The sequence below is a fragment of the Aliarcobacter skirrowii CCUG 10374 genome (genome assembly GCF_003544835.1).
Classification (GTDB): domain Bacteria; phylum Campylobacterota; class Campylobacteria; order Campylobacterales; family Arcobacteraceae; genus Aliarcobacter; species Aliarcobacter skirrowii.
In genome coordinates this window covers 921,609-979,279 of the sequence record NZ_CP032099.1, presented here as the reverse complement: position 1 = coordinate 979,279, position 57,671 = coordinate 921,609, and the positions used below count along the sequence as shown (strand labels likewise).

The following is a 57,671-nucleotide window of genomic DNA, read 5'->3' as shown; positions in this document are numbered from 1 at the left end:
ATCTTCAGTGATATTTACAGTTGGAATTGGAAAAGTAAATGGCTGACCTGTTTTATCCCCTTGTGTCATAATCTCATAGTAAGCTCTGTTTATAATATTCATCTCTTTTTGAAAATGTTTATATGTAAGCTCTTCAAAAGTTGAAACTCCCCTATTTTTTGCCTCTTTTAAAAGCTCATCATCTTTTAAATCTTTAAATAGATGCTCTTGATTTCGTGTTGGTATTTGATCTTTTAAATCACTTGGAACCGTCCAATCAATAGTTATATTTGTAAAAGGACTTTGCCCCCATCGTGCTGGAACATTTAAGTTATAAATAAAGCTTCTTATTGCTTTTTTTATCTCTTTAAATTCAAGTTTATCTTTAAAAACATAAGGTGCTAAATATGTATCAAAAGAGCTAAAAGCTTGAGCTCCTGCCCACTCACTTTGAAGAATTCCTAAGAAATTTGCCATCTGCCCTAAAGCTTCTCTAAAATGATTTGGAGCCTTACTTTCAACTCTTCCTCGAACTTCATTAAATCCCTCATCAAGTAAAACTCTCAAACTCCATCCAGCACAATAAGCACTTAGACAATCTAAATCATGAATATGAATATCTGCATTTCTATGAGCATATCCTTGCTCTTTTGTATATATTTTATCAAGCCAATAGTTTGCTATTAATTTTCCAGCACTATTGTTTATAAGTCCAGCATGAGAATATCCTGTATTTGAATTTGCTTTTATTCTCCAATCTTCACCATTTATATACTCTTGTATTGTTTGAGTCGAGTTTACATAAGTTGTATCATCACTAAGTCCCAAAATCTGTTCTCTTTGGATTTTGTGAAGGTGTCTATAGAGCATAAAAGATTTCATAACATCAAAATAGTTTGATTTATAAAGCTCTTTTTCTATTAAATCTTGAATATCTTCAACAACTTTTATATTTTTTGATTCTATTTCAAATAAAACTGATAAAAATATTGATTTATCATAAGATATATTTACACTTTTAAAAGCTTTTTTAATAGCATCTTCAATTTTAAATGCTTCAAAATTAACTTTTTTACCATCCCTTTTTATAATATATTCTATCATTCAAACTCCTTTTAACCTTGAGAGTTTAGGGGAGTTTATCTTAAGTAGTAGTGAGATAAAAAGTCACAAAAGTGTCATTTTTTAAGTAGAGATAAAAAAAGCCCCTAGATAAAATCTAGAGGCTTTAAACTTTTATTTTAAGATAATATTATCTTGAAGTTAAAAGTGTAGTTAAGTGTTCAGATGTCACTTGGTGGAAGTTTAAGTATTTGTAAACTCCATCTTTGTTGCTTTCATTGATTTTTTTAGCAACGATATCTAAATACTCTTGAACAGATGGTAATCTTCCTAAAAGTGCAGCAACAGCAGCAACTTCAGCAGAACCTAAATAAACTTTAGAGTTTTTACCAAGTCTGTTATCAAAGTTTCTTGTAGATGTAGAGAATACTGTTGAACCTTCACTAACTTGTGCTTGGTTACCCATACATAGTGAACATCCAGGAATTTCTATTCTAGCACCTGCTGCTGCAAATGCTGCGTAGTATCCCTCTTCTGTTAATTGAGCTTCATCCATTTTTGTAGGAGGTGCAACCCATAGTTTTGCTTTAGCAACACCTTCACCTTTTAATACTTCTCCTAAAGCTCTAAATAATCCGATATTTGTCATACAAGAACCAACAAATACTTCATCAATATTTTTTGGTCTAGAGTCATCAGCTAAGATTTCTGATAATGTTGCAACATCATCTGGATCGTTTGGACAAGCTAAAATTGGCTCTTTAATATCATTTAAGTTAATATCAATTACAGCTGCATATTCAGCATCTGAATCTGGCTCTAATAGTTCTGGTTTTTTAATCCACTCTTTCATCTTATCAGCTCTTCTTTGAAGAGTTTTTGCATCTTCATAACCCTCTTCAATCATTTTTTCAATTAAAGCGATATTTGAAGATAGGTATTCAATAATTGGCTCTTTGTTTAATTGAACAGAACAAGCAGCAGCACTTCTTTCAGCTGATGCATCTGATAATTCAAACGCTTGTTCAACTTTTAACTCTGGTAAACCTTGAATTTCAATAATTTTTCCAGCAAAGATATTCTTTTTGTTTTTCTTAGGAACAGTTAACAATCCTTGTTTAATTGCATAGTATGGAATAGCATTTACTAAATCTCTTAGAGTAATTCCTGGTTGCATTTTTCCACTAAATTTAACTAAAACAGATTCTGGCATAGTTAAAGGCATCATACCTGTAACTGCTGCGAATGCAATAAGTCCTGAACCAGCTGGAAATGAGATACCAATTGGGAATCTTGTATGAGAATCTCCACCAGTACCTACAGTATCTGGTAAACATAATCTATTTAACCATGAGTGAATAACACCATCACCTGGCTTAAGTGTAACTCCACCTCTTGAGTTGATGAAATCTGGTAAAGTGTGTCTTAATTTAATATCAGCTGGTTTTGGATAAGCAGCTGTGTGACAGAATGATTGCATAACCATATCAGCACCAAAACTTAATGCTGCAAGTTCTTTAATCTCATCTCTTGTCATTGGTCCTGTTGTATCTTGGCTTCCTACAGTTGTAGCGATTGGCTCAACATACATACCTGGTTTAATACCTTCAACACCACAAGCTCTTCCAACCATTTTTTGTGCTTGAGTATAACCTTTTCCGTTGTTTGCAGGTTGCTCAGGAGCAATAAATGCAGTTGAAGCACCTAATTTTAAAGCTTCTCTAGCTTTTGCAGTTAATCCTTTTCCAATAATTAAAGGAATTCTTCCACCAGCTCTCATCTCATCTGTTAAAGTATTTGGGCTTAATTTAAATGTAGAAACAACTTTTCCATCTTTTAAAATTTCACCAGCGTATGGTTTTAATGTAATAACATCTCCAGTTTCAATACTATCAACATTTGCTTCAATTGGTAAACATCCTGAATCTTCTGCTGTGTTGAAGAAAATTGGAGCAATGATAGAACCAATTACAACTCCACCTGTTCTTTTATTTGGAACACCTGGAATATCTCTTCCCATATGCCATTGAACTGAGTTGATTCCTGATTTTCTTGAACTTCCTGTTCCAACAACATCTCCAACATAAGCTAATGGGTGACCTTTTGCTTTTAATTCAGCCATTTTTTCTAAAGGTTTTTCCATTCTTGATTGTAACATTGCAGTTGCGTGTAATGGAATATCTGCTCTTGTAAATGCAACAGTTGCAGGAGATAAATCATCTGTATTTGTTTCCCCTGGAATTTTATAAACTGTTAATGTAATCTCTTCTTCAAGTGCTGGTTTATTTGTAAACCACTCAGCATTTGCCCATGATTCAATAACTTCTTTAGCTTTTGCATTTCCAGCATCCATTAAAGATTTTACATCATTAAATGAGTTGTAAACAAGAATTGTATTTTTTAACTCTTTAGCAGCTGCATCTGCAACTTCTGCAACTTTTAGTGCTTCAACTAGAGGTGGTACATTGTATCCTCCCATCATTGTTCCTAAAATTTCAACAGCTTCAACTTTTGAAATTACAGAACATGCAACTTTACCTTGAACAACATCATTTAAAAAAGCAGCTTTAACATAAGCAGCATCATCAACACCTGGGTTGATTTTGTTTTTAAATAGATTTAATGCATATTCTGCATCTTCAACTTTATTTGCTTTTAAAAGCTCTACTAATTCAGCAGTTTGAGCAGCTGTAAGTGCAAGACCTGGTAATCCACCCTCTTTTGCTCTTTGTGCTTCGTGTGCTTTATACTCTTGTAATAAACTCATTTTTTCTCCTATTAGATTTTAGAATTTGTGGAAATTATATCACAAAGAGCTAAATAAGCTTGTACAATTTTTGTTTATAGTTGTACAAATTTTAATTTTGTAAATAAAAGTTACACTACAAAGCTATATCTAAGTTTAAAGGAGTTTTTAATTTAAATAATGTACAACTTTTGTACAATTTAGAAAAATATAGTTTTGTTTAAATCAACTTAAACAAAACTAAACTAATAGCCATAACAAACATTCCCAAAGAGATACCAACTATTGTAGTATGAGCGTTTCCATAAACTCTTGAAGCTGGTAAAAGCTCATCAAAAGAGATATAAACCATAATTCCAGCAACAATTCCAAAAACAATTGCCAAAGTAGCATCTCCCATAAAAGGAAGAATCAAGAAAAACCCAACAACAGCACCAAGAGGTTCAGCTAGTCCTGAAAGTGTTGCATACCAAAATGCTTTTTTCTTCTCTCCTGTTGCGTGATAGATTGGTAAAGATACTGCCATTCCTTCTGGAATATTGTGAATTGCTATTGCAAATGCGATTGTAATACCAACTGTTGGGTTTTCCAAAGCTGAAACAAATGTAGCAAAACCTTCTGGGAAGTTGTGAATTGCTATTGCAATTGCTGTGAAAATTCCTGTTCTTCTTAGTTTTGAATTTCTTATTAGTGAAGATTTTGTATCTGGTTTTAACTCTTGAAGCTGATTATCGCTTTTTGGTTCGTGTGGATTTAAATCCTCTGGAATTACTTTATCTATAAAGGCTGTTAAAATTATTCCTATAAAAAAGCAAATAATTGTTAAAAATTCTCCTGTAATAGGATTTTCATAAAGATTGGTAAAAGATTCTCTTGATTTAACTAAAATCTCCATAAAAGATACATAAATCATAACTCCAGCTGAAAATCCCATACCAATTGATAAAATAAAGTAGTTATCTTTTTTTGAGAAAAATGCCAAAATAGCACCAATAGATGTAGCAAATCCTGCTAGAAAAGTTAGCATTGCAGCAAAAAGAAAGGTTTCAAGTGAGATGTCTTGCATAAATTACCTATGATTTATTTTTTAAAATTTGGATTATATCATATTTGATTTTCACACTTCTAGCTTATGTAAAATATCATCTAAATTTAAAAAGTCTAAACTCATCTTTGAAAAGGCAAACCATTTTTTACCCAAATCTTTCAAACTTGCTCCCAAATGATAAATCTCTTTTTTATCAATAATCAAAAATCTATCGTGAGAGTTTTTAAAAGTTTTTAACGAGATATTTTCTTTTATTTTAGAATTAATTTTATTCATTTGAGATTTTAAAATATTTACATCATTTTCTAAAGATACAAATCTATCATTTGTAATTTTTTCACCATTTATAACATATCCATTTTGAATATAGTTTTTTAGTACCGATGTTGCCCATTGTCTGAATTTTGTAGCTTTTATTGAATTTATTCTATAACCTAAAGATAAAATCATATCAAGATTATAGTGTTCAATATTTCTAGTAACTTCTCTATTTCCTTCTTTTTGAACTGTCAAGTAATACTTGACAGTTGAAATTTTATCTAGCTCTTTTTCTTTATATATATTATTAATATGTAAACTAATATTTTGTTTTGTTCCACCAAAAACTTCAGCTATTTGCTTTTGTGTTAGCCAAATTGTTTCACTATCAACCGAAACTTTGAGTTCTAGTTCTCCATCATTGCAAACCACTAAATTTGATAAATCTTGCATTTTATTTCCCCTTGCTTGAAAGATTTTTTAAATCTTAGCAAAAGAGAGTAAAAAGAGAAAGAAATATTACAATTTGTAATTAAATATGTTTTGTACTTTATTTATTATCAATAATTTTAAAATTTACATCTTTTTCATAATATTTTGCATCTAAAAGATTTATTTTATAAATATCTTGATATCTATTTAATCTTTGTTTAATTGAATTTTTACTCTCATTTGGAAAAGAACCATTTTTAAACATTTTTATTAAATTATTCTTTGTTGGAATTTTGTAGCCATTTTTTAAGCAATGATTATTTAACCATTCTTCTTGAAATCCTACAAAACTTTCAAGTTTTTCATTTTTATAAAAATCATCTATTTCATTCCACCATAAAATTATTAATGCTGATACTCTTCTTCTAATATCATCTAAATATTCTTGAGAAGTTTCTATAATGCTATTTGTTAAATATTCTACAATTATCCAAGTATAAAATAATAAATAAGGTAATCTACTATATAAATATGCCCATTGGGTTTCAAATTCAGAATAACCTGAAAATATCATATTTATATTTAATGGCTCAGTAAAAATCTTTTCATGAGTTGTGAATAGATGCATTGCTTTATTACAAATTATATCAAAACTATCTTCACTTGATTTGTCGTATCTTAATTGTGCTATATATTCTGGACTTAATCCAAAATTAGAACCCATAATTTCAAATATTTTTTCTATTCTTTTTGCATGCCCCTCTTTTCCACCAGCTGAACTAAATTCAAGATGTTTTAAGTTTTTTTTATATTCTAACGATTCTAATTCAGAACTTTCTGCATTTTTCTTAAATTTATCTGAAAAATTTAACTCACTTAAAACAATATCTTCTAATAAATATAAACTTTCTTGCAAAGGTTTTCTAATAAGCATATATGAAATTGTTAATTTTCCTTTTCTTGATGTTTCAAGAGCTTCATAAAAACAATGTAACATATCAGATAATAAAGCTGGAAATACTATTGTTTTTAATACTTTTGCACTTTTATTTTTCTCTTTAGTATTAAGTATCCACTTACCAATATCTTCTGAGTTTTCTAAAAATTTCTTATATTCATCTTCATAAATATCTATGTTTATTGAAAACATATTTGTTTGTTTAGCAGTTTCAAATAAACTTGTCATAATATCGTGCAACAAAAAACTTAATTCATGTCCAAAATTAAATTTATTAGGTAAATTTGTTCTTTTTCTATTTTGTAAAGAACTAAACACTACACACCCTCAACAATTTTAATTTCATCAGGAGTTAAATCATAGAGTTTATAAACCATTTGGTCGATTTCTTTATCTGTAATATTGATTTGATTTTGGATTTCTAGGACTTCTTTTTTGTCATTTTCAAAAAGTCTTTGCCACTCATTTTTGAAATTTCTCTCTTCTAATTTATCGGCAAATTTTAGTTTTTTTGCTTTTGCATACTCTTTTACAAAATCATCAAAATCTAGCTCTTCAAATTTTTGTAGCTTTGTAGGAACTTTTTCAAGATTTAATTCATTTATAAAGTTTTGTTTTAGCTCTTGTAGTTTTTTATTTAATTCAAGCATTAAATCAGCTTTTTGGATAAAGGGTTCTTGTTGTTCTAAATTTTCTAGTTTTGGTAGAGGAAAAGGCTCAATATATTTAGTTTGATATGCGAAATAACCTCCTCTAAATTCTGTACTAGTATTTTTTATAAAAAACCACATTAAAGAAGAATTTAAAAGAGTTAAATAAAACTTATCATCCTCTTTTATTTCTTTTTTCTTTACCATACTATATTGTCCTGCATGACACATTCCAACATTATCATAAGTTAGATTTGAACCAAAACTTAATTCTTGAATAATTATTTTATGATAATGAAAGTAATTAATTCCTTGATTTCTACTAAATAAAAACCAATCTTTTGGATTATCAAATCTTCTTTTTTCTCTACCTCTTAAAAATTCCTCATTTGCTTTTAAATATTCATATCCTTTTGGATAGTTCTCTTTTATAAAATCTTCACTCATTGGTTTTGTTTTTCCATCTTCCAAAATATATGGGAAAATTACAGAATATCTATTTTTAAGATTTTTATATCTACTTATATCTTCACCTTTAAGCATTGGTTTTAACAAACCTTTTTCAACTTCTACAATTTTATCGAGTGCTTTTGAATAAAAACCTTTTTCGGTTGATAATAATAAAAAAACATCATCACTTCCTGTTTTTGCTCCTTGAAAAATCTTTGCAAAGACATCTTTAACTCTCAAAGGTTGAAGATTTATTTTTTCCAAAACTTTTGTAATATCATTTGAAGATAAGTTCCACTTATCACTATTTAGATTTTCATAACTTATAGAGTCATATTGAAAAGGATTAAATATATCATTTGGGCTTATTGATTTAAAATCTAGTTTTTTATTATTGTGAGATAGATTTATTATGCAAGTATAAGTAGAAGCATCTTCAAAAACCATTTCACTACCAAAGTGAAGTAAGCTTTCTACTGCTTTGTTTTCACTCAAAAATCCTCTTATACCACTTCCAAAATCAGATATTAGAAATTTATGAGGCAAAATATAACTAAGTTTTCCTTTTTGATTTAGCATCTTAAAACTCATTTCTAAAAATAGAGCATATAAATCATAATTTCCAGTTGCACTTACAAATTTTTCTTCATAAAGTTTTGCTTCATTTTCATAGTTACTTTTTAATCCTTGAACTCTTACATAAGGTGGATTTCCAATAACCACATCAAAACTATTTTCACTAAATGGCATCTCTAAAAGTGAGTTTGCACAAACTATCTTGTCTGCTAGTTTTGTAAGTGGTCTTCCTCTTTTTGCAGTTCGTAGCCACAAACTTAGTTTTGCAATCTCCACGGCATCTTCATTTATATCCACACCATAAAGATTGTGTTCAAGTATCTCTTCTTCTACCATATATGAAGCAAACAAATCTCCCATCAAAGCCAAATCATTTTGTAGATTTTTGTGTTCAGATATCAAGTATTCCAAAGCTTGATTTAGAAATGCTCCACTTCCACAAGCTGGGTCTAGGATTTTTAGATTTAGAAGCCAGTTTTTATACTCTTGCAGGTTCTCTTTTGTTTGTTGCTCTTGTTTTGTTAGTTTTTTTGGGTTAGATGGAGGTGTTATCTCAACAATTTTTAGATCTTCTCTTTTCTCACTACACATTTTGCCAAGAGTATTTTCTACAATATATCTTGTGATATATTCAGGAGTATAAAATACACCATCTTTTTTTCTTTTTGATTTTGTTTTATCAAAGTTTACATTATCTATATTTGCTTGAAGCTCTTCAAGGTCTGTAAGACTCTGCTCAAAAATATGTCCCAAAATATTTACAGATATTTCACTTGCAAAATCGTAGTTTGAAAGTATCTGTACATTTTCATCTAAAATATAATCATCTATAATCAAACTATCAAGAAGCTCATCAACAGCAAAAAGTCCTCCGTTGTATTGAGGAATTTGTAGTTTATCGTTTCCTTTGTTTATAGCTTCAAAGTAGAATTTATAAATATCATATAAAGAGTAGTTTGTAAACTTTTGATTTATAAACTCCTCTCTAATCTCTTTTATCATATTTGCACGAAGCAAATCTCTATCTTCTGCAAATAGTATAAAAATAATACGATCGCATAGTTTTTGAGTGAGTCTTAGAAGTGTTTGTTTATCAATAGTTGGATTATTTTTTACAATATTTTCAAAAAGAAGTGTTCTAAAGTTGGAGAAATCTTTATATAGTTTTTTAGATATATCTTGCTCAAAGCTGTTTGATTTCTCTTTTATTTTTAAAGCTGTTTCATCTTTGATATTTTCAAAAGACAAAAGCAAATGAAGCTTACAAAACTCATCATAAGATAGATTAAACAGAGAAAAACTCTCATAAGCTGTGCTTTTATCAAAATAAAATCTAAGCTCATCAAAGTTTGAAATAATCACATATTTGGCTTTTGTGTGTTGTGTTAAATACCAAAAAGCTTGTTGTTGTACACGGTCAAGATTTTTTGTTTTTGTATCTTTTAACTCAATTACGGCAATTATTTCACTATTTAAATAGATAACTCCATCTGCTTTTTTGCTATCTGTTTCGTTTTTCTTTTCTCTCTCAAGATTAAAAGAGCTTGGATTTGTAGTTTTTAGAGTGTATCCAAGACAAGATTCAAAAATATCTTTTAAAAATCCATCTTGATACTCTTCCTCTTTGAAATCTTTTATAGCCTCTACTTTTGATTTGTAGTTTTGAAAAGCTGCCCATCTAGCAGCTACCAACTTTTCATCTTGTTTAAAAGTTTTTAAAACACTATTTTGAAATATAGACAAAATCTCTCCCCTAGTTTGAATTTTTTAAGCTATATTTGTATAAACAGCCTGTACATCGTCATCATCTTCAAGTTTTTCTATAAGTTTACCTATATCTTCTTGTTGCTCTTCGCTAAACTCTTGAGGATTGTTTGGAATTCTTTTTAGCTCTGCTTTTATAAGAGGGATTTTTAGCTCTTCAAATTTATTGTTCATATTTCCAAAGTCTGTATAGTTTGCATAAGCAAGACACAATCCATCTTCCTCTTCAAGCTCTTCAAGACCTGCATCTATTAGCTCTAACTCCAACTCTTCAAGTTCCCAGTTAGCTGGTTTTGTAAACTCAAAAATAGCTTTTCTATCGAAGAAAAACTCTAAAGAACCAGTTGGAACAACTTGTCCACCCGTTTTATTAAAGTGCATTTTAATATTTGCTACTGTTCTTGTGTTGTTGTCTGTTGCAGTTTCAACAAAAACCAAAACTCCGTGAGGACCTTTTCCTTCAAAATTTACTTCAGAGAAGTTTGCTGAATCTTTTCCTGTTGCTCTTTTAATAGCTGCATCAATATTTGCTTTTGGCATATTTTCAGCTTTTGCATTTAAAATAGCAGTTCTTAAAGCTGAGTTCATTTCAGGGTCTGGAACTCCACTTTTTGCTGCAACCTCAATAGCACGTGCTAGTTTTGGAAATACTCTACTCATATTTCCCCATCTTTTCATCTTTGCTGCTTTTCTATATTCAAAGGCTCTACCCATAGATAACTCCATAAAAATTTATTTTTGGGCGACATTATATCAGGTTTGCACTAAAACTATAAAAAATGGTTTTAATATTAGTTTTGCTAAGATTTTGCCATGAAAAAAGTTATCATTTTATTTTTATTTGTTTCAAGTTTATTTGCACTTGAACTAAATACAAACAAAACTATAAACGCAAATACAATTTTGGTGAGTTTAGAGAAGAGCAATATAGAAAATCCAAAGCTTACTTTTCTAAATAAAAACTACGATTTTTTTGAAAACCCTTTCAAAAAAGATAGCTACTATATTTTACTTCCAATCTCTTATTATGAAAAACCAAAAAAAGAGCCAATTATTGTCTCATACTTTGAAAATGGAAAAAAAGTATTTAAAGGTAAAAATCTATATATAAACAAAGGTGATTACAAAACTGAAACCCTAAGTGTTAGCTCTAGTAAAGTTGAGTTATCGCAAGAAGATAAACAAAGAGTTAAAAAAGAGTTTGAAGAGGCAAAAGAGATTTACACAAAAAAACATCCAAATATTTTATGGAAAGATGATTTTATTTATCCTATTGATTCAAAAATCACAAGCGATTTTGGAAATGCAAGATTGTTTAACAACACTTTACGCTCTTATCACACAGGAACAGATTTTAGAGCACCTATAGGAACTCCTATAAAAGCATCTAATAGTGGAATTGTAAGAGTTGCAAAAGATAGATTCTATGGTGGAAAAAGTGTTGTAATAGATCACGGTCATGGAGTTTTTAGTGGATATTTTCATTTAGATGAGTTTAAAGTAAAGCTTGGAGATTTTGTAAAAAGAGGTGATATTATAGCTCTTAGTGGAAATACGGGGCGTTCTACTGGACCACATTTACACTTTATGTTTAAAATAGATGATGTGATTGTAAATCCTCTACAAGCAATTGATATTTTAAATAGTTTAAAAAATTAGTTAAAGTTTATTGATATCTATTTTAGATACAATTTAGCTTTATTTAAAAAAGGTTTATATTTGAAAAAAATTATCATTTTGATACTAATATCAGTTTTTAGCTTTGCTTCTGAGCCATCTTTTCATGATGAGTTTGAAGCTGAATTTAAAAAACCAAAAGAGGATTTTGATCCTTTAAGTGGATATAACAGAGCTATGACACACTTTAATGATGGTTTTTTTACCTATGTAGTAAAACCAACAGCAAAGGGTTATAAATATGTTGTTCCAGAGGTTGCAAGAACTGGAATTAGTAACTTTTTTACAAATCTTCTGTTTCCTGTGAGATTTGTAAATAATTTGTTTCAACTAAAATTTGAAAGAGCTGGAAAAGAGCTTGGAAGATTTTTAATAAATACTATTTGGGGTTTTGGTGGTTTTATGGATCAAGCAACACACACTTTAGGAATGGAAATATACAAAGAAGATTTTGGACAAACTTTGGGTTACTGGGGAGTTGGAGAAGGTTTTCATGTAGTATTACCATTTTTGGGACCATCAAATCTTAGAGATATGTTTGGTTTAGCTGGAGATTTATCACTTTCTCCTACAAGTCAGGTTGCACATAATACTATTCCATATAAAACATCTGATCAATTCAACTGGAAAGAGGATTTAACTTTAAATTCAATTATAATATTAAATGAATTTTCAAAAAATCCAGAATTTTATGACATGATAAAAAAAGATGCGATAGATTTATATCCATATTTAAAAAATGCCTATACACAAAAAAGAAATCAAGAGATTAAGGAGTAATTATGCTACTAAAAGCAAACTTTTTAAAGTTTTTGTTATTAATGATTTTATTTGTATCAAATTTAAAAGCAATACAAAAAGAGCAGATTGTAGATGTTATGACACAAAAAATAGATAGCGTAATATCTATTTTAAAAGATACAAATATAGACTTAGAGCAAAAAAAAGTTGATATTATAAATGTTGTAAATAATGTTTTTGACTTTGAATTAATGGCAAGAATATCTTTAGGAAAAGAGATTTGGGATAAATTATCAAATGAAGAACAAATTGAATTTGTAAAAACTTTTGAATACACTTTAAAAAGATCTTACACAAATAAACTTGAACTTTATACAAATCAAAAAGTAAAAATAATAGCTCTTGAGCCATATTTTAAAACAAGACTTCAACTAAAAACTGAGCTTATAGGATCTGATGGAAACTACACTATAAATTACAATTTTTATGAAAAAAATGGTGATTGGTTGATTTATGATATTGATTTGGTTGGAGTAAGTATCATTCAAACATATAGACAACAGTTTGCTGAACTATTCAAAGAGAAAGATTTCCCACAAATATTAGCAATGCTTAAAGAACAAAAATAAGACAAAATGTTTAAAAAACTCTACGATTTATTAATATTTAGATATCCATCTATTTTTTTGATAATAGCATCTTTATTTGTAGGGTTTTTATCATATCATGCAAAAGATATTCAAATAGATGCTAGTGCTGAAACTTTGCTTTTAGAAGATGATGAAGATTTAAGATTTTTTAGACAAAGTTATAAAAAATATGGTAGTTCAAACTTCTTGGTAGTAACATTAGCACCTAAAGAAAATCTACTAGATAATAGAACCTTAGAGCTTATAAAAAACATATCAAAAGATTTAGAAAAACAAGATAGTATAAAAAGTGTTGATTCTATTCTTACAGTTCCTCTTTTACAATCTCCAATTCGTCCAATATCTGATTTAGTTGCTGGAGTTGATAGCTTAAGCACAAAAGAGTTTGATAAAGAGCTTGTTAAAAATGAGTTTTTGAACTCTGAACTTTATAAAAATGCTCTTGTAAGTTCTGATTTTAAAACTACTGCCCTACTTTTAAATCTAAAAGATGATGAAAAATATCAAGAGTTTTTAAATAAAAAAGAGCAATTTTTAAAAATAAAAGAGACAAGAGCTTTAAATAGTGTTGAGTTAAAAGAGGAAGAGCTTTTAAATGAAGAGTTTAAAGCTTATAGAGAGTTTGTAAAAAATAAGAATAGTGAAGATATAGAAGAGATTAGACAAATACTTAAGAAGTATGAAAATGATGCAACTGTGTTTTTAGGTGGAGTAAATATGATAGCAAGTGATGCTATTGGCTTTATAAAAAGTGATTTACTAATCTATGGTTTAAGCTTAATTATCATCTTTATTTTTGTTTTATGGTACATATTTAGAAGTTTTAGATGGGTTTTTATAATTTTATTTATCTGTTTTATCTCTATATTAAGTACAGCTGGAATTTTAGGTCTTTTTTCTTGGGAAGTTACAGTTATATCATCAAACTTTGTAGCACTTCAACTAATTATTACAATGTCTTTGGTCGTTCATTTAGTTGAAAGATACAAGGAGTTGTACTTTAAATATAAAAATGCAAATCAATATAAACTTACAATAAATACAGTTTTATCAAAACTAATCCCATCTTTTTTTGCAATTATTACAACAGTTGTTGGATTTTCATCTTTGGTGTTATCAAATATTGAGCCAGTTATAAACTTGGGTCTTATGATGAGTGTTGGGATTTTGGTATCTTTGGTTTTAACATTTATATATTTTCCAATATTTGTGCTACTTATTGGAAAAAAAGAGGAAGTTTTAAAAGATAAAAAACTAATCTCTTTTATACCAAAACTTCCAAATATAGTTTTAAATCATGGTAAAAAGATAGTTTTTGTTGCATTTTTTACAATTTTATTCTCTTTTATTGGTTCTAGCAAAATATTTGTAGAGAATAGTTTTATAAACTATTTTAAAGAAAATAGTGAAATCTATAAAGGTATGAAGGTAATTGATGAGAATCTTGGTGGTACAACTCCACTTGATGTCATAATTAAATTTAAAAGTGAAGATTTAAACTCTAAAGTTGAAGATAGTTTTGATGATTTTGAAGCAGAGTTTGAATCTTCAAAAAATGATGCACAATATTGGTTTACTCAATCAAAAATGGAAACTATTACAAAAGTTCATGACTATTTAGAGTCAATTCCTGAAGTTGGAAAAGTTCAATCATTGGCAACACTTTTAAAAATTGGAAAACTTTTAAATAATAATCAAGATTTAGATGGAATAACTCTTGCTGTAATCTATAACCAACTTCCAGATGAGTACAAAAAACTTATTTTGAGTCCATTTGTAAATATTGAAGCTTCTGAAGCTAGAGTTACTATGAGAATAATTGACTCAAATCCTAATTTAAGAAGAGATGAGCTAATTAAAAAGATAAATAGTGATTTAGAAGAGATTATTACAAACAAAGAGACAACTTTTAGGCTTACAAATCTTATGGTTTTATATAATAATATGCTTCAATCTCTGTTTGAATCTCAAATAGCAACTGCTACTACATCTATTTTTATCTTGGCAATTATGTTTTTTATTCTATTTAGAAATATTAAAATGGTAGTTATAGCTTTAGGTACAAATATTATTCCTATATCTTTGGTTTTTGGAATTATGGGGTGGCTTGAGATTCCACTTGATATTATGACAATTACAATTGCAGCAATTGCTTTAGGAATTGCTGTTGATGATACTATTCATTTTATACATAGATTTGATTTTGAGTATAAAAAGAGCCATAAAGATTATAGCCTTGCAGTTGAAAAATCTTTAAATAGTGTTGGATATCCAATGTATCACACAACTATTATTGTTGTAATTGGATTTTCAATTTTTATGCTTTCAAATTTAGTTCCTACAATATATTTTGGAATTTTAACAGCTATTGTAATGATAACTGTTTTAGCTGCAAATTTAATCTTACTTCCAAGATTATTAATCTTATTAAAACCGTATAAAAAGGAGAAAAATATATGAATATAGCTATATATTGTGGTTCAGCATTTGGAAATAGCAAAATTTATGAAGAAAAAACCATACAACTGGCACAAAAACTTGCCAAAGAGAGTATAAATATTGTTTATGGTGGTTCAAAACAAGGGCTTATGGGAGTAATCTCAAATGAGTCTTTAAAATTAAACAACAAAGTAATAGGTGTAATTACTTATGATTTAGTTGGTAAAGAGTTAGAAAATACTTCTATTACTCAAATTTATAAAGTAGATAGTATGAAAGAGAGAAAAGCTAAAATGGAAGAGTTAAGCGATGCTTTTATTGCTCTTCCAGGTGGTTATGGAACATTTGAAGAGATTATTGATGTAATTGCATCTGCTCAAATTGGTTATCATAAAAAACCCTGTGCTTTTTTAAATGTAAATGGATATTATGATAAATTAATTGAGTTTTTCTACTCATGCTCAGAAAATGGATTTATGAATAGAAGATTTATAGATATGTTAATTGTAAGCGATGATATAGATTATATTATTGAAAAAATAAAAAATTATGAAGCTCCAAAAGCAAAATGGGAAAATTAGGATAAAAAAAGTCATATTTACTCTTGATTAATTATGTATTGACAAGGGGTTAATTAAATACTTTTATAATTCTTTTGTAAGTTAATTAATTTTAACTTTTTCTCCTCCTATAAAAAAATGTAAGGGAAGCTTTTATAAGCTTCCCTTTTTTATTATCTAATTTTTAAGGTTTTTAAATGAAAAAATATATTCTTTTTGATAATGATGGTGTTTTAGTAGAGACTGAAAAGTGGTATTTTGAAGCAAATAAGAAGGCTTTGAAGCTTTTGGGTTTAAATTTAGAGATGGAATTTTATCAAAATATTATGGTAAAAGGTGGAAGTGCTTTTGAACTAGCACTTTTACATAATATTGAACACAATATTATTGAAAAACATAGAAGCATAAGAGATAGTTTTTATCAAGAGTTTATAACGACAAAAGATATATCAATACAAAATGTAAAAGATACTTTAAAAGAGTTATCAAAAAGATATAAAATGGCAATTGTAACAACATCAAGAAGAGTTGATTTTGAGTTAATTCATAAAAATAGTGGAATTACAAATTTTATGGATTTTGTTCTTTGTGTTGAGGATTATAAAAGAGCAAAACCACATCCAGATCCATATTTAAAAGGTTTAGAGAAGTTTAATTCAAAAGATTTTGAAGCTATTGTTGTTGAGGATTCTCAAAGAGGATTGGAGAGTTCTAAAAGAGCAAATATTGATTGTATTGTTGTAAAAAATGAGTTTACACAAAAACAAGATTTTTCAAAGGCTGATTATTTTATAAATAACATTGAAGAGCTTAAAAAACTGTTATAGATTAAAACTATTATAATTTTAAATTATACTACTTTCATAAGATTTTAATATAATATTGCATACAATCTACAAAATTTTTTATGAAAGGATTTTTATATGACATTAAGAGAGAAATTTTCACCTACTTGCTTTTTGAGTGCTTTGGGTGCTGGAGGACTTAGTGTATCATTTTTTATGTACCTAATGTTTTTAGTTCCACATCCAACAACTCCAATGGCAACTTTTGAATATATTATGGAAGCTTTAGAAAAAGGTGATTCTATAAGCTTTATATCTTCATTTGCTCTTGTATTTATAATTGCATTTGCAATTCTTCACTTTAAACTTCTTTATTGGAATACAAAACAATATCTACTATATAAAAAAAGTGATGCTTACAAAGCTTTGATTAAATCAAATGGTCAAATTAGCATTATGGCACTGCCATTAACATATACAATGAGTATAAATGTTGGTTTTGTTTTAGGTGCTGTTTTTGTACCAAACTTATGGAGTTTTGTTGAGTATCTGTTTCCATTTGCACTTATTGGATTTGCTATTAATGGATATTTTGCTCTAAAAATATTTTTTGACTATTTTTCAAGATTGATTATTAATGGTGATTTTGATTTTACAAAAAATAATAACCTAACACAAATGATATCTATTTTTGCACTTGCAATGGTAGCAGTTGGTTTTGCAGCACCTGGTGCTATGAGTTCAAATATTGCTGTAAATGCAGTTGGAATATTTGGAGCAATACTTTTCTCTTCGCTTGCAATTATGTTGATATTTATAAAAATAATCTTAGGTTTTAAAAATATGTTTGAACATGGTGTTACAGTTGAAACAGCTCCATCTTTATGGATTATGATTCCAATCTTAACACTTCTTGGAATTACATTTATAAGATTAAATTTTGGACTTGAACACAATTTAAATGCAATAAGCGATAAATCATCACTATTTGTTTTAACTTCAACAATACTATCTTTACAAATAGTATTTGGGATTTTAGGTTTGGTTATTATGAAAAAGCTTGGATATTTTGAAAAGTTTATAAAATCAAATGAAAAATCTGCACTATCTTTTGCACTAATTTGTCCAGGTGTTGCATTTTTTGTATTTGGAATGTTTTTTATAAATTTAGGTCTTACTTACAATGACATTATTACAAAGTATTCGATTGTTTACTATTTACTTATGGTTCCATTTATATATGTTCAAATAAAAACTATAGTTCTATTTTTTAGACTATACAAAAAATTCTCATTTTAAAATAAAGGAAAAAATATGAAAAAAATTTTATTAAGTTTAAGTGCTTTATAGACTTTTAAATAAAGATTTTCAAAATTTAAGTTATTAAAAAATTTAAGCTATTGAGAGTTTAATTCTCAATAGCAATTTTTAGATATTTTTCAAGCTCTTCTTTTTTAACTTTTCCTACAAATTTATGTACAAACTTACCACTTTTTGAGAATAAAAACATCTCAGGAACTCTTCTTACATTTAAATTGTCTGCAAGTTTTTGATTATCACCTTCAACTGTAATTGGATAGTTAATTCCATGCTCTTTTATAAAAGCTTTTAGATTTTGTGAAGATATATCATCTTGAAACAAAACAGATACAATTTGCATATCATCTTTGTATCTATTTTGTATATCATGAAGATCTGGAAGTGACTCTATACAAGGTGGACACCAAGTTGCAAAGATATCAATAATAACAGCTTTTTTATCTTTAAATTGATCAAAATCAATTCCAACTTCTGTACTTGTAAAAGTTATAAGTTGTTCATCTGTTGAGATTAGTGTAAATGATTCTGGCTCAAATTTTGGAACCTCTTCATTTATTTTTGTTTTTGAAACAGCATTTGAGCTAATAGATGAACTACTATCACAAGCTACAAACAACAGTGAGAAAACAGCTAAAATAACAAATAATAATTTTTTCATTTATACTCCATTTTTGAAAACTCTTCTAATATAGTTTTAATTTCATGCTTTTCAAAAAATATATTTCTTGAAAGCTCATCATTTACCTTTTTTAAAAACTCTATTTTTTGACTAATTTGTAAATCTTTATCATCTTTATTCTCTTCTAAAATTTTTAAAAGAGAGATTTTATATCGATTTATAACATCTAATTTACTTTGTGTCTTTTTTATCACATTTTTATTTGTAAAATAGATAAAAAGTACAATCAAAATAATAGTTAAAATAGTTAATAACAAATAATCCATTATTTATATATCTCTTTTTCAACTAAATCAAAAAGAGCTTTTTGAGATAGTTCTTGAAGTTGCTTTCCATTTACAAAAATTGTTGGAGTTCCTCTTACACCTAAAGCATTTGCATCTTCTCTATCTTGTTTAATTATCTCATCAATTTTAGGATTTTTCATATCCTCTTTTAATTTTTCAATATCAAGATCAGAGATCTCTTTTAAAAATTGCCATAAAAGTTCAGGTTTATCAACACTTGCATAGTGAGATGCCCATAAAGAGTGTTTTTCAAACATCATATCAAGAACCTCTTCATATTTTCCTTGAACTCTAGCAGCCTCAAGTATTTGGATTGTAAATCTTGAGTTTTTATGATTATCTAAATATTTTACAACTATTTGAATATCACCATAATACTCTTTATACAATCTTTTAACCACAGTTGAATAAATAGCACAAGATTCACACTCTGGATCTAAAAACTCAACAACACTTATGTTTTTTGAGTTGTCTCCCATTTTATAAGAGTAATCTCTCACAAGTAACTCATTTATATTCTCAACAGCAATATTTTGTGTAGATTTTGAATCATTTTTATAAAAAAATGAAAAACCAACAAAAAAAGCTATTACAGCAACTAAAGTGCTTAAAACCAATTTTTTGTTTTGCATATATCTCTATCCTCTTAAAAAATTTTTAGAACTCTAACTTACAAAAGATAACAAACGATTAAGAAACTCTCTTTTTATAAGCTATTAAAGCTATAAAAATTGTTAAAAAAGCTATAAAAGATAGAGATGGAATTGTTATAAATCCAAACCAATTTAAATAATCAACACTGCAAGGAACACCTTGAACACAAGGAGATAGAGTCTCTGGAATTATCTTTAAAATTAACAAATTGTGATAAATAGATATTCCTAATCCAACAATAACCAATGGTAAGCTATATTTTAAAACACTCTTATCTGGATACAAAAGATTAGCTAAAAATATAAAAACAAGTGGATACATAAAAATTCTTTGATACCAACACAAACTACAAGGCACAAAATTCATAACTTCTGAGAAAAATAAGCTTCCTAATGTAGCTATCAATGAAGTTAAAAAAGCGATAAAAATATAGTTCAAATTTAATCCTTTAAAAAATTATTAAGATTTATTGTAACTAATTCTTGATAAAATCAGAGCTTTATTTTAAGGAGCTTTTTTGAGATACATTTTTTTTGCACTAAGTTTAACTGGACTATTCTTACTATTTTATTGGCTTACAAGTAGCAATTATATAAAACTAAACGACAACTCATTTGACAAAATACAATCTGTTTCATACTCCCCTTTTAAAGGTTTCAATAGAGAACTTCTTAGTGATGAGGATATAAAAAGAGATATTGATATTTTAAAAAATTACACATATAAGATTAGAACTTATGGAACTAAAGAGGCACAAAAAATTCTTGAAGCAATAGAAGGAACTAATCTAAAGATAGATTTAGGACTTTGGTTAGGAGAGAATAAAGAGGATAATAATATAGAGATTATAACTGCAAGTAATCTTTTAGAGAACTATTCAGATAAAATTGATTCTGTTATTGTTGGAAATGAGGTTTTATTAAGAAAAGAGTTGGAGCCTATTGAACTTTTTACTTATGTAAATTTAATAAAAGAGCTTACTTCAAAACCTGTTACTATTGCAGAGACTTGGGATATTTGGGAAAAAAACCCTGAACTTGCTTCAAATGTTGATTTTATTATGATTCATATTTTGCCATATTGGGAAAAAATTCCAATTAAAAAATATAATAGCTTTGTAGAGGAGAAATACTCTTTAATCAAAAAACTATTTCCAGATAAAAAAATAACTATTGGAGAGACTGGTTGGCCAAGCCTTGGTTACAACAACAATAGTGCAATTCCAAGTGTAAAAAATCAAGCAAGAGCTATTAGAGGATTTTTAAATTTAGCTAAAAAAAATGGATACACATATAATATAATTGAAGCATTTGACCAACCTTGGAAAGGTTATGATGAGGGAAATGTTGGTCAATATTGGGGATTATTTAATACAAACAGAGAAGCAAAATTTACTCTTTATGGAGATTTTGAAGCAAATAAATATTTTGATTACCAAATAGCTACTGCAATATTTTTAGGAATAATATTGAGTTTTTTAGGACTTAGAAATCAAAAAAGAAATTTAAGTCATATTTTTGCATATACAATAACATCTTTTGGTATGGCATTTGGTATTGTTTTGGCAATTTTTTATCCACTTTTAAACTATATGAATTTTGGAATGTGGGTTATGTGGGCAATGGGAAGTTTACTTATGATTCCTTTGGTAATTATTACTTTAGCAAAAGCAAATGAGCTTTTTAGAAGCTCTATTGGAGTTGCTCCAACTAGACTTATTCCTCTTGATTTAAAATCAAAAAATATACCACTTGTTTCAATTCATGTTCCAGCATACAAAGAGGAGCCTCATGTTTTAGCTGAAACTTTAGAGAGTTTATCAAAACTTACTTATCCAAATTTTGAGGTTTTGGTTATTATAAATAATACACCTGAAGAGTATTACAAAGAGCCAATAAAAGAGCTTTGTGAGAAACTTGGAGATAAGTTTAAGTATTTGGATATTACTTGTACAGGATTTAAAGCAGGAGCATTAAATAAAGCACTTGAATATACAGATAAAAATGCAGAAATCGTTGCTGTTATTGATGCTGATTACAAAGTAAAATCAAATTGGCTTATGGATTTAATCCCACTTTTTGATGATCCAAAAGTTGCAATTGTTCAAGCTCCTCAAGATCATAGAGATGGTAATGAATCTATTATAAAAGAGGCTATGAATGCAGAGTATGCAGGTTTCTTTGATATTGGAATGGTTGATAGAAATGAAGAGAATGCAATAGTTGTTCACGGAACAATGGTAATGGTAAGACTTAGTTCCATGATGGAAGTTGGTGGTTGGGGAACTGATACTATTGTTGAAGATAGTGAGTTAGGACTTAGACTTTTTGAAGCTGGTTATAGTGCTCACTATACAAATAGAAGATATGGATATGGTTTGCTTCCTGATAGTGTTGAAGCATTTAAAACTCAAAGGCATAGATGGGCTTATGGAGCAATTCAAATTCTTAAAAAACACTACAAAGAGTTTAAACCAAGCTCTAAAAAATTAACTCCTAATCAAAAAAATAAGTTTATAACTGGTTGGTTTTTTTGGTTAAGTGATGCATTGGGTCCTGTAATGGCTGTTATGAATATTATTTGGGTTCCAGTTATTATTTTTGTTGGTGTTACAATTCCTACAATTCCACTTACAATTCCAATTATTACAGCATTTTTGGTAAATGTTTTGCATACTTTTATTCTTTATAGATCAAAAGTAAAAGCAAGTTTTAAACAGATAGTTTTAAGCTCAATTGCATCTATGAGTTTACAGTTAATAATATTTAAAGCTGTCTTTGATGGATTCATAAAAGATGGTCTTCCTTTTAAAAGAACCCAAAAAGGTGGAAAAGCCAAAAAAGGCTCAAGTCCAATTAAATATGAGATGATTTTTGCAATTTTACTTTTAACTGCTTTTGTCTCTTTAATATACACAAACAAAAGTGGAATAATAGAGATTTATGTATTTGCAACTACTATTTTTATTCAAGCAATCCCTTATATTAGTGCAATTATTATGAGAATATTGGAGTTGTACTCTTTAAAAAATCAAAAAGTTTAAGAGCTTTTTAGCTCTTTTGCTCTTGTTTAGTTCTTGAATAGGTAATTGCATCTTCTACAAGTAACTTTCCAACCTCTTCGTGGATATGAACAAATTTTTTGATATTTAAATCTCTTAATAATCTTTTTTCATCCATAGACTCATAACTTATAATAATATTTGCTTCAGGATAAAATTTGAGTATCTCATCACAAATTAAAATCTTATTTTTTATATCAGTATTTGTTAAAACAATACTTGAACTTTTTTCAACTTTTAAAGCCTCTAAAATTGAAGATTTTTGCAAATCCCCAAGATATGCTCTATAACCCATTCTTAATGCAAATTGAATATGTCTAAAGTCATTTGAAACTATAATAAAAGGCACATCTTTTTCACTTAAATCTCTTGCAACAACTCTTCCTAAAATAGAGAATCCACAAACTATAATATGATTTTCTTCATCAACTTTAATATCATCAACTCTTAAATTTTTTGCAAACAGAGTTGATATTTGAGATATTTTATTTAGTAAAAATGGTGTTAATATTATTGAAATAATTGAAACCAACATTAAAAAACTAGCTGTATTTTCATCTATTATATTTTTGTTTGAAGCTAAAGTCAAAATAACAAAAGAGAACTCACCAATTTGACAAAGAGCAATAGCTGTTTTAATAGATGTATCTGCATCTGAGTTTCTTCTAATAATTAGATATACAACTAAAGCTTTTATAATCATAACTAAAAGAAAAATTCCTAAAACTATATGAATATTCTCTAAAAAATATACAATATCTATTTTTGTTCCAACAGCAAAGAAAAATGTTCCTAATAACAGATCTTTAAAATTTGATATATCTGATTCAACTTTTATATTAAATTTTGTATCAGCAATAATAACTCCAGCCAAAAAAGCTCCAAGTGAGTATGTAAAACCTAAATATTCTGCAAGTAAAGAAGCACCTACAACTATTGATAAAACTGCTCCTATAAATATCTCATCAATTCTACTATCTGATGCAAATTTTAAAAGCCAAGTTATAAGATGCTTTCCTACAAAAAACATTAAAACTGTTATTATAAGTGCAGATATTACAGTTTTTAAAAGAACCTCTTGAATAGACAAATTGTCATTTGTTAAAAATGATATTAAAAGTAATATTGGAATAACTGCTAAATCTTGAAAAATTAAAATAGCAGTTGATTTTTCTCCATAAGGTGTATAGATATCTTTTGAGGATTTTAAATATGGTAAAACAATTGCAGTTGAAGATAAAGAGAAAGCCAAAGATACAATTAAAGCTATCTCAATTGATAACTCAAAAATAAAATAAGCTATTATGTAAATTAATATAGTGCTTATTACAACTTGCAAAAATCCATTTATCAAAAGAATATCTTTCATTCTTTTAATTTTACTAAGACTCATCTCAAGACCTATTGTAAACATTAAAAATACAATTCCAAACTCACCAATAGTCTCTAAATTTTTAACATCAACTCCATTAAAATGGAAAGCATAGCCTATAATAACACCTGTTACAATATAACCAATAATATGAGAGATCCCAAATCTTTTAAAAATAATATTTAAAGTAGTTGCTATAAAAATAGTAAAGAAAAGGGTAATTAAAAAATGTTCCATAATGTCACTTAAATTTTTGAGATTTTATTTATTAAAAAATAGAAGATATTAATATCTTCTATTTTTATATAAGAAGTCTATTTTTGAACAAACTCTTTAATTCTATTTATTCCATCTTCTAAAGCTTTCATACTTGTAGCAAAAGATAATCTAGCATAACCTTCCATTCCAAATGCAAGTCCTGGAACCAAAGCCACACCTTTACTTTCAAGTAAATCAGAACAAAATTTCATAGAGTCATTTGAGAACTCTTTAATATTTATAAATAGATAAAAAGCGCCATCAGGATCATAACAAGATAGATTTTTTATACTATTAATAGCTTTAACTGCAAAATCTTTTCTCTTTTCAAACTCTACTCTCATCATCTCAATATCTTTGTCAGCTTCACCTAAAAGTGCAGGAATTGCTGCATATTGAGTAATTGAGTTTATATTTGAAGTAGCTTGTCCTTGAAGTTTTGTAATAGCTTTTGCAACTTTTACATCAGGAACAGCTAAATACCCAAATCTCCATCCAGTCATAGCAACTGATTTACTAAGTCCATTTACAGTTATAGTTCTATTATATAAATCTTCACTAACCTCTGCAGTTGCAGTGAATTTTTTACCTTTATAACTTAGCTTTTCATACATTTCATCAGAAATAACAATAATATCACTACCTTTTAAAACTTCTCCAAGAGCCAATAATTCATCTTTTGAGTAGATTGCTCCTGTTGGATTTGATGGAGAGTTTAGCATTAAAATTTTTGTTTTTTTAGTAATTGCTTTTTTTAATTGCTCTGGTGTAATTTTAAATTCAGTTGATTCATCTGTTTCGATAAATACAGGAACTCCACCACTATAAACAACAAGTTCTGGATAAGTAACCCAATATGGACTTGGAATTATAACTTCATCACCATCATCAATTAATGCTTGTGCTAAATTAAATAAAGAGTGTTTTGCACCATTACTTACAACGATTTTATCAATACTATAATCTAAATTATGATCTCTTTTTAGCTTAGAAGCAATAGCTTGTTTTAGCTCTTTTATTCCTTCAACTGCTGTATATTTCGTCTTACCATCATTGATAGCTTTAATTGCGGCATTTTTTACAATTGCTGGAGTATCAAAATCTGGTTCTCCTGCACTAAAACTTAATATATCTTTTCCTTGTGCTTTTAATTCATTTGCCAAAGCTGTAATTGCCAAAGTAACAGAAGGAGCTAACTTATCCATTCTACTTGCTATTTTCACGATAGTATCCTTAAAATTTATCTCATTATAGATATACTATAAATTTGCGAATATTATCAAAATTTACTTAAAGGCTCTCTTTGAATTTTAAAATAGAACTAAACAATTTATTAGTTGATGTAGAACTACAAAACAAAAAAAATATAAAACATTGCTATTTAAGAGTTTTAAGCAATAATTTAATTCAAATTAGAGCAAATAGATATTTTACAATTTTAGATGCAAAAGATTTAATATATAGAAAAAAAGATTGGCTAATTGAAAATATTCAAAAACAAAATAGTAAAAAATTAAAAGAAAATGAGTTTTTATATTTTGGAGAAAAAAAATTATTAAGTGATTTTCAAATAAAAGATTTAGATAAATTTTATAAAGAAGAGATTCAAAAAATTATTCCTTCTTTAGTTGAAAAGTATTCAAATTTAATGCAACTATATCCAACAAAAATATCATATAGAAAAAATAGAAGAACTTGGGGTTCTTGCAACTTTAAAAATGAATTAAATTTTAATATTTTATTGGCAAAGTACCCTATTTTTATAATTGAATATATTGTAATTCACGAATTAGCACATATTCAACACAAAAATCACTCAAAAGATTTCTACTTTTTAGTAGAGAAATTCTCTCCAAATTATAAAAAAATAGAGAAGTTTTTTAAGACTCTTTTATAATTGATCTTATCTCTTCAAATTTTTTATAAATATTTTCACTCTTTGCCCTATTTTCAAAGATTGCATAACTTTTTTCTTTATATTTTGGGCTATTTTGTTCAAAATTTTGCTCTTTTTTTTCAACTACATTTGATACAAAAAAAGAGAAATTTGTAATATTTTCAAAATTTACCATCTTTAAAAGAGCTTTTAAAGTTGCTTTATTGTGCTCAAATTCCACTTTGTAAAGTTGATGAGTTAGTACAAAATGCATAGTTTGATTCTTAACATATACAAATTTTATGCCACTTTTTAATTTTAAAGGTAGTATATTTACAAATCTTTTTATATCTAAAAAGGTATTTACTTTATTAAAGTTAGGATCAAGTGCAATATGACTAAGAATTTGATTAATATTTTTCATGGCTTAATTATAGCTAGTTTTTTATTTAGTTTAAGTGGTTGTGGCTATAAAGCAGACCCTAGATATTCAGCTCCTGCTGAAAAAACTCAAAACCAATGATTTATGATTATATAATTGTTGGTTCTGGAGTTGCTGGTTTAAATGCTGCTAGACTTTTACCAAAAGATAAAAAGGTCTTAATTCTTGCAAAAATGCTTCCTTGGAACTCAAATACATTTTGGGCACAAGGTGGAATTGCAGCAGCAAAAAACGAAGATGATGTAGAGCTTCATATAAAAGATACTTTAGAAGCTGGTGCTTTTTATAATAACTATGAGGCTGTAAAAACTCTAAGTGAAAACTCTTTATTAGTAATTGATGAACTTATTAAAAGTGGAATGCAGTTTGATAAAGATAAAGATGGAAATCTGTGTTATACAAAAGAGGCTGCTCATAGTACAAATAGAATTTTGCACTCAAATGGTGATGCAACAGGTAGAGAACTTCATCTTTTTTTATTAAAACATATCTCATCACAACTAATCTCTGAATCTACTGTTTGTGATATTTTGCTTCAAGATGGTGTTTGTTATGGAGTTTCATTTTTTACAAAAGATGGTGTTCAAAAAACAGTTTATGCTCACAATACAATTTTAGCAAGTGGCGGATTTGGTTCTATTTATAAATATCACACAAACTCAACTGCTGATAGTGGAGAGATACAAGGACTTGCTGTCTTAAAAAATCTTAAATTAAAAGATATGCAATTTACTCAATTTCATCCAACAGTTTTAAAAGGTACAACTTTTGCAAGAAAACCTTTATTATCTGAAGCTTTAAGAGGAGAAGGAGCATTTATAGTAGATGAGAACAATAGAAGATTTTTGTTTGATTATCACAAAGATGCAGAATTAGCTCCAAGAGATGTAGTTAGTAGATCTATTTATGATTATCATAAAAAAACGAAACAACAAATTTATTTAAGCTTTGAAAATTTTGAGAAAAAAGCATTTAAACAAAGATTTCCAAATATATATGCAAATTTAAAAGATTTGGGATATGAACTACCTTTTGAAAAAGTTCCAATTAGCCCAGCTTTTCACTACTCAATGGGTGGAATAGAGGTTGATTTAAATGCAAAAGTTTTAAACTGTAAAAATCTTTATGCAGTTGGAGAGGTATCTTGTTTTGGACTTCATGGAGCAAATAGATTAGCATCAAACTCTTTATTAGAAGGTTTAGTCTTCTCAAAAATTGCAGTTAAAACATCATTAAAAGATGATTTTAAAATAGATTTAAAAAATTACACACAAAAAGAGATTTTATACACAAAAACAAAACCAATTGATAAAAATATAAAAGACTCTTTAAGAAGAATAATGTGGGATAGTGCTGGAATTATTAGAGAGAAATCTGAGTTAAAAAAAGCTTTAGAAAAAGTTGATGAGTATTTAAAAGAGGATATTGGAAGAATGCTTCATCTTAGACTTCTTTGTGCCAAAGAGGTCTTAAGTCAAGCTTTAAATATGGAAAAATCATTAGGTGCTCATTTTATAAAAGAAGATTAAATAGAGTTTAGGTAAAATAATGGCTTTAAAAAAATAAAGTACAAAAAGAAAGGCTGAATATAGATGAAACATGTACCAATAGTAGTATTAGATTTTGGTAGCCAATACACACAAATTATTGCTAGAAAATTAAGAGAAAACGGAGTTTACTCTGAAATAGTTCCTTACAATGAGGCAATAGAAGATATTATGGCAAGAACGCCAAAAGGATTAATTCTTTCAGGAGGACCAGCTTCTGTATATGCAGCTGATGCTTATCATCCTGATTCAACAATATTTGATTTAGGACTTCCAATTTTAGGAATTTGCTACGGTATGCAACTTATCACTCAATATTTTGGTGGAAGTGTTGTAAGAGCAAATAGTCAAGAGTATGGAAAAGCAAAATTAGAATTAATTGGTGAAAATCCAATATTTACAGATACTCCAAATGAGCAAATTGTTTGGATGAGCCATGGAGATAAAGTTGAATCAATTCCAACTGGATTTGAAAAAATTGCAATTAGTGAAAACTCTCCATTTGCAGCAATTGCTGACACAAATAGAAATATTTATGCATTCCAATTCCATCCTGAAGTTTATCACTCAGAATGTGGTAGTAAACTACTTAAAAACTTTGCAAAATATATTTGTGGTTGTGAAAGCACTTGGAATATGGGAAGTTTTGCAAAAGAGCAAATTGCTAAAATAAAAGCTCAAGTTGGAAATAAAAAAGTTCTTTGTGCTGTAAGTGGTGGAGTTGATAGCTCTGTTGTGGCGACTCTTCTATTTGAAGCAATTGGAAATCAAGTAATTCCTGTATTTGTTGATAATGGACTTTTAAGAGCAAACGAAAGAGAACAAGTTGAAACTATATTTAAAGGTCGAGGTATTGATTTAATAACTGTTGATGCAAGTGAGCAATTTTTAACAAAACTTGCAGGTGTGACTGACCCTGAAACAAAAAGAAAAATTATTGGTGAAACATTTATTGAAGTATTTGATAAAGAGGCAAAAAAACACCAAGGCGTTGAATTCTTAGCTCAAGGAACTTTATATACAGATGTTATTGAATCTGTTTCAGTTAAAGGTCCTTCAAAAACTATAAAATCGCACCACAATGTTGGTGGACTTCCTGATTGGATGAAATTTGAACTTGTTGAGCCTTTAAGAGAAATCTTTAAAGATGAAGTAAGAGAGCTTGGACTTGAGCTTGGGCTTCCTAAAATGATGATAAATAGACACCCATTCCCTGGACCTGGACTTGCTATTAGAGTTATGGGAGATGTAAATAAACCTGACTTAGATTTATTAAGAAAGGCAGATGTTATCTTACTAGATGTTCTACACTCAACTGGATACTATGAAAAAACTTGGCAAGCATTTACAGTTTTATTAAATGTAAAATCTGTTGGTGTTATGGGTGATAATAGAACTTATGACAACACTGTTTGTGTAAGAATTGTTGATGCAACAGATGGTATGACTGCAACATTCTCTCATATTCCTCACGAAATTTTAGAGACAATTAGTAGAAGAATTATAAATGAAGTACATGGAATAAACAGAGTAGTTTATGATATTTCATCAAAACCTCCAGCAACTATCGAGTGGGAATAAAAATAGAGATGTATCTTTTTGCTTGATACTTCATCGTTTTAAAAAAATTAGCTTCGGTCGTTTACAAAAGTAAACTTCCTTGCTAATTTTTTAACTCTTTGTCTGAAACAAAAATCTAAATCTCTATTTGAAATGAAAATATAAATACACCTTTGCCAAACTTTGGTAAAATCTACATCAAACTTTATATAAATTAAACTATAATTAAAACTTTTATTTTCTAAAATGGAGAAACTTTAAATGGCTAATAATTGGAATATTCCTTTAAATCTAGAAAAAGAGATTAGAGAACGAGATAAAGTTTGTATTTATTGTGGTGTAAATTTTACTTCAGCCAAAATATCTAAAAAAACAGCTGCAAGCTGGGAACATATAATTAATGATGCAAAAATTATAACTAGAAAAAATATTGCTTTATGTTGTTGTAGTTGCAATGCCAGTAAAGAACAAAAACAACTTTCAATTTGGCTCCAATCCAAATATTGTAAAGAAAAAAATATTAATTTTGAAACTGTAGCTCAAGTTATAAAAAATGCTATCAAAAATGGAGAATAAAAATAAGTATTTTATTGCCTCTATATTTTTATGATTTAATCTATTTTACGACGAACAACTCACATGCGATATTCCAGCTATTCCAAAAAAATCTGAGGGTTTTTTAGTATAGTACTTCTCTTCTATCTCTTTTGTTTGCTCACTATATGGATTTGTCATTATCTCTTGTAGCTCTTTTATTGGTTTATAATTTCCTTTTTCTGCCTCTTTATATGCCCAAACAAGATGCCACTCTCTTAGAGTATATTTTGGATTTATTAGTTTCATTTGCTTTGATAATTTTTGTTTTGACTCTTCATCATTTACATTTATTTTTACTTTCCAGTTTTCAAACCAACTATTCCATCTTTGTTTTAAAATATCATTTTCTAAATTTACATAAAAGCTTTTTTCTATATTTGAAATATCATCTACAATATTTGATAACTCTCTAAAAAATATTGTGTAGTCAACTTTTGTATCTATCATAAGATTTATAAGCTCATCAAACAACTCATAATCAAACTTTTCTAAGCCCAATTTACTAGCCCACATATTTTGCATCTTCTCTTGCATAACATTTGCAAAACTATTCTCTATATTTTCAAGCTTTTCAAAAGCCTCTTTATTTGAACTAAGCAGTGGTTTTAAAGCACTACAAAATGATTTGAAGTTTTTTTGTGCAGCTCTTGGCTGATTAAAAAATGAAAAGTGCATTCCACCACCAGTCCAAGATTGATATTTTGGCTCAAACATCTCAATAAATCCAAATGGTCCATAATCAAGAGTAAAACCACCAGCTGCGCAGTTATCACTATTGAAATTTCCTTGACAGTACCCAACTTTGATCCAGTTTGCTACTAAAGAAGTAAGTCTATCTTGAAAACTTTGTGCTAGTAAAAGCACTTTTTCTTCCAGACTCAAATCTTCTTTAATTTCTTCACTATATTCTCTATCAATTAAGTGTAAAACAATCATCTCTAACTCTTTTAAAGCATCTTTATGTTCATTTTTTCTAGTTCGTCTTCCAAAAAGTTCTATTTGACCTACTCTTAAAAATGAAGATGCAACTCTAGTAGTAATCGCAACATCTTCTTCTATCATAACTTCAGGGTCTTTTGAGTAAGAATTCTCATTGAACCAAGGTCTAGTTACCTGCTCTTTTTTAGAAGTAAACAAAGTTAAAGACCTTGAAGTAGGAATTCCAAGTGAGTGCATATGCTCTTGAGCCAAAAACTCTCTAACACTTGATCTTAAAACTGCCCTTCCATCTGCACCTCTACAATATGGAGTTTTTCCACCACCTTTTAGTTGAAATTCCCATCTTTTACCATTTATCACAGCTTCCAAAACAGAGATTGCCCTACCATCTCCGTAGCCATTTCCAGTTTGAAAAGGGCATTGTGCATAATACTCAGTTCCATAAATAGATAAAGCATATCCAGTTGCCCAAGATTTTATATCATTTTTTCTTGAAACATTTGAGATATCTCCTGAAAATAGTTTTATAAACTCATCTTCTTTTAATAACTCTTCACTAAAACCCAACTCTTCAAAAAAGTTTTTACTATGAACTACATAAATTGGCTCTTTTATAGCTGTTGGTTCAACCTCTACATAGTGTCCACTAAAAACCTCTCTAGCAAATTTATTATCTTTGTTTAAATTTACCTCTGGATCAGGATTTAAATTGTTTACAAATGAGTAGTTTCTTAATTCTAAAAGTTCTTCAAACGATTCTATATATTTTTTAATTCTATTTTTCATTATTTTCATCCATATTATATTATTTTAAAAATTTATCATACAATAAAAAATATTATTTTAAAAATTTATTATTTCTTAAAATATAATTTTAATCCTTATCTAAATATGCTTTAGCTATTATACAAGCCATTTTTTATTAATTTTTAAACATAGGATAGATATGAAATCTCTTTTTCTAATTATATTTTTACTTACAAATATCTTTGCAGCCAATAAAGAGTTTACTCTATATAAAAAAGGCTCTTTAGATGAAAATGAAAATACTCTTTTAATAATTGGTGGAATACACGGAGATGAACCAGGTGGTTATTTTGCTCCAGCATTTTTAGAGCAACACTATAATATTACAAAAGGGAGTGTTTGGATTGCACCAAGTGTAAATATAGATAGTATGGTTGCAAATAGAAGAGGTGTTTACAATGATATGAATAGAAAATTTAGTACTATTTCAAAAAATGACCCTGATTATGTAAATGTAAATAAAATTAAAGAGCTAATTTTAAATCCAAAAGTTGATTTAATCTTAAATCTACACGATGGACATGGATTTTATAGACAAACTTATGAAAATGCTATATTTAATCCAAGAGCTTGGGGACAAGCAACAATAATTGACCAAAAAATGATTGACTCATTGGAAAAATTTGGAAATCTTGATGAGATAGCTACAACTGTAAGAGATAATTTAAATAGTGATATGCTTTTTAAAGATTACCACTATTTTGGTGTAAAAAATACTGAAACAAAGTATAAAGATGAGCAACAACAACTATCTTTAACTTTTTTTGCAGTTACAAACAATAAACCAGCTTTTGCAATTGAAACAAGCAAAAATATTACAGATTTAGCTCATAAAGTTATTTATCAACTAAAATCAATTGAAGAGTTTATGAAGATAATGAATATTGAGTTTACTAGAGACTTTGATTTAAATAATCTAAAAGAGGTAGAGAAACTTTTAAATGAGTTTAAAACAGTTACTATAAATGATAATATAAAACTAGATTTGAATAATATAAGATCTATTTTAAGATATGTTCCTCTAAATAAAGGTGAAAATATCTTTAATTTTGAACACCCAATTGGTGAAGCTAAATTTCAAAATGGTTCATATAGAATTTTTATTGGAAACAGACTTATAACTTCACTTGTTCCTCAATATTTTGAAATTGAGAAAAATATTCACGATATAAAATTTGAAGTAGATGGACAAATTATAGATACATCATTTGCAAATATTATTGAAGTAAAAAATAGCTTCAAAGTTCTAACTACACCGCTTAGAGTAAATGTTATTGGATTTAGTAAAGATGGTGTTGATAGTGAAGACAATATCACTTTAACAAAAAAAGATATGGTAAATAGCTTCTCAATTGATAGATCTTTAAATCAATATAGAGTTGAATTTTATAATAATGAGAAATTTGAAGGTATGATTGTAGTTAAATTTATAGATTAGATTAAGAGAAAATCTCTTAATCTTTTTTTGTTTTTGGCGTACACTTTTTACTAATCATACAAACAGGACAAATATCCATAAGTCCTACAATCAATGGAATAACTCCTAAATAAAACCAAACAATCCCTGTATAAATACCAATTGCAATTAAAACAAGTCCTAAAACTATTCTAAATGGTCTACAAAAAGCTCTTATTTTTTCAAAAATATTCATTTAAACTCCTTAAGTTTTTTGAAATTATATATAAGATAACTTAATTACAAATAAATAAGTTAAACTTATCTATTTATAATATTATTTATAGATTAAGCCAATTTTACTTAAAATGCAAAGAAACTATACAAAGAGATAATATGAAAGAAAAAATATATTTTATACCAGGTCTTATGACAGATATTAGACTTTGGAGCAAAGCATTACCACTTTTAAAAGATGATTTTGAAATTATTCATATACCTATTCCAAGTTCAACAGATTTTGATGAGATTGTTGATATTTTAAACAAAGAGTTTAAAGAAGATAAGATAAATATCTTAGGATTTTCACTAGGAGGATATATCGCATCATATTTTACTTGTAAATATCCACAAAGAGTTAAAAGATTATTTACAGTTGCAGCAACACCTGGAACTACATCTAAAGTTGAGCTTGAAAGAAGAGAAAAAAAGTTAGTAGATTTTGAAAATAGTAGTGAATTTGGCTTGGAGCTTGAAAAAGCAATAATGCTTTTAGAAGAGCAAAATCAAAGTGATTTATCTTTGGCTCAAACTATGGTTGATATGTTTAATGATTTAGGAAGAGATACTTTTTTAACTCAACTAAAAAGTACATTTAATAGAGTTGATCTATTTGATAAATTAAAAGATAAAACTATCCCTATGCACATGCTTTATAGCTCAAATGATAGACTTTTGGATTTGGAGGCTTTAGATAAACTACATAATCAAAAACATAATATTAAATTAATAAAAAGAGATGGAACTAGCCATAATATTCCTTTGGAGTTTCCAGAGCTTTTTGCTTCTAGTGTAAAAGAGTGGATAAAAGAGTAAGTTTATATCTGTTTTGTTAAACTACGAAAAATTTTTAAATGAAAGGAAAATATTATGAGATATGATGTAGTAATTATTGGAGCTGGAGCTGCTGGCTTTGCTTGTGCTTTGACTTTAGGAAGTGCAAATGATAAATTTGATTGGGCAAAAGATAAAAAATATCTAATTTTAGATGATAATAAAAGTGATTTAAATGTTGGAAAATATTTTAATGTTGCTGGAGTTGATAGTGGAATCAATGGTGTTGATTTACTTCTTAAAATGAAAAAACAGCTAGAGATATATAAAGATGTTGAACTAAAAGATGAAAAAGCTACTAAAATTGAGAATTTAGGCGAATATTTTAAAATAACAACACAAAACTCTACTTATGAAGCTTCAATTGTAGTATTAGCAACTGGTCTTCATAAATTTGATATAGAGTGTGAAGATGTAAATGTAAAAGATAACATATTTGTTCCAAAACCAAATAATATATATTTGGAAAATTCAAACAATTTAATCTCTAAAAATCTATATGTAGCTGGACTTGCAAGTGGTGTTCCTACAATGTTTTCATGTGCAAGTGGAGATGGAGCTAAAGTTGCTTGTGATATTTTTAAACTTTGGAGTGGAAAAATAGCAGTTGTTCACGATGTAAAGGCATAAATAAGAGATTTATCTCTTATTTAAATTTTATGAACGAAAAAATATCTTTAAAATATATTTTTAAACTACTTTTAAAAAATAAAAAAGCCCTACTTTGGGGACAATTTTTTACTATAATTGGAATTTTTATAAGTGTTCCAATTCCTTTATTGCTTCCTTTATTAGTTGATGAAGTTTTACTTGAAAAACCAAGTTTTTTTGTAAATAACATAGACTACTTTTTTGGAAGTGGGGATCCATTTTATTATATAGCAATTGTTACAGTTGTTGTAATATTATTAAGATTTTTACACTTTATATTTGGAGTAATAAATAGTAAAATTTTTACAAAAATATCAAAAACTGTTATATTTGATATAAGAGTAAAACTTCTAAATCATTTAAAAAAAGTTACAACAAATGAGTATGAAACAATTGGTAGTGGAAAGATTGCTGCAAATTTAATTACAGATGTAAATACTTTAGATAGTTTTATTGTAAATGTTGCAAGTAAACTAATTACTTCATCTTTAACTTTAATTGCAGTTGCTTTAATAATTATAAATATAGATTTAGTTTTAGGTTTAATGATTCTTTTTACACAACCAACTATTGCAATAATTTCTAGAAAAATTGCAAAAAAAACTGGAGAGTTAAAAAAAGAGGAAAACAAAGCCATAGAGTCTTTTCAAAGTAATATAAATGAGACTTTAGATCTATTTTCACAAATAAAAGCAAGTAATAAAGAGAATGATTTTTTTGAAGAGTCCATAAAAAAAGCAGATGATATAAAAATAACTTCAAATGAGTTTGGCTACAAAAGTGTTGCTTTTGAAAAACTATCTTACACAATATTTCTATTCGCATTTGAAATATTTAGAGCAACTGGACTTTTACTTGTAGCTTATAGTGATTTATCAATTGGTTTAATGTTTGCTATGTTTGGTTATATTTGGTTTATTATGTCTCCTGTTCAAGAGATTTTATCTATTCAATACTCACTTGCAAGTGCAAAAGCAGCAATAGGAAGAATAAATAGTGTTTTAGAGTTATCTTGTGAAAAAGATGGAGATATAAAATTAGATAGTAAAAATGGGGTTGATATCTCTTTAAAAAATCTATCTTTTTCATATAATAAAGATAAAAATAATCTATCAAACATAAGTTTTGATATAAAAGCTGGTGAAAAAATTGCAATTATTGGAGCAAGTGGTAGTGGTAAAACTACAATATCTCAATTAATTGCTGGATTTTATGAAAAAAGCTCAGGCGATATTTTATACAACAATATAAGTATTGATGATATAGATAAAAAGAGTTTAAGAAATAGCGTATTTTTGGTTCTTCAAATGCCAATATTATTTAATAACACTCTTAGATTTAATCTAACAATGGGTGAAGATATTGATGATAATAATATTTATAAAGCTTTAAAAATTGCTCAAATGGATGATGTTTTAAAAAATATGCCAAATGGTCTTGATACAATTGTTGGGAAAATGGGTGTTAGATTAAGTGGAGGTCAAAGACAAAGATTATCAATAGCTAGAATGATTTTAGCAAACCCAAGCGTTGTAATTTTTGATGAATCAACTTCAGCACTTGATGTTCAAACTGAGACAAATCTATTTAAAGAGTTAAAAGAGTTTTTAAAAGATAAGACAGTTATAACAATAGCTCATAGATTAAGTAGTGTTAAAAATGCCTCTAAAATATATGTTTTAAATGATGGAGAGCTTGTTCAAAGTGGAAGTGCTAGTAAGTTAGAGCAAGAAGATGGACACTATTTGGATTTTGTAAAAAATCAATTAATATAATAAAGTTTACTCTTTTTTAAAAAGCTAAACTTTATTATTATTTAACTATACTTTAAAATTCTTATATTAGGGCAAATTAATGAGAACAAGAAAAACTATACTCTTTTTCATACTATTTTTAATAGCTATTGAGACTATTTTCTACCTTTCAATAGAGCATTTTAATAAAGTTAAAATAGAAAAAATCAAAAACTCTCAAATTGAAAAATTAAGTAGTGAATTAAATATTATTTTAAATTTTAATCAAAAATTTGCAAATATGATTGTTGATGAAATTTTGTATCAAGAAAAAATAAAAAATCTATTAAAAAATTTAAATAGTGCTAATGAAACTGTTAAAAATAGAACTAGAAATGAACTTTTAAACAATCTTTACTCTACATACAATAGATTATTGCAACACGATTTTAGACAACTTCATTTTCATGATAAATATGGAAATAGTTTTTTAAGATTTCATTCACCACAAAATTATGGAGATAATCTTTTAGAGGTTAGAGCAACTGTAAAAAAAGCCAATGAGACAAAAAAACCACAATTTGGTTTTGAAGAGGGAAAGGTTCAAAATGGATTTAGAAATGTATTTCCAATTATAATTGATAATGAGTTTTATGGAACAGTTGAACTCTCTAGCTCATTTAGTGCTATGCATCACTTTTTACATAGAACTTATCCTTATGAGTATAAATTAATTATTTCAAAAGATTATGTAAACAAAAGAGCTTTTAAACAAATAGCTGAACACTACTATATTGGTTCATCTGTAAGCGACAAGTTTTATGAAGAGAAGATTAATGAGTGCGAAATTGAAGCTATTGATAAAAAAACAGTCTCTTTAATTGATGCAAAAATTAAAGAAAATTTCTCACAAAAACTTGATTCCTTTGAAGCTTTTGTAGAAGATTTTAAGATTAAAAATGAGTGGTATTTAGTAACTTTTTTACCTATATTTGATTTTGATCAAAGTATAAATACTTATGTATTATCTTACTCAAAAAATAGTATTATCAATGATACAAAACAAGAAGGTTTTTCTCTTTTTATAACTCTAAATTTAATACTATCTTTGCTTATCATTTTATATATTTTAAGAGTGAATTATATACAGAAGAATATTTTTATCAAAAAAGCATATACAGATACTCTTACAAAACTTTTTAATAGAAGTAAATTTAATGTTGATTTAGACAAGATAATAAAAGAGAAAAGATTTTGTGAATATAGCGTTATTATGTATGATATTGATTTCTTTAAAAAAGTAAATGATACTTATGGGCATGATATTGGAGATATAGTTTTACAAGAGTTTTCAGATGTTACAAAAAAAGCAATAAGAACTACAGATTTAGTATATAGATGGGGTGGTGAAGAGTTTATTGCAATAATAGAATCAAACTCTAAAGAGAATTTAATTCTTGTTGCTGAAAAAATGAGAGTTGCTGTTGAAAACTTCAATTTTACAAAAATAGGGAAACTTACAAGTAGTTTTGGAATTGCAATTCCAAAAAAAGATGATACAAAAGATAGTTTACTAAAAAGAGCAGATGATAACCTTTACAAAGCAAAGCAGACTGGTAGAAACAAAGTTGTAATTTAAATAAAGCTTTGAGAAGTTTCTACACAGTGCAATTTAATCATAATTAAATAAGTGGGATTTAATTTAATAGTTTCAATTAAAATTAAGATTATTAAATTATCATTAGTCTTTACAATCGAATTAAATAAGGAGAGAAAAATGAAAAAACTAATGTTTTTGTTGGTTTGTACTGCAACTTTATCTTTTGCAGCAAAATATGACCCAGTTAGAGCTGAAATGTTATCATTGTCATGTGTAAATTGTCATGGAAACAATGGTAAATCTGTTACTACAATTCCTAGTATTAGTGGAACTAAAGATTATCTTTATAAAACACTACTTAACTTTAAAAATGGTAAAAATGTAGATGGTACAACTTATATGATGCAGAAGCATACTAAAGGTTTTAGTAATGAAGAGCTTGAGCAACTTGCATACTATTTCTCACAAATTAAATAGGCAAAGGAGTTTAAAATGTTAAATAGAAGAGATTTCGGAAAAATACTTTTAGGTGCTACTGCACTATCTTTTGCTGCTTGTAATAGTTTAGTTAGTCCAGAGTTGGCAACTTTACCACAAGACAAACAAAGAGTTGTAATAGTTGGTGGTGGTTTTGGTGGAGCAGCTGCTGCTAAATACTTAAGAAGATTTGATAAAAATGTTGAGATTGTTTTAATAGAAGAGAACAAAGAGTATTATACTTGTCCATTTAGTAACGCAGTTATTGCTGGTATGGAGAAAATGGATTTCATTAAGCAAGATTTAAATGCACTAAAAAACAAACACAATGTAAAAGTAATCTACGCAAAAGTAAAAAAAGTTGATGGTGCAACAAATAGTGTAATTTTAGAAAATGGTGAATCTATTAGCTATACAAGAGCAATAGTAAGCCCTGGAATTGATTTTAAATTTGAAAAAGGTTATACAGAGGATAATCAAAAATATGCACCTCATGCTGTAAAAGCGGGAGAACAAACTGTTATATTACAAAAACAACTTGAAGAAATGAAAGATGGTGGAACTTTTGTAATGGTAGCACCTACAGACCCTTTTAGATGCCCTCCTGGACCATATGAAAGAGTTTCTTTAGTTGCATACTATTTAAAATACAATAAACCAAACTCTAAAATAGTAATTCTTGATCAAAAAGATAAATTCTCTAAACAAGGTCTATTTACTCAAGGTTGGAAAGAACTTTATGGAGATATGATTGAGTGGAAACCAGCTCAATTTGGTGGAAAAGTTGTAAGTGTTGATCCAAAGAAAAAACTAGTTGTTACTGATGATGGTGATGAGATTATTGCAGATGTTTTAAACTATATTCCAAATCAAAAAGCTAGTCAATTAGCATTTGATTCAGGATTAGTTCAAGGTGATTGGTGTCCTGTACATCCAAAAACATTTGAATCTAAACTTGTAAAAAATGTACATGTTATTGGAGATGCTTCAAATGCAGCACCAATGCCAAAATCAGCATTTAGTGCAAGTACACAAGGAAAAGTTGTAGCAATGCAAATTGCAAGAGTATTAGCTAATAAACCAGTTATAAATCCTCCAAAACTTGCAAATACTTGTTATAGTTTATTAAGTCCAAAATATGGTATTTCTATTGCAGCTGTTTATAATGCTCATGATGATCATATTGAGAGTGTTAATGGTGCTGGAGGAGTTAGTCCAGAAAGAGATCCAAATGGACACATTAGACCACTTGAAGCACAATATGCTTATGCTTGGTACAGAAGCCAAACTGACGACGTATTTAAATAATACTTCAAAGCTAGAAGTTTTAACTTCTAGCTTTTTTAATTAAAAGGTTTTAATAATTCAAAAAGCCATTTATTAGCATCTTCAACTGTTTCAAATCTTTTTGACTTTGCAACTTGATATTGACCTTCATAAAATCTAACTCTTATTCCATCTTCAACATGATCTATTTTCGTTCTAGTTATTTTAGATAGATTTAAAAGAACTCTTTCGTTTAATTGTACAAACATATTTGCTCCTAATTTTTTAAATAATCATAAGTTTACTATTTTATCTCTTACATCCAACAAACACTATCTAAATCAAAAAATACTTCTACTTTATCTCCTGGAAATAATATATCTTTTTGAATCTGATTTTTAGAGATTAAACAAGAAAAATTAATACCACAAATGGAGAACTCTATTTGTAGATTATCTTGATTTTCATCTTTTTGTATAGATGTTACTGTTGCTATCAATTTTTCTTTTTTATTATTTTCATCAAATTTAGATATTTTTATACTACTTTGATTGATTATTACAACTGAATCTCTTTTTTTACTCTTAGAGTTTGGAATTACTATTTTTTGACCATCAATAAAATTTTTAACCAAATCACCTTGTTCATTTTTACTCCATGGGGGAAATAGTAGATTTATATTTCCATGTTCAACTAAACTTCCTTGAAAAAGTGCTATCTTTTTATCACTTATATGTTTTAACCATGTATAATCGTGACTTGATATAAATATTGTAGTGTTATATTTTTGCTTTGCTAATAAAATAGCATCTTTGATTAATTGTGCTGAATTTGTATCAACTCCAACTGTTGGTTCATCTAGTATTAATACTTTTGGTTTTAAAATTAATCTTGAAGCCAAAGCAACTCTTTGAGCTTCACCACCTGAGAGTTGATTCCATTTTCTATTTGAAAAATTTTTATCAAGACCAACTAAAGAGAGAGCCTCTTCAACTTTACTTTTTAAATCTACACTCTCTCCTCTTATTTTTAAACCATAAGCAATATTTTCAAATACTGTTCGTTTTAATAAATATGGATTTTGAGGAAGCATAACAACACTTTTTTTAATATTTTCATCTATTATGATTTCACCATTTTGTGGTTTAGAAATAAAAGATAAAATAGAAAAAAGTGTAGATTTTCCACTACCATTTGGTCCAAAAAAACCAATAATTTTATTCTCTTCTAATATAAGATTATCAATACTTAAAACTCTTTTTTCATCAAAAAAATACTCAATATTTTTTAATTCATATAAAATACTCATTGAGTCCATCTCCTTTTTAGCATTGATAATGCTATATTAACCATAAGTGCAACTATAAAAAGTACTAAACCTAAAGCGATACCAGTTTCAAATTCTCCTTTTCCAGTTTCTAGTGAAATTGCAGTTGTAATTGTTCTTGTATGATATTTTATATTTCCACCAACCATCATAGAAATTCCAATTTCAGTGATAATTCTTCCATAAGCTGTCATTGCTGCTGTCATTAGACCAAATCTAGCTTCAACTAAAGTTGTTAATAAAATTTGATATGGTTTTGCACCCAAACCTTTTAAAGATAGATATAATCTTTTATCTGTTGATTCAACTTGAGCAGCTGTTAATGCAATAATTATAGGTAAACCTAAAAAAATCTGCCCTATAATTATTGCTTTTTGAGTAAATAGTAGATTATACTCTCCAAAAGCTCCTGCTTGTGATAGAGTTGTATATACAAGAAGTCCTATTACAACTGTAGGAAATGCCAAAAATGTATCTACAATAGTTTTTATTACCGTTTTTCCTTTAAATTGATAATAACCTAGTAAAAATCCCAAAGGAAGTCCTAGTATTAGACTAATTAATATTGACCAAGAAGAAACTGTAATAGTAACAATTATTGCAGAATATACACTATCATTTCCACTAATTAAAAGCTCAATAGCCTCTTTAAAACCATCTACTAATAAACTCATATTTACTTACTATTTCCTATTTGTATTATTTTGCATTTGGTATAAATAGTGGTTTATTTAAAAGTTTAAAATCTCCTATAAACTTTTGTGTATCAGCACTAACTAGCCAATCAGAGAATTTTTTTGCTAATTCATCTTGAACTTTTGGACATTTATCTTTATTTACAGGAATAACACTATATTGATTAAATAGTGAATTATCATTTTCAACAATAATTTTCATTGTATTTGAATCACCTTTTTGTGACTCATACTTAATCCAAGTTCCTCTATCTGTTAATGTATACCCTTCTTTTTCAGCAGCCATATTTAGTGTAATAATCATTCCTTGACCAGATTGAATATACCACTTATCTTTTTCAGGTGTTACATCACTAACATTTTTCCAAATCGCTAGCTCTTTTTGATGAGTTCCTGATTTATCACCTCTACTAATAAAGTTTGCTTGTTTCTCTTTAATTGTTTTAAATGCTTCTTGAGTAGTTTTTCCTTCAACTTTAGCTGGATCTTTTTTTGAACCAACAATAACAAAGTCATTATACATAACCTCTTTTCTATCTTTACCAAAACCAGCTTCTACAAACTTTTTCTCAGCTTCTGGAGCATGAACCAAAAGAACATCAACATCACAATTTTCACCCATTTTTAATGCTTTACCTGTTCCTGTTGATACCCATTTTAACTCTATTCCTGTATCTTGCTTAAATTTTGGGGCTAAACTATCCAATAATCCTGTATCTTCAGTACTTGTTGTTGTTGCCATCATTAAACTATTTGCAAATAATCCACTAGCTATTACTACGCTAAAACCTAAACCTGCTAACAATTTTTTCATATTTTTCTCCTAATTTTTAATTTAAAATATCTGTTCTCTCTTCAAAATAAATACCATTTAAATCAAGAATTTTTATCTCTTGAGTTGATTCTATATTTGAAGTAGAAGCATTTGTTACCAAAATTGAATTACTCTTATATAAAGCTGTAATCATTCCAGCACCATACTTATTCTCATCTGTAACATAAAAATTACCATTTTGAACTCTTCCTAAAACTAGATTTACCCTCCCTTTTTTTGTTTTAAAACTACTTTGGTTTATAGCTTTTATATAACCGTGATAAAAAGCATTTTCACCTTGAAGTTTTTTTAACATTGGAATTACAAATAGATTTATATTTACCATTGCTGTTAGTGGATTTCCAGGAAGACAAATTACCAAAGAAGAATCCATTTTCCCCATCATTATAGGACGACCTGGTTTTACATTTACACCATGAAAAGCTACTTCTAATCCATTTTTTAAAAAAGCTTCTGCCATAAAATCAGCATCTCCCATAGAGATACCTCCACTTGTAATAATTACATCATATTTTTTTAAACTATTTATGAAATTTATTGATTTTTCTAAATTATCTGGAATAACTCCACAATAAGTTGCATTAAAACCTTTTTCATTTAGTTGAGCAATAATTGCAAATGAGTTGCAGTTATATATCTCTTCATTTGAAGCTTTTTGCCATGGCTCTTTAAGTTCATTTCCAGTTGATAAAACAGCAATTGAAATTTGCTTATAAACTTCAACCATAACTACTCCTTGGCTTGCAAGTAAAGCAATATGTGAAGAGTTTATTTTTTCCCCTTTTTTAATTAAAATATCCCCTTTTTTTAACTCTTCAGCTTCTAATCTTAAGTTTGAACCTTTTTTAATATCAGCAGGTATAGTTACACTATCTTCTGTAACATCTAAACAGTTTTCAATAGCAATAATAGTATCAGCATCTTTTGGCACCTTCGCACCTGTCATTATTTTGTAACACTCATTTTTTTCAAGTAACTCATCACTACTTTTATCTTTATCACCAGCAAAAATAGCTCTTTTTATTTTTAAAGCTTGTCCTGCATCACTTGCTTTAAAAGCAAATCCATCCATAGCAGAGTTATCAAAAGCTGGAAGATTTTTTACACATAAAATATCTTCACTTATAACTCTATTTATAGCAAAATTTATAGAAATAAATTCACTACTTAAAGTAGTATTTGACAATTCAAAACTCTTGTTAATTGCTTCATTAAAATCTAAATAGTTTAATTTTTCAAACATTTTTATCCTTTATTTAATACTTTTATCTGTAAATATCTTTTTGAAATAAGATTAACAATTTTATCTATTTCACTAATTGAATAGCTTTTTTCAAAACTAAGTGTTATTGCATTTCTGCTAGTAAGTTCATCATAACCCATAGCTTGAATAACTCTTGAAGGTTTTGATAAACCTAAACTACACCCTTCTCCATTTGAAATTAAAATTTCATCTAAAGCTAAAGTTCGTATTAACTCTCTTGCTTTTATACCTTTAAGAGCAAAATGAAGTGTATATTCTAAGCTATTTTTATTGTCGATAAAATAATAAATATTATCTTTTAAACTATTTTCTAATTTTTCTTTAAAAATCTCTTTCATACTATTTTCAAATTTTTGATTTTTCAAAGATTGAAAAATATTATTTAATGAAATTCCATCTTTTTCAAAAATAGCTTGTTCTTCAAATAAATTTTGATTAAAAAGTATTATTGATTTTGTTGAAAAACCAGTTAGTTTATATGAATCAAAATATATAACATCACTATTTTTATCAAAAGAGGCACTTGCATTTGAGATGATTTTTGCATCTGTTAGTTTTTTTACATTTTCTAAACTATTTTTATAAAAAGTATCAACTGTATATGATGATAGAAATAAAAAATCTATTTTTTGATCTTTTAATTTATCTAAATTAACACTTCCATCTTTATTTAAATCTAAATATAAAATATCAAATCCAAGAGAGCAAAAAATTTCGCAAGCATCAATTAAACTTTGAGTTTCTCCAAGACTTACTGCAATTTTCCCTTGTTTATTTAATTGAAGTAATAGAGATAAAAAGCCACTCTTACAAAAAGAGAAGTAGTTTAAACTTTCAAATGCAAAATCTTTTTTTAAACTATTTTCTAAACTAATATAATCTTCATTATTTGATAAAATATTCAAAGATAAACCATCTTTAATATGCAAGTTTTGCATATTTTTATACTGCAAAAAGTTTAGTTTATACACTTTATTTATCCTTTATTTTTATTAAATCTTCACTTAAAAAAAGTTCATTAAATCTCTTTTTTGAGTACTCTTTTATATCTTTATCCAAAATCTCATAAAGTTCTATCAGCTCTTTTGCTTTAGTAGTTAGTTGAGATCCACTATCAACAGCTCTTCCTTTTTTTGTAACAACTAAACTATCTTCAATAAACTCTTCAAGGATTTTTATATGACTCCACGTTTTTTTATAGTTCATATTTAAATTTTTTGAAGCATCACTAATTGAACCTGTTTTTTCAATCTCTTTTAAAATCTCTGTTTTTCCACTTCCAAAAATAAGATTTTGCTTATTATCTTCAATCCAAATTTTAACTTTTATTTCCACTTTTAAGCCCTTTTTTTTCTCTAAAACATCCTAATTGGCAATAACTTACTTCAATATCAGAGTTTTTAACAGTTGATCCAACTATTTTTAAAGATGAGTTTTTTGCTTCTTGCCACAAATCTATACAAGGAATTCTTTGCTCTTTATAACTATTTTTTAATCTATTATAAATCTCTTCATCTTTAGCTAAGAAATCTAAAGAGCCAAATACTCCAAGCTCACAATCTGTTATTTTAATGCTTAAAGATTTTGTAATCGCACTCATATCTTTAGCTTCAACTTTGATTTTTTTAGCTACTTTAAATGCCTTTAAACAAGATAGTTTTTTATTCTCATCAAGATTTTCAAAAACTATTCTTTTTTGATTATCATTCAAATTAAAATCTAATTTATCATCAATACTAGACATCAATTCTTCCACTGTGAGTATAAAGATTCATCTTTTTACCTCTTGCAAATCCAATAAGTGTAAGACCGTGTTTATGTGCTGTTTGAACACCCAAATAAGTTGGTGCTGTTCTTGATACAACTATTGGGATTTTATGCATTACAGCTTTTGTAACCATCTCTGAACTTAATCTTCCACTTACAAACAAAATTGATTTTGTTGTATCAAGACCTTGCAGTTTACACTTTCCAATTGCTTTATCAATAGCGTTGTGCCTTCCAATATCCTCAGCTGTTACAGTTGTTCCATCAAGCAAATAAATCATAGCTTTATGAACACAACCTGTTAAGTTATAAAGTTCACTCTCTTGATAAAACTTTTTAACTTCAGTATAAATAGTTTCTGGTTTTATTTTAAAAGCAGTTTGATTAAATGGAATTTCTAAACTTCCTTCAATATTTCCAGTAACTCCTCCACCACAACCACTTACTAAAGTCTTCTCTTTATATAAATTTTGTAGTGAGTTTTCATCTATTTTTGCTTTTACATCTACTCTTAATCCATCAGCACTAACTGTAAGCTCTTCTATGTCAGCAATAGAAGAGATTACATTCTCACTCATTAAAAAACCAATTGCATGGGCATCTTGGTCTTTTGGGATTGTCATCATAGATATAGCTTTTTCTCCATTTAAATAAAGGTTTAGACGTGCTTCTTCAATTGTCACGTCTTCAACCATATTGGCTTCATTTTCTATAAGTTTGTCAATAATTACGGTTTTTAAATATTTGCTATTATCCATATTTTTCCTTAATATGCAAATTTTGCATATTTAAAATCTTTTTTTAAATAGAAAAAGCCCTAAAGCTTTTCCTATCTTTTTAATAAATCTTTATCCTCTTCTAATACATCTGGTCTTATTTGCTCTAAGTACTCAATTGGCAATTTCCCAGTTATCACACCTGGAATATAACCTTTTACTGAAACAAAGTATGAATATACTGTTTCAAATGTAAAGAAAGAAATAATTGCACTACCCATAAAATGGATAAATAGAATAAATCTTTTTATCTGTATTGTTTGTGCATTCGTTGCTGCATCTGGAAACATATACCATATTGTAAAACCACTTAATACAAGTAAAAAACCAAATGCAACATACATATAGTAGTTGATTCTATTCATATGTTCATATTTTCCTCTTAAAAAGAATTTATGCCATATTTTAGAACTAGGTCTTACAAAGTATTTATGATCTTTAAATGCAATAACTGTAACAATTAACCAAACTGGAATCCAAGCAACACCAACAACTTCATGTGTAGCTCTCATAAGTCTAGGAATATATCCTCCACCTGTCCAGTTTCCAAATGTTATTGAAAAACCAGTTATAAACAGATAAATCATAATTACAATATTTAATAAAAGAACAACTCTTTGAAAAAGTGAATAAACTTGAACTTTCTCATTCTCTCTTGTAATTTTAGCTTGTTTTCTACCTTTTGCAACAATAAACATTATTGTAAATAGACAAAATTCAACAAAGAAAACCCAAGGAAGAAGATGTTGTCTCTCTTCAAATGCTCTTATAACTTCAGGAGCAATTGCATCATATCTAGGTCCAAAAAGACCCACTTCCATCTGTTGATACTGTGTTAAACTATCAAAAGGTACAATTTGTCCAGTAAAATTTCCTTTTAACATCTGCATTAAAAATTGGTAAACATAGTTTATATCAGCAATTGTTGCTAACCAAAAGTACCAATATGTTAAAAGCATGAACAAAAAGCCTACTATTAAGTAAGCTTTATATTCACTTAGAAAACTTTTATTTTCCATAAGCTTTATCCCAACCAAATGGTGCTGATTGAGTTCCATGACCGAAAGATAAAACTCTTTCTCTATATATATTTGCTACAGATTCAGCATCTCCAACAAGTAGAGCTTTTGTTGAACACATAGCAGCACATACAGGAACTTTACCTTCAGCTATTCTATTTTGACCATATAGTTCTCTTTCATGTTCACTATTTGTCTCTTCAGGACCACCAGCACACATAGTACATTTATCCATAACACCTTTTGTACCAAAAGCTCCATTACTAGGAAATTGTGGTGCACCAAAAGGACAAGCATATAGACAGTATGAACAACCTATACATTTGTTTTTATCATGTAAAACTATACCATCTTCTCTGATGTAGAAACAATCAACTGGACAAACCTGCTCACAAGGAGCATCTGTACAATGCATACAAGCAACAGATAATGAAAACTCCATTCCTTGTTTACCTTCATTTACAGTAACAACTTTTCTTCTACTAATCTCAACTGGTAACTCATGTGCTGAGGCACAAGCAACTGAACAACCATCACAATGAATACATCTATTTTCATCACAATAGAACTTCATTCTTGCAAAATTTATCTTATTATTACTCATGTTACTTCTCCTAAGCTCTTTCTACTCTACATAAACCACCTTTTGTTTCAGGGATTTGTGTAACTATGTCATAACCGTAGTTAGTAACTGTATTTGCACTCTCACCTATTGCATAAGGTAGTGTTCCAGTTGGATATCTATGGCTTAAATCAACACCTTCCATAATTCCAGCAAAATGGAATGGTAGGAATACTCTATCAGGTGTAACAGAGTAAGAGTATTTTGCTTTAACTTTAATTTTAGTTCCATTTGGAGAGTGAATCCACATCATAGAACCATCTCTAATACCATGTCTTCCTGCTAAATCTGGATTAATATCACAGAACATTTCAGGTGTTAATTTAGCTAAATATTTACTAGCTCTATTTTCAACACCAGCACCATTTAGATTTACTAATCTTCCAGTTACAAGATTTGTTGGGAAATCTTTTGCCCAATCTTGTTTTGTCTGTTCACTAATATATCTAGTATCAACTCTCCAGTGATCTTTTTTATCTGCAAAACTTGGATAATCTTTAATTAAATCCGTTCTTGGAGTATGTAAAGGCTCTCTATGTTTTGGAATAGGATCAGCCCATTGCCAAACTTTTGCTCTTGCTTTTGCATTTCCATAAGGAGCAATTCCAGCTTCCATACATTTTTCAACTATCAAGTTAGATTTATCAACTTTCCAGTTTGCACCCATTTTAGCTTTTTCATCTTCAGTTAATTTAATTTTTAAAACTGTTTCGATGTTATCTTTTGTAATTTCAGGATACCCACCATCTTGAACACCACCAACTGGTGCTGAACCTTTAGGTGACAATAATGAAACTCCCTCATGCTCTAAACCAAAGTTTTGTCTAAATCCCATACCACCAAATTTAACTGGTTTTGTAATATCATAAAGATTTGGGCTTCCTGAGTGTTTTTCTGTCCAACAAGGCCATGGTAAACCATAGTATTCTCCAGCCATATCTCCATAACCAGCTAGTGAAATCTCATCAAACATATGCCAATTATCTGTATGTTTTTTAAGTCTTTCAGCTCTCCATCCAGTTAATCCAATAGTTTTAATAATTCTAGCTATCTCATTTGTTGCATCTTCTGGCCAAACAAAATCTTTACCTTTTTGCATTCCAGCCGTTAATTGCTCATAAAATCCTAATCTTTTTGCTAACTCAAACATGATTTCTTGATCAGGTTTTGATTCATACATAGGTTTTACAACCTCATATCTCCATTGACCACTTCTGTTTGTTGCAGTTACAGATCCTGCTGTTTCAAACTGAGTTGCTGCTGGTAAAATATAAACATCATTTTGTTTATCAGTAATAATTGCACCCTCATTTACAAATGGGTCACAAAATACTGCTAACTCTAACTTATCTAAAGCCTCTTTTACTTTTTTTGTTTGAGCAGTTGAAGTAATTCCATTACCCATTACAAAAAGTGCTTTTAGATTAGTTCCAGCATTATGAATAGCATCTTCACCTTCATTTCCAGCTAAAACACCAGCCCACCAACGTGCAAGTGTAAATCCATTTTTACCCATCCAAGAAGGATCTTTAAATCTTCCTTTAAGCCAATCAAAATCAACTCCCCAAGAAGAAGCAAAATATTTCCATGAACCTTCAGCTAAACCATAATATCCTGGAAGTGAATCTGATAAACAACCAAAGTCTGTTGCACCTTGAACATTATCATGTCCTCTTAAAATATTAGTTCCACCACCTGCAACTCCCATATTTCCAAGAGCCAATTGTAAAATTGGTGCCATTCTTGTATTTGAAGTTCCTATTGTATGTTGAGTTAATCCCATAGCCCATACCAAAGTTCCTGGTTTTGATGCTGCATAAAGTTTTGTAATTTGAACTATTAAATCAGCTTTAACTCCTGTTACATCAGCAACTCTTTCAATTGGCCAATTTTTAGCCTCTGCCATAATATCTTCCATACCATAAACTCTATCATTAATAAAGTTTTTGTCATGCCAACCATTTTCAAAAATGATATTTAACATTCCATACATAAATGGAATATCAGTACCTGGTCTAATTTGTGCATATAAATCTGCTTTTGCAGCAGTTTTAGTAAATCTTGGATCTACTACAATAATCTTTGCATTGTTTCTCTCTTTAGCTTTTAAAAAGTGTTGGAAACCAACTGGGTGATTAACCGCTGGATTTGCTCCAAAAATTATAATTGCTTTAGAGTTTTGAATATCTCCCAAAGAATTTGTCATAGCACCATAACCCCATGTATTTGCCACACCGGCAACTGTTGAGCTATGTCAAATTCTAGCTTGATGATCTATATTGTTTGTTCCAAACATAGCAGCAAATTTTCTATAGTAATATGCTTGCTCGTTATTAAATTTTGCTGATCCCAAAAACATTGCTGAATCAGGTCCATCTTTTTGTCTTAAATCTTCAAGTTTTGATGCAATATTATTTAAAGCGTCATCCCATGAAATTCTTTGCCATTGACCATTTTTCTTAACCATTGGATATTTTAATCTAACTTCAGATTTAACCATATCAATCATATCGGCACCTTTACAACAATGCCCTCCAAGTGATACAGGATGATCTTGTGCTACCTCTTGTCTTACCCACACACCATTTTGAACTTCTGCAATAACACCACAACCAACAGAACATGCTGTACAAATTGTTTTTACAATTTTTGAACCAGGAAAAGGATTTTTAATCTCTTCTTCTGTAGCTGCTCTAGTTGCTACTGTACTTGCAAAAGATGATGTAACTCCAAATGCTGTAGAAACTGCTGCCATTTTTAAAAACGACCGTCTTCCTACTTTTGCATTTAAAGCTTCATATGTATTTGCTGACATAAGCTTCTCCTACTAAATTTATTTTGCGTTTTTATAAAACTCTTCCCAAGCCATTGTTTTTCTGTATAGAATCTCTTTTTTATTAGATTTTCCAACAATAACACCATTGTTTGAATCATCTTGAACAGATGTTTCACCATTTCCAGCCAATACAACAGTTCCAGTTGTAGCAACTGCAGCAGCTGTGATAATTGCTGCTTTTTTTGCAAAAGCTCTTCTACTTTCTTGCACGACTGACCTCCTTATAGAAATTAAGCCCCTCTAAACTTAAGAGACTTTATAAAAAAAGTTAAACTTTCTTTATAAAATCCCTAAAAAGGAATACCTTTTTAGTTTTTAGGACCTAAAGCTTTTAATGCTCTATTTCTCTCTCTTCTTTCTCTTTCCTCTGGAGTAATATCTCCCCAGTTATCAGTTACTTGTTTTTTAGCTTTCTCTTTTTTAAGTGGTTTTGTAACCTCTAAATATAATCTTTCAAATTCAATAAATGAGTGTAAAATAACCATAAGTTCTTTATAGATATTTGCTTTTTTGTGCTCATAAATACTTTTTGCAAACTCATCTACAAAAGGATTTAAAATCTGTTCAAAAATACAGTGAACAGTATTTTCATACTGTTTTTCTCCAAGAGCAACTAAATTAGACAACTCAGACATTATTGAAAATATAAAGCCAACAGAATCTTCATATTCAAAATATCTCTTTTCATCACGTCTAAGCTTTGTTTTTGCAACAAATTGAATCATCTCTACTCTTTTTTTACCAGACTCAACACCCTCATCATAAAAAGATGCTGTTTGTCTAACTTTTTCATAAACAGGATTATGAAAAATATCATCATACTCTTGTATTAAAGACTGATTTGAATCCTTATCTAAAAGATTTAAAATATTTTTAATCGACTCTTCAGAGGCTTCATCCAAAGAGCTATCTTTTAAAAGATTTAAGAGTCTAAAAAGTTCAAAATAGTTTTTTATATCTGAACTTGGAACAAAAAAGTTTGCAAACAAGTTGTAGTATATCGCTCTAGCTTTATTTATAGATTGTATATCTTGCATTTTTTATCCTTATTTTCTATTATCAAAATAGCTTTGCATCATTATTTTTGGCTTACAATTAGCACAACAGTACAAACTTCTTACTTTTACAGGATCACTTGCAAAAATTGTTGCCATTTTAGAAGCAATTTTTTCTATTGCTTTTGTTGTTGCAAATTCAACTCCACACTCAACACATGCAAAAAGTTTATCTTGAGCTAAAACACTCTCTTTAAACCAAGTTGGTTTTAGTTCAATTATATCTTGTTTTATTGTCAAACAATTTGTTTCAGGGCAAGATACTTCACAATATCCACATGCTGTACAAATACTTGGATTTATTCTTAGGGTATTATCGCTAGCATCAGCAACTAAAGCTCCAACATTACAAGCACCTACACAAACTAGACATAAAGTACATGTATCTTGATTTACTTCAACTTTTGCATAATGAATATGTTCACCTGTTTCAACAACTCCTAAATCATCATTTCCAACAATTTTTTGAAGTCTATGAGAGAATACTTCTCTTTTTTTGAAGCCATCTTGATTAAAGTTAAAATAAGAGTTTTCCACAAAAGATACTTCTTTTAAAGCCAAAGCTAATTCATCTTCATTCATAGCAATTAAAACAGCATCTTTTTGGTATTTTTTTTGATAAATATCATTTAATATTCTAATAGCATCTTTTGTACCTTTTGATAAAAAATCACTATAAAAAATAACTTGAGAACCTGATATTTGAAGTAAAGTAAGCAAAGTTCCTTCATGTAAGAACTTTTCACCATCAATTTCAAATGGTAAAACATTCTCTTTAAGCTCTATATTTAAATTATTTAAAGACATTTTTGAAGGAATAATTAAAGGGTGTGTCTCTTTATAAAACTTTGATATTTCATAAAGTGACTCTTTATTTGTAGGAGTATAATCTAATGCTCCACTTGGACAAACACTAATACATCCACCACATCCATGACAATCAACTTGAGAGAAAGTTAGAGTTTTTGTTGTATCATCTTTTGTAATAGCAACAGTTGGGCAAACCTCTTCACACTTACTACAAATTACCTCTCTTCTTCCATCATATTGACAAATAGTTTTATCATAAGTTGTAAATTTTCTATATGAAAAAGAGTTTATATTATCTTTTAATATTTTAACTACTTCATTTATGCTACTTAAGTTTGGATCAAAAACTCCAATTCTCTCTTTTGGAGATGGTTTTGCATCAAACCAAACAATTTGAGAAACTCTTAAAGTTATATCTTTATGACTATCTTTTACTATTACTTCAAAATTTCCAATCTCTCCACTAATAGTTTTTAAAATTGTTTCATCTATTCTAAAAAGTTCAAAGTCATCTTTTGATAATTGAGATGTGAATAAATCATACTCTTCTTGTGTTTTTGTAATTAACAAAACCTCTTTTGAAACATCTACACTATGCGAAATATCCTGAGCAAAGTCAAATCTTGTAGCATTTATCTCATACAGTTTTGAAACATTTTGAATCTTTTTTGATAAGTTATCTTGTGAATTTTTTATATAAAAATCTATCTCAGAAGCAATAAATTCTGACTTTACATCTTTTGAGTTTGATATCAAAAAGCTTTTATCTTTAATATCATCTAAATTAGTAGTTACTTGGATTTTTTCACTTAAAGGGAAATCCAACCCGTTTTTATTGTAGTATATAAACTCTTGCATAACCTATGCCCTTAATTTTTAGTAAAAAATATTTTACCATATTCTATATATAAAGAAGTTAAATAAAACTTAATTTATAAAATATATAAAACATCTTATAACAAATAGACTGAGAGTTTTAAACACAAATAATGTAAACTTATGAATGGTTAAAAAAGTTTTATTTGTAATGCTTATTTTTATTTTAATATATACTCTTAATAGTGAAAAATCTTATAATCAAGAAAATATATTGATTGCATCTTCTATACCACAAAGTGGAGCTTTAAAAGATTGGGGAGAGTCAGTTTTTGAAACTACAAATAGTTATTTTAAATATGTAAATGATAATAAGTTAATAGAAAATAGAAAAATATTTTTTAAAGCTTTAGATGATAAATATGAACCAGATTTAAGTTACGAAAATATACACAAACTATCAAATGAGAATATTTTAGCTTTTTATGGAATAGTTGGAACGCCTACAAATAGTAGAGTAATCTCAATTATAAAAGAGAGTCAAATTCCATACTTTGCACCATTTTCAGGAGCAAGTTTTTTAAGAGATAGCGATTTTTCAAATATTGTAAACTTTAGAGCATCTTATAAACAAGAGATACAATCCTTAGTAGATTATGTTGTAGATAAAAAAGGATTAAATAAGATAGCAATTTTTTATCAAAATGATGAGTATGGAGAAGAGGGATATATATCAACTTTAGAGGTTTTAAAAAATAAAAATATCTCTTTTATATCAACAGGAACTTATAAAAGAAATACTCTATCTATAAATCATGCATTTAATGAGATAAAAAACTCTAAACCAGAAGTTGTAATAATGATTGGAGCTTCAAAAGCAAGCTCTTTATTTATTCAAAAAGCAAAAGATGAAAAGATATTTCAAGATACTATTTTTTGTAACATCTCATTTAGCGATGCAAACTCTATAGTAAAAGAGTTAGAAGCTTCAAATACTAATACAAAAAATCTAATTTTTTCTCAAATAGTTCCAAATTATGATGATAAATCTTTAAAAATTGTTCAAGAGTATCAAAATATAATGAATAATTATTCAAACAATTTAGAGTTTGGTTTTATATCTTTTGAGGCATTTTTAGCTTCAAAAATTTTGATTGATGCTATAGTTAAAAACATAGATAACTTAAGCAAAAAAAACTTTATTAATAGTTTAAAAAATCCATCAAAAGATATTTTACATGAGATAAAACTAGAGTTTAAAAATAGTCAACTTTTAAATAAAATCTATTTATATCAATACAAAAATGGTAAATTTCAAGAGATTATAAAATGAAAAAACTACTTAAATATTTTGATACATTAAAGTTTTCATATAAGGCAAACTTCTTAATTTTTATTATTGCTGGTGGTATGATTTCAATTATAGTTTTATCTCAAATCTCAATATTTATTTTAAAAGATGATTTTGACACTCTTTTTGATAAAAGAACAAAAAGCTTAATCAAACTTCAAACAATTAAAGATTCATATAAAATTAATATTCAAGACACACTTAATGAATTTGAAAAAAATAGTCTAAGCTATGAACAAACAATTGAGGTATTAAATATAGCTAAAGAGATTATTGAGAAAAATTGGAGTGAGTACAAATATAGATTAAATAAAGATTATAATAACTCAATATTATCAAAGATAAAAACCTATTTTATAAATTCAAATCACTATAAAAACCAATATATAAAAGAGCTAAATATTGAAAATATTGATAATAAAATGGTTGATATTTTTAGCTCAATTGAAAAATTAGATAAAAAAAATAGCAAAGAGTATTTTACAAATATAAATTTTAATATAGACTCAATTTTTGTATATCTAGGAAGTCTTGTAAACTATGATTTAAATCTTGCAATAAATGAAAAAAGAGATACTGATAATATTTTTAAATTGGTTACAATATTCTCTTTTATCTCTATCTTTTTTGTTGTATTTTTTACAATTATCTTATCTTTATTTATTACTTTTCACTTTAGAAAATTGTACTATTTGCAAGAGAAGATTGTTGAGAAAAAGACAAAAGAGCTAAAAGAGTTAAATAACAATTTAGAGCAAAAAATCAAACTAGAAGTTGCTAAAAATAGAAAAAAAGATATTATCATGTTTCAACAAGCAAGATTTGCAAGCTTAGGAGAGATGTTAAATAATATTGCTCACCAATGGAGACAACCTCTTGGCTCAATTACAATGATTATTCAAAGTTTTCAAACAAAAATGAGAGTAAACAAACTATCACCTGAGTTTGTTGAACAAAAAGTAAAAGACGCACTACTTTTAGCACAAAATATGTCAAATACTTTAGATGATTTTAAAAACTTTTTTAGCCCAAATAGATCAAAAAATAGCTTTTTTATAAAAGATTGTGTGGAACACTCAATTGAATTATCAAAATATTTTTTAAATAAAGAGAATATAAAAATAGATTTAATTGTAAAAAAAGATAAGAAAATTACAACTTTTTATAATGAACTTTCTCATATATTTTTAAATATAATATCAAACTCCAAAGATGCTTTAGTAAGCAGTGTTAATAAAAATGATAGAATCATAAAAATCATAGTAAATAGCAAAAAGAATTTTGTTTTTATCAATATTATTGATAATGGAGGTGGAGTTCCTGATGATATTTTGCCAAAAATATTTGAACCCTACTACACAACAAAATATAAAAGTGCTGGAACTGGAATTGGTCTTTATATGTCCAAACAGATTATTGAAAAACATTTAAACGGTGAAATATCTTGTAAAAATATAAAATTAGAAGTGAATAAAAAGGTATTCAAAGGAGCATCTTTTACAATCACAATACCAATATTTGAGGATAAAAATGAGTAAGAATTTAGAAATTTTAAAAGATTTCAATATTTTATATCTTGAAGATGATGAGAGTCTGTTAAAACATACAAAAGATGCTTTAGAGGATTTTGTAGCAAATATTTATGGTGTTAAAACAACTGTTGAAGCTATGAAAATTTTACTTGAAAAAAGAGTTGATGTAATTATTAGTGATATACAACTAGAAAATGAAAATGGTATTAATTTTTTAAAATATATTAAAAGTAAAAATATAAATATTCCTAGTATCTTAACAACAGCTCACACAGATACAAACTATTTAATAGAAGCCATTAAATTAAAAGTTGAAAACTATCTTATTAAACCAATAGATATAAATGAACTTTTGGATAGTTTAGTTGATGTTTTACTTCCAAAAATACAAGAAAAAGAGTTAAAGAAAAATGAAAATATTATCAAAACTATCGGAGCAATTACAGATAGTAAGCAAGTAGAGATTGTAAAATATATTTTCAATAATCTTGATGAAAAACAACAGTTTTATGCATCTTATAGTGAAATTATGGATAAATTTTCTATCTCTAAACCA

General features: G+C 27.9%; 53 protein-coding genes (2 of these 53 cut by a window edge). 22 read left to right on the top strand and 31 right to left on the bottom strand.

What is annotated here, in order from left to right:
• The 7 genes from ASKIR_RS05115 to ASKIR_RS05085 all read right to left on the bottom strand — a co-directional run.
• Positions 1 to 1,083, bottom strand: partial view of a ribonucleoside triphosphate reductase gene (locus ASKIR_RS05115; protein WP_115588368.1) — the 5' portion only. Its footprint begins 1,032 nt before the window's first position; only the first 1,083 of its 2,115 coding nucleotides appear in the window; the start codon lies at positions 1,081 to 1,083; its stop codon lies beyond the left edge, outside the window.
• Between the two features lie 148 nt (positions 1,084 to 1,231).
• Positions 1,232 to 3,808, bottom strand: a complete 2,577-nt coding sequence (locus ASKIR_RS05110) for a bifunctional aconitate hydratase 2/2-methylisocitrate dehydratase (RefSeq protein ID WP_066161041.1) — start codon at positions 3,806 to 3,808, stop codon at positions 1,232 to 1,234.
• A gap of 199 nt (positions 3,809 to 4,007) precedes the next feature.
• Positions 4,008 to 4,853 carry a zinc transporter ZupT gene (gene zupT / locus ASKIR_RS05105; RefSeq protein WP_115588369.1) on the bottom strand — a complete coding sequence of 282 codons (846 nt, stop codon included), beginning with the start codon at positions 4,851 to 4,853 and terminating at the stop codon, positions 4,008 to 4,010.
• Positions 4,854 to 4,904: 51 nt separating this feature from the next.
• Positions 4,905 to 5,546 (bottom strand): virulence RhuM family protein, encoded by a 642-nt coding sequence (locus ASKIR_RS05100; protein WP_115588370.1) that lies wholly within the window; start codon positions 5,544 to 5,546, stop codon positions 4,905 to 4,907.
• A gap of 97 nt (positions 5,547 to 5,643) precedes the next feature.
• Positions 5,644 to 6,801 carry a hypothetical protein gene (locus tag ASKIR_RS05095; RefSeq protein WP_066350730.1) on the bottom strand — a complete coding sequence of 386 codons (1,158 nt, stop codon included), beginning with the start codon at positions 6,799 to 6,801 and terminating at the stop codon, positions 5,644 to 5,646.
• A complete protein-coding gene (locus tag ASKIR_RS05090) occupies positions 6,801 to 9,902 on the bottom strand; it encodes an Eco57I restriction-modification methylase domain-containing protein (RefSeq protein ID WP_115588371.1) in 3,102 nt (1,033 codons plus the stop codon). The genes ASKIR_RS05095 and ASKIR_RS05090 overlap by 1 nt, the downstream gene beginning before the upstream one ends.
• Positions 9,903 to 9,926: 24 nt before the next feature.
• Positions 9,927 to 10,637, bottom strand: coding sequence for a YebC/PmpR family DNA-binding transcriptional regulator (locus ASKIR_RS05085; RefSeq protein ID WP_066161056.1), 711 nt, complete (start codon positions 10,635 to 10,637; stop codon positions 9,927 to 9,929).
• A 99-nt stretch (positions 10,638 to 10,736) separates the two neighbouring features.
• Between ASKIR_RS05085 and pgp3 the strand changes: the two genes are divergently transcribed.
• From pgp3 to ASKIR_RS05050, 7 genes are all read left to right on the top strand, one after another.
• Positions 10,737 to 11,582 carry a peptidoglycan metallopeptidase Pgp3 gene (gene pgp3, locus ASKIR_RS05080; RefSeq protein ID WP_115588372.1) on the top strand — a complete coding sequence of 282 codons (846 nt, stop codon included), beginning with the start codon at positions 10,737 to 10,739 and terminating at the stop codon, positions 11,580 to 11,582.
• 60 nt (positions 11,583 to 11,642) lie between these two features.
• The gene (locus ASKIR_RS05075; RefSeq protein ID WP_115588373.1) at positions 11,643 to 12,380 is read left to right on the top strand and encodes an MlaA family lipoprotein; all 738 of its coding nucleotides are present in this window, start codon (positions 11,643 to 11,645) and stop codon (positions 12,378 to 12,380) included.
• Between the two features lie 2 nt (positions 12,381 to 12,382).
• Positions 12,383 to 12,970, top strand: coding sequence for a Tgt2/MlaC family protein (locus ASKIR_RS05070; RefSeq protein WP_118868766.1), 588 nt, complete (start codon positions 12,383 to 12,385; stop codon positions 12,968 to 12,970).
• Positions 12,971 to 12,976: 6 nt separating this feature from the next.
• A complete protein-coding gene (locus ASKIR_RS05065; RefSeq protein ID WP_118868765.1) occupies positions 12,977 to 15,451 on the top strand; it encodes an efflux RND transporter permease subunit in 2,475 nt (824 codons plus the stop codon).
• Positions 15,448 to 16,011, top strand: coding sequence for an LOG family protein (locus ASKIR_RS05060; RefSeq protein WP_066161072.1), 564 nt, complete (start codon positions 15,448 to 15,450; stop codon positions 16,009 to 16,011). Before ASKIR_RS05065 ends, ASKIR_RS05060 begins: the two co-directional genes overlap by 4 nt.
• A 176-nt stretch (positions 16,012 to 16,187) precedes the next feature.
• A complete protein-coding gene (locus ASKIR_RS05055) occupies positions 16,188 to 16,817 on the top strand; it encodes an HAD family hydrolase (protein WP_066161075.1) in 630 nt (209 codons plus the stop codon).
• 96 nt (positions 16,818 to 16,913) lie between these two features.
• Positions 16,914 to 18,074, top strand: a complete 1,161-nt coding sequence (locus tag ASKIR_RS05050) for a TsoY family (seleno)protein (protein WP_066408664.1) — start codon at positions 16,914 to 16,916, stop codon at positions 18,072 to 18,074.
• 109 nt (positions 18,075 to 18,183) lie between these two features.
• Here ASKIR_RS05050 and ASKIR_RS05045 read toward each other — a convergent pair whose 3' ends face one another.
• The 4 genes from ASKIR_RS05045 to ASKIR_RS05030 are packed head-to-tail and all read right to left on the bottom strand — an operon-like array spanning position 18,184 to position 20,153.
• Positions 18,184 to 18,753 carry a TlpA family protein disulfide reductase gene (locus ASKIR_RS05045; RefSeq protein WP_066161081.1) on the bottom strand — a complete coding sequence of 190 codons (570 nt, stop codon included), beginning with the start codon at positions 18,751 to 18,753 and terminating at the stop codon, positions 18,184 to 18,186.
• Positions 18,750 to 19,040, bottom strand: coding sequence for a hypothetical protein (locus ASKIR_RS05040; protein ID WP_066161084.1), 291 nt, complete (start codon positions 19,038 to 19,040; stop codon positions 18,750 to 18,752). Before ASKIR_RS05040 ends, ASKIR_RS05045 begins: the two co-directional genes overlap by 4 nt.
• The gene (locus ASKIR_RS05035; RefSeq protein ID WP_066161090.1) at positions 19,040 to 19,693 is read right to left on the bottom strand and encodes a DsbA family protein; all 654 of its coding nucleotides are present in this window, start codon (positions 19,691 to 19,693) and stop codon (positions 19,040 to 19,042) included. Before ASKIR_RS05035 ends, ASKIR_RS05040 begins: the two co-directional genes overlap by 1 nt.
• Before the next feature lie 58 nt (positions 19,694 to 19,751).
• A complete protein-coding gene (locus ASKIR_RS05030; protein ID WP_066408663.1) occupies positions 19,752 to 20,153 on the bottom strand; it encodes a disulfide oxidoreductase in 402 nt (133 codons plus the stop codon).
• 79 nt (positions 20,154 to 20,232) lie between these two features.
• Between ASKIR_RS05030 and ASKIR_RS05025 the strand changes: the two genes are divergently transcribed.
• The gene (locus ASKIR_RS05025) at positions 20,233 to 22,758 is read left to right on the top strand and encodes a glycosyltransferase family 2 protein (RefSeq protein WP_066408660.1); all 2,526 of its coding nucleotides are present in this window, start codon (positions 20,233 to 20,235) and stop codon (positions 22,756 to 22,758) included.
• Positions 22,759 to 22,765: 7 nt separating this feature from the next.
• On the opposite strand, the gene ASKIR_RS05020 is transcribed toward ASKIR_RS05025, so the two are convergent.
• Complete coding sequence (locus tag ASKIR_RS05020; RefSeq protein ID WP_066408658.1) at positions 22,766 to 24,385, bottom strand: cation:proton antiporter; 1,620 nt, start codon at positions 24,383 to 24,385, stop codon at positions 22,766 to 22,768.
• A 77-nt stretch (positions 24,386 to 24,462) separates the two neighbouring features.
• Positions 24,463 to 25,629, bottom strand: coding sequence for a pyridoxal phosphate-dependent aminotransferase (locus tag ASKIR_RS05015; protein ID WP_125296529.1), 1,167 nt, complete (start codon positions 25,627 to 25,629; stop codon positions 24,463 to 24,465).
• A gap of 80 nt (positions 25,630 to 25,709) precedes the next feature.
• Here ASKIR_RS05015 and ASKIR_RS05010 point away from each other — a divergent pair, with 80 nt between their 5' ends.
• Positions 25,710 to 26,303: a M48 family metallopeptidase gene (locus ASKIR_RS05010; RefSeq protein WP_066161104.1), complete on the top strand. Its 594-nt coding sequence runs from the start codon at positions 25,710 to 25,712 to the stop codon at positions 26,301 to 26,303.
• Here ASKIR_RS05010 and ASKIR_RS05005 read toward each other — a convergent pair.
• Entirely contained in the window at positions 26,287 to 26,706 is a 420-nt protein-coding gene (locus tag ASKIR_RS05005) for a hypothetical protein (protein ID WP_066161105.1), read from the bottom strand. The two genes, ASKIR_RS05010 and ASKIR_RS05005, sit on opposite strands and share 17 nt — an antisense overlap.
• Before the next feature lie 95 nt (positions 26,707 to 26,801).
• On the opposite strand from ASKIR_RS05005, the gene nadB reads away from it, so the two are divergent.
• The 3 genes from nadB to ASKIR_RS04990 all read left to right on the top strand — a co-directional run bounded on the left by nadB (position 26,802) and on the right by ASKIR_RS04990 (position 30,407).
• Positions 26,802 to 28,253, top strand: a complete 1,452-nt coding sequence (gene nadB / locus ASKIR_RS05000; RefSeq protein WP_118868764.1) for an L-aspartate oxidase — start codon at positions 26,802 to 26,804, stop codon at positions 28,251 to 28,253.
• A gap of 63 nt (positions 28,254 to 28,316) precedes the next feature.
• A complete protein-coding gene (gene guaA / locus ASKIR_RS04995) occupies positions 28,317 to 29,852 on the top strand; it encodes a glutamine-hydrolyzing GMP synthase (protein WP_066161112.1) in 1,536 nt (511 codons plus the stop codon).
• A 240-nt stretch (positions 29,853 to 30,092) separates the two neighbouring features.
• Positions 30,093 to 30,407, top strand: a complete 315-nt coding sequence (locus tag ASKIR_RS04990) for an HNH endonuclease (RefSeq protein WP_115588638.1) — start codon at positions 30,093 to 30,095, stop codon at positions 30,405 to 30,407.
• Between the two features lie 45 nt (positions 30,408 to 30,452).
• On the opposite strand, the gene ASKIR_RS04985 is transcribed toward ASKIR_RS04990, so the two are convergent.
• The gene (locus tag ASKIR_RS04985) at positions 30,453 to 32,153 is read right to left on the bottom strand and encodes a protein adenylyltransferase SelO (RefSeq protein ID WP_115588637.1); all 1,701 of its coding nucleotides are present in this window, start codon (positions 32,151 to 32,153) and stop codon (positions 30,453 to 30,455) included.
• A 160-nt stretch (positions 32,154 to 32,313) separates the two neighbouring features.
• Here ASKIR_RS04985 and ASKIR_RS04980 point away from each other — a divergent pair, with 160 nt between their 5' ends.
• Positions 32,314 to 33,612, top strand: coding sequence for a M99 family carboxypeptidase catalytic domain-containing protein (locus ASKIR_RS04980; RefSeq protein WP_115588636.1), 1,299 nt, complete (start codon positions 32,314 to 32,316; stop codon positions 33,610 to 33,612).
• Positions 33,613 to 33,628: 16 nt separating this feature from the next.
• Here ASKIR_RS04980 and ASKIR_RS04975 read toward each other — a convergent pair whose 3' ends face one another.
• Positions 33,629 to 33,826: a YgaP family membrane protein gene (locus ASKIR_RS04975; protein ID WP_066350687.1), complete on the bottom strand. Its 198-nt coding sequence runs from the start codon at positions 33,824 to 33,826 to the stop codon at positions 33,629 to 33,631.
• Positions 33,827 to 33,966: 140 nt separating this feature from the next.
• Between ASKIR_RS04975 and ASKIR_RS04970 the strand changes: the two genes are divergently transcribed.
• The 6 genes from ASKIR_RS04970 (at position 33,967) to ASKIR_RS04945 (ending at position 40,452) form a co-directional block, all read left to right on the top strand.
• Positions 33,967 to 34,665, top strand: coding sequence for an alpha/beta fold hydrolase (locus tag ASKIR_RS04970; protein WP_115588635.1), 699 nt, complete (start codon positions 33,967 to 33,969; stop codon positions 34,663 to 34,665).
• Positions 34,666 to 34,719: 54 nt separating this feature from the next.
• The gene (locus ASKIR_RS04965) at positions 34,720 to 35,313 is read left to right on the top strand and encodes an FAD-dependent oxidoreductase (RefSeq protein WP_066408634.1); all 594 of its coding nucleotides are present in this window, start codon (positions 34,720 to 34,722) and stop codon (positions 35,311 to 35,313) included.
• Positions 35,314 to 35,342: 29 nt separating this feature from the next.
• The gene (locus ASKIR_RS04960) at positions 35,343 to 37,109 is read left to right on the top strand and encodes an ABC transporter ATP-binding protein (protein WP_115588634.1); all 1,767 of its coding nucleotides are present in this window, start codon (positions 35,343 to 35,345) and stop codon (positions 37,107 to 37,109) included.
• A gap of 79 nt (positions 37,110 to 37,188) precedes the next feature.
• Positions 37,189 to 38,706 carry a sensor domain-containing diguanylate cyclase gene (locus tag ASKIR_RS04955; protein WP_115588633.1) on the top strand — a complete coding sequence of 506 codons (1,518 nt, stop codon included), beginning with the start codon at positions 37,189 to 37,191 and terminating at the stop codon, positions 38,704 to 38,706.
• 138 nt (positions 38,707 to 38,844) lie between these two features.
• A complete protein-coding gene (locus tag ASKIR_RS04950) occupies positions 38,845 to 39,144 on the top strand; it encodes a c-type cytochrome (protein ID WP_066161147.1) in 300 nt (99 codons plus the stop codon).
• A 15-nt stretch (positions 39,145 to 39,159) separates the two neighbouring features.
• A complete protein-coding gene (locus ASKIR_RS04945; RefSeq protein ID WP_115588632.1) occupies positions 39,160 to 40,452 on the top strand; it encodes an NAD(P)/FAD-dependent oxidoreductase in 1,293 nt (430 codons plus the stop codon).
• Positions 40,453 to 40,487: 35 nt separating this feature from the next.
• On the opposite strand, the gene ASKIR_RS04940 is transcribed toward ASKIR_RS04945, so the two are convergent.
• The 15 genes from ASKIR_RS04940 to ASKIR_RS04865 form a co-directional block, all read right to left on the bottom strand.
• A complete protein-coding gene (locus ASKIR_RS04940) occupies positions 40,488 to 40,679 on the bottom strand; it encodes a sodium-dependent tyrosine transporter (protein WP_066355963.1) in 192 nt (63 codons plus the stop codon).
• Between the two features lie 47 nt (positions 40,680 to 40,726).
• Positions 40,727 to 41,719, bottom strand: a complete 993-nt coding sequence (locus ASKIR_RS04935; protein WP_115588631.1) for an energy-coupling factor ABC transporter ATP-binding protein — start codon at positions 41,717 to 41,719, stop codon at positions 40,727 to 40,729.
• Complete coding sequence (locus ASKIR_RS04930; protein ID WP_066221269.1) at positions 41,716 to 42,411, bottom strand: ABC transporter permease; 696 nt, start codon at positions 42,409 to 42,411, stop codon at positions 41,716 to 41,718. Before ASKIR_RS04930 ends, ASKIR_RS04935 begins: the two co-directional genes overlap by 4 nt.
• 25 nt (positions 42,412 to 42,436) lie before the next feature.
• Positions 42,437 to 43,246, bottom strand: a complete 810-nt coding sequence (locus ASKIR_RS04925; RefSeq protein WP_115588630.1) for an ABC transporter substrate-binding protein — start codon at positions 43,244 to 43,246, stop codon at positions 42,437 to 42,439.
• A 16-nt stretch (positions 43,247 to 43,262) separates the two neighbouring features.
• Complete coding sequence (locus ASKIR_RS04920; protein ID WP_115588629.1) at positions 43,263 to 44,510, bottom strand: molybdopterin molybdotransferase MoeA; 1,248 nt, start codon at positions 44,508 to 44,510, stop codon at positions 43,263 to 43,265.
• Between the two features lie 2 nt (positions 44,511 to 44,512).
• Positions 44,513 to 45,502, bottom strand: a complete 990-nt coding sequence (locus ASKIR_RS04915) for a cysteine desulfurase (protein ID WP_115588628.1) — start codon at positions 45,500 to 45,502, stop codon at positions 44,513 to 44,515.
• Between the two features lies 1 nt (position 45,503).
• Positions 45,504 to 45,866: a winged helix-turn-helix domain-containing protein gene (locus ASKIR_RS04910; protein WP_115588627.1), complete on the bottom strand. Its 363-nt coding sequence runs from the start codon at positions 45,864 to 45,866 to the stop codon at positions 45,504 to 45,506.
• Positions 45,850 to 46,275 (bottom strand): ModE family transcriptional regulator, encoded by a 426-nt coding sequence (locus tag ASKIR_RS04905; RefSeq protein ID WP_115588626.1) that lies wholly within the window; start codon positions 46,273 to 46,275, stop codon positions 45,850 to 45,852. Before ASKIR_RS04905 ends, ASKIR_RS04910 begins: the two co-directional genes overlap by 17 nt.
• Positions 46,268 to 47,056: a formate dehydrogenase accessory sulfurtransferase FdhD gene (gene fdhD, locus ASKIR_RS04900; RefSeq protein WP_066405449.1), complete on the bottom strand. Its 789-nt coding sequence runs from the start codon at positions 47,054 to 47,056 to the stop codon at positions 46,268 to 46,270. The genes ASKIR_RS04905 and fdhD overlap by 8 nt, the downstream gene beginning before the upstream one ends.
• 71 nt (positions 47,057 to 47,127) lie before the next feature.
• Positions 47,128 to 48,033 (bottom strand): cytochrome b/b6 domain-containing protein, encoded by a 906-nt coding sequence (locus ASKIR_RS04895; RefSeq protein WP_228254666.1) that lies wholly within the window; start codon positions 48,031 to 48,033, stop codon positions 47,128 to 47,130.
• A 49-nt stretch (positions 48,034 to 48,082) separates the two neighbouring features.
• The gene (gene fdh3B / locus ASKIR_RS04890; RefSeq protein ID WP_066221292.1) at positions 48,083 to 48,697 is read right to left on the bottom strand and encodes a formate dehydrogenase FDH3 subunit beta; all 615 of its coding nucleotides are present in this window, start codon (positions 48,695 to 48,697) and stop codon (positions 48,083 to 48,085) included.
• 10 nt (positions 48,698 to 48,707) lie between these two features.
• On the bottom strand, positions 48,708 to 51,530 hold the full coding sequence (locus ASKIR_RS04885) for a formate dehydrogenase subunit alpha (protein WP_228201341.1): 2,823 nt from the start codon (positions 51,528 to 51,530) through the stop codon (positions 48,708 to 48,710).
• An 18-nt stretch (positions 51,531 to 51,548) separates the two neighbouring features.
• Positions 51,549 to 51,761: a hypothetical protein gene (locus ASKIR_RS04875; RefSeq protein WP_066355978.1), complete on the bottom strand. Its 213-nt coding sequence runs from the start codon at positions 51,759 to 51,761 to the stop codon at positions 51,549 to 51,551.
• Positions 51,762 to 51,859: 98 nt separating this feature from the next.
• The gene (locus ASKIR_RS04870; RefSeq protein ID WP_115588623.1) at positions 51,860 to 52,588 is read right to left on the bottom strand and encodes a TorD/DmsD family molecular chaperone; all 729 of its coding nucleotides are present in this window, start codon (positions 52,586 to 52,588) and stop codon (positions 51,860 to 51,862) included.
• 9 nt (positions 52,589 to 52,597) lie between these two features.
• Positions 52,598 to 54,274, bottom strand: a complete 1,677-nt coding sequence (locus ASKIR_RS04865) for a 4Fe-4S dicluster domain-containing protein (protein ID WP_115588622.1) — start codon at positions 54,272 to 54,274, stop codon at positions 52,598 to 52,600.
• Between the two features lie 145 nt (positions 54,275 to 54,419).
• Between ASKIR_RS04865 and ASKIR_RS04860 the strand changes: the two genes are divergently transcribed.
• The 3 genes in view from ASKIR_RS04860 to ASKIR_RS04850 are tightly spaced (each overlapping or abutting the next) and all read left to right on the top strand, a layout consistent with a single transcriptional unit that may run on beyond the window.
• Positions 54,420 to 55,565 carry an ABC transporter substrate-binding protein gene (locus tag ASKIR_RS04860; RefSeq protein WP_066350667.1) on the top strand — a complete coding sequence of 382 codons (1,146 nt, stop codon included), beginning with the start codon at positions 54,420 to 54,422 and terminating at the stop codon, positions 55,563 to 55,565.
• Positions 55,562 to 57,121, top strand: a complete 1,560-nt coding sequence (locus tag ASKIR_RS04855; protein ID WP_066350665.1) for a sensor histidine kinase — start codon at positions 55,562 to 55,564, stop codon at positions 57,119 to 57,121. The genes ASKIR_RS04860 and ASKIR_RS04855 overlap by 4 nt, the downstream gene beginning before the upstream one ends.
• A protein-coding gene (locus ASKIR_RS04850; protein ID WP_066350663.1) for a response regulator transcription factor crosses the window boundary here: on the top strand, positions 57,114 to 57,671 show its 5' portion. Its footprint extends 99 nt past the window's final position; only the first 558 of its 657 coding nucleotides appear in the window; it begins with the start codon at positions 57,114 to 57,116; its stop codon lies beyond the right edge, outside the window. Before ASKIR_RS04855 ends, ASKIR_RS04850 begins: the two co-directional genes overlap by 8 nt.

Coding starts and splice junctions, on each gene's coding strand:
- ASKIR_RS05110 (WP_066161041.1), bottom strand. CDS start 3,808: ATGAGTTTATTACAAGAGTATAAAGCACACGAAGCACAAAGAGCAAAA.
- zupT (WP_115588369.1), bottom strand. CDS start 4,853: ATGCAAGACATCTCACTTGAAACCTTTCTTTTTGCTGCAATGCTAACT.
- ASKIR_RS05100 (WP_115588370.1), bottom strand. CDS start 5,546: ATGCAAGATTTATCAAATTTAGTGGTTTGCAATGATGGAGAACTAGAA.
- ASKIR_RS05085 (WP_066161056.1), bottom strand. CDS start 10,637: ATGGGTAGAGCCTTTGAATATAGAAAAGCAGCAAAGATGAAAAGATGG.
- pgp3 (WP_115588372.1), top strand. CDS start 10,737: ATGAAAAAAGTTATCATTTTATTTTTATTTGTTTCAAGTTTATTTGCA.
- ASKIR_RS05070 (WP_118868766.1), top strand. CDS start 12,383: ATGCTACTAAAAGCAAACTTTTTAAAGTTTTTGTTATTAATGATTTTA.
- ASKIR_RS05065 (WP_118868765.1), top strand. CDS start 12,977: ATGTTTAAAAAACTCTACGATTTATTAATATTTAGATATCCATCTATT.
- ASKIR_RS05060 (WP_066161072.1), top strand. CDS start 15,448: ATGAATATAGCTATATATTGTGGTTCAGCATTTGGAAATAGCAAAATT.
- ASKIR_RS05055 (WP_066161075.1), top strand. CDS start 16,188: ATGAAAAAATATATTCTTTTTGATAATGATGGTGTTTTAGTAGAGACT.
- ASKIR_RS05050 (WP_066408664.1), top strand. CDS start 16,914: ATGACATTAAGAGAGAAATTTTCACCTACTTGCTTTTTGAGTGCTTTG.
- ASKIR_RS05045 (WP_066161081.1), bottom strand. CDS start 18,753: ATGAAAAAATTATTATTTGTTATTTTAGCTGTTTTCTCACTGTTGTTT.
- ASKIR_RS05040 (WP_066161084.1), bottom strand. CDS start 19,040: ATGGATTATTTGTTATTAACTATTTTAACTATTATTTTGATTGTACTT.
- ASKIR_RS05035 (WP_066161090.1), bottom strand. CDS start 19,693: ATGCAAAACAAAAAATTGGTTTTAAGCACTTTAGTTGCTGTAATAGCT.
- ASKIR_RS05020 (WP_066408658.1), bottom strand. CDS start 24,385: ATGGAACATTTTTTAATTACCCTTTTCTTTACTATTTTTATAGCAACT.
- ASKIR_RS05005 (WP_066161105.1), bottom strand. CDS start 26,706: ATGAAAAATATTAATCAAATTCTTAGTCATATTGCACTTGATCCTAAC.
- nadB (WP_118868764.1), top strand. CDS start 26,802: ATGATTTATGATTATATAATTGTTGGTTCTGGAGTTGCTGGTTTAAAT.
- guaA (WP_066161112.1), top strand. CDS start 28,317: ATGAAACATGTACCAATAGTAGTATTAGATTTTGGTAGCCAATACACA.
- ASKIR_RS04990 (WP_115588638.1), top strand. CDS start 30,093: ATGGCTAATAATTGGAATATTCCTTTAAATCTAGAAAAAGAGATTAGA.
- ASKIR_RS04985 (WP_115588637.1), bottom strand. CDS start 32,153: ATGAAAAATAGAATTAAAAAATATATAGAATCGTTTGAAGAACTTTTA.
- ASKIR_RS04980 (WP_115588636.1), top strand. CDS start 32,314: ATGAAATCTCTTTTTCTAATTATATTTTTACTTACAAATATCTTTGCA.
- ASKIR_RS04975 (WP_066350687.1), bottom strand. CDS start 33,826: ATGAATATTTTTGAAAAAATAAGAGCTTTTTGTAGACCATTTAGAATA.
- ASKIR_RS04970 (WP_115588635.1), top strand. CDS start 33,967: ATGAAAGAAAAAATATATTTTATACCAGGTCTTATGACAGATATTAGA.
- ASKIR_RS04965 (WP_066408634.1), top strand. CDS start 34,720: ATGAGATATGATGTAGTAATTATTGGAGCTGGAGCTGCTGGCTTTGCT.
- ASKIR_RS04960 (WP_115588634.1), top strand. CDS start 35,343: ATGAACGAAAAAATATCTTTAAAATATATTTTTAAACTACTTTTAAAA.
- ASKIR_RS04955 (WP_115588633.1), top strand. CDS start 37,189: ATGAGAACAAGAAAAACTATACTCTTTTTCATACTATTTTTAATAGCT.
- ASKIR_RS04950 (WP_066161147.1), top strand. CDS start 38,845: ATGAAAAAACTAATGTTTTTGTTGGTTTGTACTGCAACTTTATCTTTT.
- ASKIR_RS04945 (WP_115588632.1), top strand. CDS start 39,160: ATGTTAAATAGAAGAGATTTCGGAAAAATACTTTTAGGTGCTACTGCA.
- ASKIR_RS04940 (WP_066355963.1), bottom strand. CDS start 40,679: ATGTTTGTACAATTAAACGAAAGAGTTCTTTTAAATCTATCTAAAATA.
- ASKIR_RS04935 (WP_115588631.1), bottom strand. CDS start 41,719: ATGAGTATTTTATATGAATTAAAAAATATTGAGTATTTTTTTGATGAA.
- ASKIR_RS04930 (WP_066221269.1), bottom strand. CDS start 42,411: ATGAGTTTATTAGTAGATGGTTTTAAAGAGGCTATTGAGCTTTTAATT.
- ASKIR_RS04925 (WP_115588630.1), bottom strand. CDS start 43,246: ATGAAAAAATTGTTAGCAGGTTTAGGTTTTAGCGTAGTAATAGCTAGT.
- ASKIR_RS04920 (WP_115588629.1), bottom strand. CDS start 44,510: ATGTTTGAAAAATTAAACTATTTAGATTTTAATGAAGCAATTAACAAG.
- ASKIR_RS04905 (WP_115588626.1), bottom strand. CDS start 46,275: ATGTCTAGTATTGATGATAAATTAGATTTTAATTTGAATGATAATCAA.
- fdhD (WP_066405449.1), bottom strand. CDS start 47,056: ATGGATAATAGCAAATATTTAAAAACCGTAATTATTGACAAACTTATA.
- ASKIR_RS04895 (WP_228254666.1), bottom strand. CDS start 48,033: ATGCTTTTAACATATTGGTACTTTTGGTTAGCAACAATTGCTGATATA.
- fdh3B (WP_066221292.1), bottom strand. CDS start 48,697: ATGAGTAATAATAAGATAAATTTTGCAAGAATGAAGTTCTATTGTGAT.
- ASKIR_RS04870 (WP_115588623.1), bottom strand. CDS start 52,588: ATGCAAGATATACAATCTATAAATAAAGCTAGAGCGATATACTACAAC.
- ASKIR_RS04865 (WP_115588622.1), bottom strand. CDS start 54,274: ATGCAAGAGTTTATATACTACAATAAAAACGGGTTGGATTTCCCTTTA.
- ASKIR_RS04860 (WP_066350667.1), top strand. CDS start 54,420: ATGGTTAAAAAAGTTTTATTTGTAATGCTTATTTTTATTTTAATATAT.
- ASKIR_RS04855 (WP_066350665.1), top strand. CDS start 55,562: ATGAAAAAACTACTTAAATATTTTGATACATTAAAGTTTTCATATAAG.